The organism is Streptomyces sp. NPDC054887 (assembly GCF_053610585.1).
On record NZ_JBSGYQ010000063.1, the window covers coordinates 1 to 44,108 of the forward strand.

39 protein-coding genes and 2 pseudogenes are annotated in these 44,108 nt (G+C 72.8%); 18 read left to right on the forward strand and 23 right to left on the reverse strand.

The window, feature by feature from the left end; genetic code table 11:
* Positions 1-218 precede the first annotated feature (218 nt).
* Positions 219-1,874, reverse strand: coding sequence for a FadD3 family acyl-CoA ligase (locus ACWGH0_RS27875; protein ID WP_453407002.1), 1,656 nt, complete (start codon positions 1,872-1,874; stop codon positions 219-221).
* Positions 1,875-2,010: 136 nt separating this feature from the next.
* On the opposite strand from ACWGH0_RS27875, the gene ACWGH0_RS27880 reads away from it, so the two are divergent.
* From ACWGH0_RS27880 to ACWGH0_RS27890, 3 genes are all read left to right on the forward strand, one after another.
* Positions 2,011-3,159, forward strand: coding sequence for a lipid-transfer protein (locus tag ACWGH0_RS27880; RefSeq protein WP_453407003.1), 1,149 nt, complete (start codon positions 2,011-2,013; stop codon positions 3,157-3,159).
* Positions 3,160-3,292: 133 nt separating this feature from the next.
* Positions 3,293-3,727 carry a Zn-ribbon domain-containing OB-fold protein gene (locus ACWGH0_RS27885; RefSeq protein WP_453407036.1) on the forward strand — a complete coding sequence of 145 codons (435 nt, stop codon included), beginning with the start codon at positions 3,293-3,295 and terminating at the stop codon, positions 3,725-3,727.
* Positions 3,728-3,747: 20 nt separating this feature from the next.
* The gene (locus tag ACWGH0_RS27890) at positions 3,748-4,542 is read left to right on the forward strand and encodes an enoyl-CoA hydratase/isomerase family protein (protein WP_453407004.1); all 795 of its coding nucleotides are present in this window, start codon (positions 3,748-3,750) and stop codon (positions 4,540-4,542) included.
* A 10-nt stretch (positions 4,543-4,552) separates the two neighbouring features.
* Here ACWGH0_RS27890 and ACWGH0_RS27895 read toward each other — a convergent pair whose 3' ends face one another.
* Entirely contained in the window at positions 4,553-5,185 is a 633-nt protein-coding gene (locus ACWGH0_RS27895) for a hypothetical protein (RefSeq protein ID WP_453407005.1), read from the reverse strand.
* Between the two features lie 196 nt (positions 5,186-5,381).
* Between ACWGH0_RS27895 and ACWGH0_RS27900 the strand changes: the two genes are divergently transcribed.
* Complete coding sequence (locus ACWGH0_RS27900; RefSeq protein ID WP_453407006.1) at positions 5,382-6,233, forward strand: hypothetical protein; 852 nt, start codon at positions 5,382-5,384, stop codon at positions 6,231-6,233.
* 74 nt (positions 6,234-6,307) lie between these two features.
* Here the strand turns inward: ACWGH0_RS27900 and ACWGH0_RS27905 are convergent, their stop codons facing one another.
* Together ACWGH0_RS27905 and ACWGH0_RS27910 are read right to left on the reverse strand one after the other, a co-directional pair.
* A complete protein-coding gene (locus tag ACWGH0_RS27905; RefSeq protein ID WP_453407007.1) occupies positions 6,308-8,773 on the reverse strand; it encodes an outer membrane protein assembly factor BamB family protein in 2,466 nt (821 codons plus the stop codon).
* 538 nt (positions 8,774-9,311) lie between these two features.
* Positions 9,312-10,109, reverse strand: a pseudogene (locus ACWGH0_RS27910) (VOC family protein); the annotation flags it as partial.
* 354 nt (positions 10,110-10,463) lie between these two features.
* Here ACWGH0_RS27910 and ACWGH0_RS27915 point away from each other — a divergent pair.
* Positions 10,464-11,111 (forward strand): TetR family transcriptional regulator, encoded by a 648-nt coding sequence (locus tag ACWGH0_RS27915; RefSeq protein ID WP_453407008.1) that lies wholly within the window; start codon positions 10,464-10,466, stop codon positions 11,109-11,111.
* Between the two features lie 92 nt (positions 11,112-11,203).
* On the opposite strand, the gene ACWGH0_RS27920 is transcribed toward ACWGH0_RS27915, so the two are convergent.
* Both ACWGH0_RS27920 and ACWGH0_RS27925 read right to left on the reverse strand, forming a co-directional pair.
* On the reverse strand, positions 11,204-11,686 hold the full coding sequence (locus tag ACWGH0_RS27920) for a nitroreductase family deazaflavin-dependent oxidoreductase (protein ID WP_453407009.1): 483 nt from the start codon (positions 11,684-11,686) through the stop codon (positions 11,204-11,206).
* Positions 11,686-12,918: an acyl-CoA dehydrogenase family protein gene (locus tag ACWGH0_RS27925; protein ID WP_453407010.1), complete on the reverse strand. Its 1,233-nt coding sequence runs from the start codon at positions 12,916-12,918 to the stop codon at positions 11,686-11,688. Before ACWGH0_RS27925 ends, ACWGH0_RS27920 begins: the two co-directional genes overlap by 1 nt.
* A gap of 130 nt (positions 12,919-13,048) precedes the next feature.
* Here ACWGH0_RS27925 and ACWGH0_RS27930 point away from each other — a divergent pair, with 130 nt between their 5' ends.
* Positions 13,049-14,227, forward strand: a complete 1,179-nt coding sequence (locus ACWGH0_RS27930; RefSeq protein WP_453407011.1) for a thiolase C-terminal domain-containing protein — start codon at positions 13,049-13,051, stop codon at positions 14,225-14,227.
* Between the two features lie 78 nt (positions 14,228-14,305).
* Positions 14,306-14,959: a pyridoxine/pyridoxamine 5'-phosphate oxidase gene (locus ACWGH0_RS27935; protein WP_453407012.1), complete on the forward strand. Its 654-nt coding sequence runs from the start codon at positions 14,306-14,308 to the stop codon at positions 14,957-14,959.
* A 6-nt stretch (positions 14,960-14,965) separates the two neighbouring features.
* On the opposite strand, the gene ACWGH0_RS27940 is transcribed toward ACWGH0_RS27935, so the two are convergent.
* Both ACWGH0_RS27940 and ACWGH0_RS27945 read right to left on the reverse strand, forming a co-directional pair.
* A complete protein-coding gene (locus ACWGH0_RS27940; RefSeq protein WP_453407013.1) occupies positions 14,966-15,196 on the reverse strand; it encodes a DUF397 domain-containing protein in 231 nt (76 codons plus the stop codon).
* A complete protein-coding gene (locus tag ACWGH0_RS27945) occupies positions 15,151-15,966 on the reverse strand; it encodes a helix-turn-helix domain-containing protein (protein ID WP_453407014.1) in 816 nt (271 codons plus the stop codon). The genes ACWGH0_RS27940 and ACWGH0_RS27945 overlap by 46 nt, the downstream gene beginning before the upstream one ends.
* A gap of 84 nt (positions 15,967-16,050) precedes the next feature.
* Here ACWGH0_RS27945 and ACWGH0_RS27950 point away from each other — a divergent pair, with 84 nt between their 5' ends.
* A complete protein-coding gene (locus ACWGH0_RS27950) occupies positions 16,051-16,461 on the forward strand; it encodes a hypothetical protein (protein ID WP_453407015.1) in 411 nt (136 codons plus the stop codon).
* Here ACWGH0_RS27950 and ACWGH0_RS27955 read toward each other — a convergent pair.
* Positions 16,434-16,856, reverse strand: coding sequence for a Zn-ribbon domain-containing OB-fold protein (locus ACWGH0_RS27955; protein ID WP_453407016.1), 423 nt, complete (start codon positions 16,854-16,856; stop codon positions 16,434-16,436). The genes ACWGH0_RS27950 and ACWGH0_RS27955 overlap by 28 nt on opposite strands.
* A complete protein-coding gene (locus tag ACWGH0_RS27960; RefSeq protein ID WP_453407017.1) occupies positions 16,853-17,308 on the reverse strand; it encodes a DoxX family protein in 456 nt (151 codons plus the stop codon). Before ACWGH0_RS27960 ends, ACWGH0_RS27955 begins: the two co-directional genes overlap by 4 nt.
* A gap of 163 nt (positions 17,309-17,471) precedes the next feature.
* Here ACWGH0_RS27960 and ACWGH0_RS27965 point away from each other — a divergent pair, with 163 nt between their 5' ends.
* The 4 genes from ACWGH0_RS27965 (at position 17,472) to ACWGH0_RS27980 (ending at position 22,966) form a co-directional block, all read left to right on the forward strand.
* Positions 17,472-18,623 carry a flavin-containing monooxygenase gene (locus ACWGH0_RS27965; RefSeq protein ID WP_453407018.1) on the forward strand — a complete coding sequence of 384 codons (1,152 nt, stop codon included), beginning with the start codon at positions 17,472-17,474 and terminating at the stop codon, positions 18,621-18,623.
* A gap of 325 nt (positions 18,624-18,948) precedes the next feature.
* Positions 18,949-21,183, forward strand: a complete 2,235-nt coding sequence (locus ACWGH0_RS27970; protein WP_453407019.1) for an acetate--CoA ligase family protein — start codon at positions 18,949-18,951, stop codon at positions 21,181-21,183.
* 258 nt (positions 21,184-21,441) lie between these two features.
* Positions 21,442-22,272 carry an enoyl-CoA hydratase/isomerase family protein gene (locus ACWGH0_RS27975; RefSeq protein WP_453407020.1) on the forward strand — a complete coding sequence of 277 codons (831 nt, stop codon included), beginning with the start codon at positions 21,442-21,444 and terminating at the stop codon, positions 22,270-22,272.
* A gap of 88 nt (positions 22,273-22,360) precedes the next feature.
* Positions 22,361-22,966: a flavin reductase family protein gene (locus ACWGH0_RS27980; protein ID WP_453407037.1), complete on the forward strand. Its 606-nt coding sequence runs from the start codon at positions 22,361-22,363 to the stop codon at positions 22,964-22,966.
* On the opposite strand, the gene ACWGH0_RS27985 is transcribed toward ACWGH0_RS27980, so the two are convergent.
* Entirely contained in the window at positions 22,956-24,272 is a 1,317-nt protein-coding gene (locus tag ACWGH0_RS27985; RefSeq protein ID WP_453407021.1) for an MFS transporter, read from the reverse strand. The two genes, ACWGH0_RS27980 and ACWGH0_RS27985, sit on opposite strands and share 11 nt — an antisense overlap.
* A 118-nt stretch (positions 24,273-24,390) precedes the next feature.
* Positions 24,391-25,596, reverse strand: a complete 1,206-nt coding sequence (locus ACWGH0_RS27990) for an MFS transporter (protein ID WP_453407038.1) — start codon at positions 25,594-25,596, stop codon at positions 24,391-24,393.
* A 134-nt stretch (positions 25,597-25,730) separates the two neighbouring features.
* On the opposite strand from ACWGH0_RS27990, the gene ACWGH0_RS27995 reads away from it, so the two are divergent.
* The gene (locus ACWGH0_RS27995; RefSeq protein WP_453407022.1) at positions 25,731-26,771 is read left to right on the forward strand and encodes a GlxA family transcriptional regulator; all 1,041 of its coding nucleotides are present in this window, start codon (positions 25,731-25,733) and stop codon (positions 26,769-26,771) included.
* On the opposite strand, the gene ACWGH0_RS28000 is transcribed toward ACWGH0_RS27995, so the two are convergent.
* The 3 genes from ACWGH0_RS28000 to ACWGH0_RS28010 form a co-directional block, all read right to left on the reverse strand.
* Positions 26,735-27,790, reverse strand: coding sequence for an alcohol dehydrogenase catalytic domain-containing protein (locus ACWGH0_RS28000; protein ID WP_453407023.1), 1,056 nt, complete (start codon positions 27,788-27,790; stop codon positions 26,735-26,737). The two genes, ACWGH0_RS27995 and ACWGH0_RS28000, sit on opposite strands and share 37 nt — an antisense overlap.
* A complete protein-coding gene (locus ACWGH0_RS28005; RefSeq protein ID WP_453407024.1) occupies positions 27,787-28,923 on the reverse strand; it encodes an acyl-CoA dehydrogenase family protein in 1,137 nt (378 codons plus the stop codon). The genes ACWGH0_RS28000 and ACWGH0_RS28005 overlap by 4 nt, the downstream gene beginning before the upstream one ends.
* A 530-nt stretch (positions 28,924-29,453) precedes the next feature.
* Positions 29,454-30,368, reverse strand: coding sequence for an SDR family NAD(P)-dependent oxidoreductase (locus ACWGH0_RS28010; RefSeq protein ID WP_453407025.1), 915 nt, complete (start codon positions 30,366-30,368; stop codon positions 29,454-29,456).
* 84 nt (positions 30,369-30,452) lie between these two features.
* Here ACWGH0_RS28010 and ACWGH0_RS28015 point away from each other — a divergent pair, with 84 nt between their 5' ends.
* Entirely contained in the window at positions 30,453-31,379 is a 927-nt protein-coding gene (locus ACWGH0_RS28015) for a cyclase family protein (protein WP_453407026.1), read from the forward strand.
* A gap of 426 nt (positions 31,380-31,805) precedes the next feature.
* On the opposite strand, the gene ACWGH0_RS28020 is transcribed toward ACWGH0_RS28015, so the two are convergent.
* From ACWGH0_RS28020 to ACWGH0_RS28035, 4 genes are all read right to left on the reverse strand, one after another.
* A complete protein-coding gene (locus ACWGH0_RS28020) occupies positions 31,806-32,273 on the reverse strand; it encodes an ATP-binding protein (RefSeq protein WP_453407027.1) in 468 nt (155 codons plus the stop codon).
* Positions 32,274-32,851: 578 nt separating this feature from the next.
* The gene (locus tag ACWGH0_RS28025; RefSeq protein ID WP_453407028.1) at positions 32,852-33,772 is read right to left on the reverse strand and encodes an acyl-CoA dehydrogenase family protein; all 921 of its coding nucleotides are present in this window, start codon (positions 33,770-33,772) and stop codon (positions 32,852-32,854) included.
* A complete protein-coding gene (locus ACWGH0_RS28030; protein WP_453407029.1) occupies positions 33,772-34,935 on the reverse strand; it encodes an acyl-CoA dehydrogenase family protein in 1,164 nt (387 codons plus the stop codon). The genes ACWGH0_RS28025 and ACWGH0_RS28030 overlap by 1 nt, the downstream gene beginning before the upstream one ends.
* Complete coding sequence (locus ACWGH0_RS28035) at positions 34,935-36,155, reverse strand: amidohydrolase family protein (RefSeq protein ID WP_453407030.1); 1,221 nt, start codon at positions 36,153-36,155, stop codon at positions 34,935-34,937. Before ACWGH0_RS28035 ends, ACWGH0_RS28030 begins: the two co-directional genes overlap by 1 nt.
* Positions 36,156-36,298: 143 nt before the next feature.
* Here ACWGH0_RS28035 and ACWGH0_RS28040 point away from each other — a divergent pair, with 143 nt between their 5' ends.
* Positions 36,299-37,906 carry a class I adenylate-forming enzyme family protein gene (locus ACWGH0_RS28040; protein ID WP_453407031.1) on the forward strand — a complete coding sequence of 536 codons (1,608 nt, stop codon included), beginning with the start codon at positions 36,299-36,301 and terminating at the stop codon, positions 37,904-37,906.
* Here the strand turns inward: ACWGH0_RS28040 and ACWGH0_RS28045 are convergent.
* Positions 37,870-38,400: an EF-hand domain-containing protein gene (locus ACWGH0_RS28045; protein ID WP_453407032.1), complete on the reverse strand. Its 531-nt coding sequence runs from the start codon at positions 38,398-38,400 to the stop codon at positions 37,870-37,872. The two genes, ACWGH0_RS28040 and ACWGH0_RS28045, sit on opposite strands and share 37 nt — an antisense overlap.
* 50 nt (positions 38,401-38,450) lie before the next feature.
* Positions 38,451-38,825: an STAS domain-containing protein gene (locus tag ACWGH0_RS28050; RefSeq protein WP_453407033.1), complete on the reverse strand. Its 375-nt coding sequence runs from the start codon at positions 38,823-38,825 to the stop codon at positions 38,451-38,453.
* 244 nt (positions 38,826-39,069) lie between these two features.
* On the opposite strand from ACWGH0_RS28050, the gene ACWGH0_RS28055 reads away from it, so the two are divergent.
* Both ACWGH0_RS28055 and ACWGH0_RS28060 read left to right on the forward strand, forming a co-directional pair.
* Positions 39,070-39,654, forward strand: coding sequence for a sigma-70 family RNA polymerase sigma factor (locus ACWGH0_RS28055; protein ID WP_453407034.1), 585 nt, complete (start codon positions 39,070-39,072; stop codon positions 39,652-39,654).
* A gap of 176 nt (positions 39,655-39,830) precedes the next feature.
* Positions 39,831-41,075: pseudogene (locus tag ACWGH0_RS28060) on the forward strand (zf-HC2 domain-containing protein); the annotation flags it as partial.
* On the opposite strand, the gene purU reads toward ACWGH0_RS28060, so the two are convergent.
* Together purU and ACWGH0_RS28070 are read right to left on the reverse strand one after the other, a co-directional pair.
* Positions 41,073-41,963, reverse strand: a complete 891-nt coding sequence (gene purU / locus ACWGH0_RS28065) for a formyltetrahydrofolate deformylase (RefSeq protein ID WP_453407035.1) — start codon at positions 41,961-41,963, stop codon at positions 41,073-41,075. The pseudogene ACWGH0_RS28060 and the gene purU sit on opposite strands and share 3 nt — an antisense overlap.
* A 28-nt stretch (positions 41,964-41,991) precedes the next feature.
* Positions 41,992-42,438, reverse strand: coding sequence for an SCO4402 family protein (locus tag ACWGH0_RS28070; protein ID WP_453407039.1), 447 nt, complete (start codon positions 42,436-42,438; stop codon positions 41,992-41,994).
* 171 nt (positions 42,439-42,609) lie between these two features.
* On the opposite strand from ACWGH0_RS28070, the gene ACWGH0_RS28075 reads away from it, so the two are divergent.
* Entirely contained in the window at positions 42,610-43,944 is a 1,335-nt protein-coding gene (locus ACWGH0_RS28075) for an ABC transporter substrate-binding protein (RefSeq protein WP_453407040.1), read from the forward strand.
* Positions 43,945-44,108: the final 164 nt, after the last annotated feature.

A 44,108-nucleotide genomic window follows, 5' to 3' on the forward strand; every position in this document is an offset into this window, starting at 1 on the left:
GTCAAGGGTGGAGCGCAGCGAAATCGCCGCAGGCGACGCGACGCAGGAGCGCCCTTGACGCACCACCCCGGCCCACCGACCATCAAGCGCCCAGGACGGCCCGAGAACCACCCCCCAGAAGCAACCAGTGGTCCCCCCACCCCCGCCCAAACCCAACGAGTGGCCGACCCCGCCCCGCGCCTACCCCAGCCCACGACCCCCTCCCCCACCCCCACCCCCTACCCCCTCCCCCGCAGCTCCCTCTTCAGTACCTTGCCGCTTGCGTTGCGGGGGAGGTCGGGGACGAACTCGACCTGTCTCGGGACCTTGTAGTTCGCCATCTCCCGGCGCGCCCACGCGATCAGGTCGTCCGCCGTCAGGGTGGACGCCGGGCGGCGGACGGCGTACGCCTTGCCCACTTCGCCCAGTCGCGCGTCCGGGATGCCGACCACCGCGACGTCCGCCACGTCGGGGTGGAGGCCGAGCAGTTGCTCGATCTCGGCAGGGTAGGCGTTGAAGCCGCCGACGATGAACATGTCCTTGATCCGGTCGGTGATGCGCAGGTTGCCGGCCTCGTCCAGTACGCCCACGTCCCCCGTACGCAGCCACCCGTCCGGTGTGATGGCGGCGGCGGTGCCGGCCGGGTCCTCGAAGTAGCCGCGCATGACGTTGAAGCCGCGCACCTGTATTTCCCCCGGAGTGCCGGGTTCCGCCAGTACGCGGATCTCCGTGCCCGGGATCGCCCGTCCCGAGGTCGACGCGATGACCTCCGGCGGGTCCCCGCGCCGGCACATCGTGACGATGCCGGACGCCTCGGAGAGGCCGTACGCCGTGAGGACCGTGGAGATGTGAAGCTCCGAGCGCAGGCGCTCGACCAGCCGCAGCGGCACCACCGCCGCACCCGTCACCACCAGGCGCAGAGCCGACAGGTCGTGGCTGTCCCTGGACGGGTGGTCCAGGAGTGACTGGTGGAGTGTGGGCGGGCCGGGGAGGACGGAGATGCGTTCGGCGGCGATGTTCGCCAGGGCCGTGTCCACGCTGAAGACCGGCTGCGGAACCATCGTCGCGCCGCGCATCAGGCAGGCGATGATGCCGGCCTTGTAGCCGAAGGTGTGGAAGAACGGGTTGACGATCAGATAGCGGTCGCCCTCGCGCAGACCGGCCAGTTCGGACCAGATGGCATAGCCGCGCAGTGTCTGCTCATGCGTGATCACCACGCCCTTCGGGCGGCCCGTGGTGCCCGACGTGTAGATGATGTCCGACGGGTCGCTCCCCGCCACCGACGCGGCTCGCGCGCGCACCTCCGCCGACGACACCACCTCGCCGGACGCCAGGAAGTCCTTCCAGGTGCGGTACTCGTCGGGCGCCGCGTCCGCCAGGACGACCACGTGCTCCAGGTGCGGCAGTTCCACATCGGCCCGGCGCAGGGAGGCGACGTACGAAGTGCCGAGGAACGTGCCGGTGACGAAGAGCATCTTCGCCCGGCTGCTGGAGAGCACGTAGGCCGCCTCCGTCCCCTTGAAGCGGGTGTTCAGGGGCACCAGCACCGCGCCCGCCGTCACCGCGCCGAGAGCGGAAACGATCCAGTCGAGCGTGTTGGGCGCCCAGATCGCCACCCGGTCGCCGGGTGCGGTGCCGGAGGCCATGCAGGCCGCCGCCGCGCGCTCGACGCGCTCACCCAGTTCGGCGTACGAGACGCGGGTACGGCCCTCGACCACGGCCTCCCGCTCGCCGTACCGCTCGGCCGCCCCGCGCATCAGCTCGGGGATGCTGCCCCACTGACTGCCCCACTCACCGCCCCACTCGCCGCCCCCCTGACTGCCCCACCCACCGCCCCACTCGCCGCCCCACTCACTGCCCCGCCCGGCGCCCCCACCACCCGCTGCCTCGCTCATGGAAAGCCCTCCCACGCCAGTAGCTGACTAACCGTCAGATTAGCTGTAACCTGACGCGCTGTCAGCAGCTCACTGCCAAGCCCCGAACAAGCGGACAGCAATCGACAATCAGCACCCATCGCGGAGGTTCCCCGACGTGGCGACGCTCAAGGACGCGACAGCGATAGTCGGTACGGGACAGACCCCCTTCGCCAAGCACCTCGCCGAGTCCGAGAAGACCCTGGCCTGCCGGGCCGTTCTCGCCGCCCTCGACGACGCGGGCATCGCCCCCTCCGAGGTCGACGCGCTCGCCTCGTACAGCATGGAGGAGACCGACGAGGTCGAGGTGGCGAAGGCCATCGGTGCGGGTGATCTCACCTTCTTCTCCAAGGTGGGGTTCGGGGGCGGCGGATCCTGCGCCACCGTCGCCCACCTCGCCGCCGCAGTCGCCACCGGCCAGGCGAGCGTCGGCGTGGCGTGGCGGTCGCGCAAGCGCGGTTCCGGGCCGCGGCCGTGGAAGAACACCGCCGTGCAGCTCCCCACCCCCGCGCAGTGGACCCGCCCCTTCGGCCTGCTGCGCCCCGCCGACGAGATCGGCATGCTGGCCCGCCGGTACATGCACGAGTACGGCGCCACCCGCGACCACCTCTTCAACGTCGCTCTCGCCTGCCGCAACCGGGCCAACCAGAACCCCGCCGCGATGATGTACGAGCGGCCCCTGACCCGCGACATGTACATGAACTCGCGCTGGATCAGCGATCCCCTGTGCCTCTTCGACAACTGCCTGGAGACGGACGGGGCGCTGGCCTGCGTCATCGTCTCGGCCGAGCGGGCGCGCGACTGCCGACAGAAGCCCGTGTACGTCCATTCCGTCGCCCAGGGCCTGCCCGCCCAGCACCACGGCATGGTCAACTACTGGAACGACGACCCCCTCACCGGCCCCGCCTGGACCGCCGCCCGACAGCTGTGGAAACAGGCCGACTTCGGTCCGGACGAAGTCGATGTCGCGCAGATCTACGACGCCTTCACGCCGCTCATCCCCCTCTCCCTGGAGGGCTACGGGTTCTGCGGCCGGGGCGAGGGCGCGGCGTTCACCGAGGGCGGCGCCCTGGAGAGCGGCGGGCGGCTGCCGATCAACACGGGTGGCGGCGGACTCAGCGAGGCGTACGTACACGGCTTCAACCTGATCACCGAAGGCGTCAAGCAACTGCGCGGCACCAGCACCGCCCAGGTGCCGGGGGCCTCCACCTGCCTGGTGACAGCGGGCGAGGGCGTGCCCACGTCCGCCTTGCTGCTGAGGAATTGAGGGAGAAGTGACCACCAGGGACAACGAACGCGGTCGCGGCAGAGACAACGAACGCGGCTGGAACAGCGAACACGACAGGGACAGCGAACACGGCAAGGACAGGGCAGGCGCGGACGGGAGCCGTGACGGTGGGCTGCTCAGTCCCGTCGTCGACGACGACGGCGCGCCCTTCTGGGAGTACGCCGCACGCGGCGAGCTCCGCGTGCAGGTCTGCGCCGCACCCGGCTGCGGCGAGCTGCGCTTCCCGCCCCGGCCCTGTTGCCCGCACTGCCAGTCCTTCGACAGCGAGTGGCGGCGGATGAGCGGCAAGGGCCGGATCTGGTCGTACGTGCTGCCCCACCCGCCACTCCTGCCCGCTTATGCCGCGCAGGCCCCGTACAACGCGGTCGTCGTGGAGCTGGCCGACGCCCCGCACATACGGCTCGTGGGCAATGTCGTCGCACGGCCCGGCGCCCCGCTCGACTCCGTCGATCCGGCGCGGCTGCGCATCGGGGCGAAGGTGCAGGTCGCGTTCACCGAGGACGCGGCGGGGCGCCAGGTGCCACGGTGGCTGCTGGAACGCCCATGACCGCCGGAGGGAGAAGCGGCGTGAGCGGTGAGGGTGCCGCGAGCAGTGGTCTGCGGGTCGAGCGGGACCCCGGCAGCGGTGTCGCCGTCGTCACCCTCGACCGGCCGGAGCGGCACAACGCCGTGGACCTGGAGGTCGCGCGGGAACTCGCCGCCGTGTGGCGGAGGTTCCGGTGCGACGAGGGTGTGCGGGCCGTCGTGCTCACCGGCGCGGGCGGCCGGGCCTTTTGCAGCGGAATCGACCGGGGAGTGGACGTGCCCCAGCCCCCGTCGCCGTACTCGGTCGACGATCCGCTGCTGACGGTCGGCCCGAAGGCCAACGACCTGTGGAAGCCGGTGATCGCGGCGGTACGGGGGATGGCCTGCGGCGGGGCGTTCTACCTGCTGGGGGAGGCCGAGTTCGTGGTCGCCGCCGAGGACGCGACCTTCTTCGACCCGCACACGACGTACGGAATGGTCAGCGCGTACGAGACCATTCACATGGCCCAGCGCATGCCGTTCGGGGAGGTCGCACGGACGGCGCTGATGGGGACGGCGGAACGGATGTCCGCGCGGCGCGCGTACGAGACGGGGCTGGTGTCGGAAGTCGTCCCGAACGGCCAGGAAGTGGCGGCGGCCGTGCGAGCGGCCGAGGTGATCGCCTCCTACCCGACGAACGCCGTGCAGGGCACGGTCCGGGCGGTATGGGCGGCGACGGAGGGCGCGCGGGTGCAGGCCATGGCGCAGGCTCCGCACCTGGTGGCGCTCGGCAACCTGCCGCCGGACCGGCAGGCGGAGCTCTTCACCGCCCGCCGGCCCGGATTCCGTACGCGCTAGGCGTGCCGCTTCAGCCGGCTATGCGCCGCACGTTGCTGAGCGTGCACTTGCCGCCGGACGTCTCGCCCGCCTGAGCGATGTACGGGGTGGCGACGTCCTGCCGCTCGGTACGGCCCGCGAGCACCATGTACATGCTGGGGTGACGGGTCGCGATGGTGGCGCCGCTGGGGTCGCTGAACCTGATCGTGAACGTGTAGGTGTAGTTCTCGGTCGAGCTGGTGTTGGTCGCGCTCACGGCGGCGACGATGCCCCGGGAGGGGTCGTACCGGCAGGAGTCGATCCGGACGTCCGTGATGTTCTGGTCGCCGCGGGTGCCGGAGGTCAAGCCCGTGGTGGTGGACGAACCGCTGGTGTAACCGCTGGTGGTGCTGCTGGACGAGGTGTCACCGCTGGTGTAACCGCTCGTGCTGCTGCTGGACGACGTGTCACCGCTGGTGTAACCGCTCGTGCTGCTGGACGTGTAGCCGTCGTCGTAGCTCGAACCGCCGCTGCTGGTGCTGCTACTGCTGCTCGAACTGCCGAAGCTGCTGCCACCGCTGCTGCCGCTGCTGTCGTCGCAACTGCCTCCGCGGCCACGGGCTCCGGTCAGGGCGAGGACCGCGATGCCGAAGACGGCGATGGCGCGGACATGGCGAAGCTTCACGCTTCAACCCCCGTTGAAATCGTTGAATGTGCGCTCTCGATTGACGAGCGCACGTCACCCTAGTGGGGCGCCGGACACCCCCGCAAACGCGTGTTCCCGGGCGGCAGCGCCCGCACGGCGACCCCCGGCCGCAACTGGCAGCCCCCGCACCACGGGCGTAGCGTCGTCACAGAGAGCCACCTTGAGGAGGCTTGCGATGATCCGCAATGTCCTGGGCTGGATCCTCGCTCTCATCGGAGCGACGGCCGCCGTACTGAGCCCCTTCCGCACCTGGTACGACGGTCGTCTCGGGCGCGACTACCGCATCGGCGACCTGTTCGGCGGCATCACGGAGAGTGGTGCCTCGATCGCGCTGTCGCTCCTGCTGCCGTTCGCCTTCGCCGCCCTGCTGACCCTGATCGGACTCCTTCTCCGGTCACGGCTGACGGTCGCCGTCGCGGGGATCGTCGTGCTCGCCTTCACCGTGCTGTGGATGGTCCGCGTGGGGCAGGCGCGGGACGGCCTCACGGTCGACACCGACGGCTCCGGACTCGACGTGGGCGCCGCGCTGGCGCTCGGCGGCGGCGTACTGCTGCTGCTGGCCGCCGCCGTGATGCCCGGACGCGGGCGGCGCCGCGTGGACGGCCAGCACGGCCGGCACAGCCAGCACGGCCAGCACCGACGGTACGAACCCGAGGCGGAGCCGGAGCCGGGACCGGATCCCGACCACGGCTACGGAGACGACCGCGGCTACGGCGACGACCGCGGACACGGGGAGGCTTACGGACGCGGGCGCGGGCACGGTTACGGGAACGACCAGGACACACGTGAAGCGCCCTACGGATCAGGCGGACCGTACGCGTCGGGTGGACCGTACGGGGAAGGCCGTCCGTACGGGGAAGGCGGACCGTACGGGGAAGGCCGGCCGCGCGGCGGAGACCGGCCGCACGGCGGTGGCAGGCCCTACGGGCACGGCGGCCCGTTCGCGGGAGGAGGCGACCCGTACGGAGAGGGCGGCCCCGACGACCGGCCCCCGCCGCCACCACCGCCGGACCCCCGCTACCGCTAGCGGCGGACCGCACCGCCGGGCCGCCGGGCCGCCGTCACGGCCCGGCCCCCGTCACTCCCCCGTAGCCGCCGCCGTCACGCCCGCGTCCCCGACGCCCGGCCCGTCGCCGTGCCCTTGACCGCGTCCAGGGCGTAGACGCAGCGGTCCTTGCTGCACGCGTAGACCACGCCGCCCTGGGCGACCGGCGAACCCGTGATCTCGCCGCCCGTGGCCAGCTTCCAGCGCAACTGGCCGCCGCTCGCGTCCAGCGTGTAGAGGCAGTGGTCCGCCGATCCGAAGTGGACCCGGCCGTCCGAGACCACGGGCGCGCCCACGACCTCGCCGCCCGCCGCGAAGCGCCACTTCGGGGTGCCGGTCACCGCGTCCAGGGTGTAGAGCGCGCTGCCGCTGCCCACGTGCACGTTGCCCGCGACGACGAGCACCGGCTCGATGGACTGGCGGGACTCGGTGGCGATGCGCCACCGGTCCTTGCCGGTGGCGGCGTCCAGGGCGTACACCGTGCCGAGGTAGTCGGCCAGGTACACGCCGCCGCCCGCGACGGCCGGGCCCGGCGCGAACGCGGGCGGGCTCAGGAAGACGGCGGGGGCCTCGAAGTGCCACCGCACCCGGCCGCCGGCGGCGTCGATGGCCAGGACGCGGGTGCCGGCCGCGACGTACACATGCCCGTCGGGCGCCGACGTCAGCCGCAGCGGTACGCCGCCGCAGGACGCGGCGTCACCGATCGGGTACGACCAGCGCTCGATGCCGGTACGGGCGTCCAGGGCCCGCAGCCGGGCGTCCTGCCACACGTAGACCGTGTCCTCGTGTACGGCGGGACCGGCCTCCGGGGTCTCGAAGTCGCTCTGCGCCCCGGTGAGTTCCCACAGCTTCTGGCCGTTGGACGCCTCCCACGCCTGGATGCCGCCGCCGCGCGTGCCGGTCACCACCGTGCCGCGGTCGGCCTTGAGGGAGTACACCCACGCGTCGGTCTGGAGCCGCCACCGCTCCTGGCCGTCGGTGGCGTCCAGGGCGTACAGCGTGGGGCCGTCGGACGCGTGGATACGGCCGCCGGCGACCGCCATGGCCCAGGCGACGTCCCGCGTCTTGAAGCGGCGCCGGCCGCTGGCCACATCCAGGGCGTGCACCTCGAAGGAGGTGACGTAGACGAGGTCGCCCGCGACGGCCGGCGTGCCCCACACGTCGTTGGACATACGGAACCGCCACGGCCGCCATCCCCCGGAGGGACCGGCGGAGTCCGCCGACTGGGCGGGCGGCGGAACGGCCGGGGGCGGCGGGGCGGTCACGGCGGCGTCCGGCCCGTTCCCGGCGGCGGTCACACCGGCCGGGGGCCTGATCCACCCCGTGGCCTGCTCGCCCGGCACGGCGACCGCGGCGGTGCGGCCGTCGGCCACCCGGGGGCCGGGTCCGATCGGCACCTTGGAGCCGGGCAGCCGCAGGGAGCCCTGCTGCGGGGCGTGCGGCGCCCGGCCCGCGTGCGCGCCCTGGGCCGGCCGGCCGCCGGGCCCGTCCGCGTAAGCCCCCGCGGGCGACGAGACCGGGGGTTCCGAACGGGACGCCACCGGGGAGAACGGCGGCGGGCCCGCCGGTCTCGGCGGCGTGGCGTGCACCCGGGACGGCGGCGTACTGGGGGCGCTGGGCAGCGCGGGACGGCCGCCCCGGCGCTGCTCGATCATCGCGGTGGCCCGGGCGGGCAGCCACGCGGACGCCGTACCGCTGTCGTCCTCGCCGGAGGCGAAGAGGTGCGGCGAGAGCTGCGCCTGGAGGTCGGCCGGACTGGGCCGCCGTACCGCGTCCATCTGCATGCAGGACTCGATCAGCGGGCGCAGCTCGTCGGGCAGCCCCTCGGTGTCTGGGCCTTCCCGCAGCAGCATGAAGACCGTCTCGACCGGGTTCGCGCCGTGGAAGGGCGCGTGCCCGGTGGCCGCGAAGACGAGCGTGGAGCCCAGCGAGAAGATGTCGCTGGCGCCCGTCACGCTGCGCGAGTCGCGCGCCTGCTCGGGGGACATGTAGGCGGGCGTTCCGACGGCGACGTTGGTCATCGTCAGCCGTGTGTTGGAGACGCCCGAGGCGATGCCGAAGTCGATGACGCGCGGTCCGTCCTCCACCACCAGGACGTTCGACGGCTTGAGGTCGCGGTGGACGAGACCGGCCCCGTGGATGGACTGGAGGGCCTCGGCGATCCCCGCCGCCAGCCAGCGCACCGCCTGGGCGGGCATCGGCCCGCACTCATTCACTATTTCCTCGAGGGAGGGCGCGGGTACGTACGCCGTGGCCAGCCACGGCACCGCCGCCCGCGGATCGGCGTCCACCACGGCGGCGGTGTAGAACCCGCTGACCGCCCGGGCGGCCTCCACCTCGCGCGTGAAGCGGACGCGGAACAGCTGGTCCTCGGCGAGCTCGGTCCGTACCGTCTTGATCGCCACGCGCCGGCCCGACGCCGACCGCGCGAGATAGACCAGCCCCATGCCGCCGGCCCCGAGCCGTGCCAGCACCTCGAACGGGCCGATCCGCCGCGGGTCGTGCTGCGTCAGCTGCTCCATAACTTGCCTGCCACCTCCCCGTACGAGGCCGCGAAACACAGCCCCGTGAAGCGTCTCACCACTGGGCACCACCCAGCGGTGCGCACCCTGATTCTTCCTGTCTGAGGCGATGGTGGCGAACCCGGGGGCGGACCGGGGTGTCTCACCCGTATTCGGACAGGTCGCGCCGGACCAAAATGTCGGTGATGGGCTGCTACGTGGCGCTTTCTCGGGGGCCGCCGGGGGCGGAGGGCCCGTCATCCTCACTGGTTTCGGCCAGACCGGCGGGTTCGGACCCGTCGCCGGACCCGGGCGTTGCGGGAGGCTTCGGCGCCTCGGCGGCACGGGACGGCTCGGAAGGCCGGGACGGCCGGGCGGTCCCGGACGGCTCGGCGGGCGCGGACGGCTCGGCGGACTTCGGGGACTGGGTCGGCTTCGACGCCTCGGACGCGTCGGGCGCGTCAGATGTGTCGGGCGCGTCGGGCGTGTCGGGCGTGTCGGCCGGCCGGGCGGCGTGCGCCGTGTCCGCCGAAGCCGCCGACGCCTCCACCGGTTCGGCCAGTACGGCGAACGTGGCCCCCTGGTTGTCCGTGAGCACCGCGATCCTGCCGTACGGCGTGTCGAACGGCTCCGCCTGCACCCGGCCGCCGAGGTCCACCGCCTTCGACGCCGCGCCGTCGCAGTCGTCGACGACGAAGTAGACGAGGAAGTGGTCGGGCATCTCGGCCGGGAACGCGTTCCCCATGACGCTGCGGCCCCCGACGGCCGTGCCGGGGCCCGGATCGGCGCCCGCGGGAGACCACGTACGGAAGTCCTCGCCCTCCTCGTCGAGGTCGAAGCCCTGGAAGCCGAAGACCGTCTCGTAGAAGGGGTCGGTCCGGTTCTTGTCGCGCGCGTAGACCTCGGTCCAGCAGAAGGAGCCCGGCCGGTCGCGCAGCTCGAAGCCCGCGTGGCGGCCCGCCTGCCACAGGCCGAACACCGCGCCGCCGGGATCGGCCGCCGCCGCCGTGACGCCGAGCGGGGGCACGGGCAGCGGGTCCGTCACCATCTGGCCGCCCGCCTCCCTGATCTTGCGGGCGAGCGCCACCACGTCGTCGGTGGCGAAGTAGATGCCCCAGGCGGTGGGCATGCGGCCGTCGCTCTTCGGCGCGAGGGCGGCGACCTTCCTGCCGTCCCGCAGGGCGTTCACGAACGCCGTCTGCCCCGCGCTGCCCGACCAGCCCGTCCGCGCCCGGTCGTCGATACCGGGGTCCTCGAAGGTCCAGCCGAACAGTCCGCCGTAGAACCGCTTGCCCGCCTCGACGTCGTCCAGCGTCACATCGGCCCAGCACGGCATGCCTTCCGCGTATACGGCCATGGCCCGGATCCTTCCGTCGCGCAGGGCGGGGCGATGTGTGGTGCCCGTCACCTCAAGCTAACGGGCCATGACGGACCACGCAGGGGCAGAGAATCGAACATCAGGCCGCATGTCGGGGCATTACGCCAAGGTGGGCCGGGGTTGTCCACCAAAGTTGTCCACAGGCTGTTGATAAGACTATTCGGGTAGCGGCCGCCGACGAGGGACCGGGCGGGACGGACCCGGGCGACGGACCGGGACAACGCAGACAACGCGGACGACGGAGCGGTCGCGGGCGGGCCGGGGCGGATGGCCGGTTTCCCCATTTGCAGTCGGCCGAATCGCGCTCCGATCACCCCTCGGTAAGCTGACGGCATGACAGGACAAGTACGCACCGTCGACGGCCGCGTGGCCGGACGACGCGGTCAGGCGACGCGGCAGAAGCTGCTCGACTGCCTCAGCGAGATGCTCAGCTCCTCGCCCTACCGCGACGTCAAAGTCATCGATGTGGCCCGGAAGGCGGGCACTTCACCCGCGACGTTCTACCAGTACTTCCCCGATGTGGAGGGCGCCGTCCTCGAAATCGCGGAAGAAATGGCCAAGGAGGGTGCGGGATTGACCGAACTCGTCTCCGGCCGCTCCTGGGTCGGCAAGGCGGGCTGGGCGGCCTCCGAAGAACTTGTCGAGGGCTTCCTCGACTTCTGGCGCAAAAACGACGCCATCCTGCGGGTCGTCGACCTCGGCGCCGCGGAGGGCGACAAGCGGTTCTACAAGATCCGCATGAAGATCCTGAACTCGGTCACCAACTCCCTTACGGACAGCGTCAAGGAGCTCCAGGCCAAGGGCAAGGTCGACAAGGACGTCAGCCCCGCCGCGATGGCCGGCTCGCTCGTCGCGATGCTCGCGGCGGTCGCCTCGCACCAGAAGGGCTTCCAGACCTGGGGCGTGAAGCCGAACGAACTGCGCCCCAACCTCGCCCTGTTGGTGCACCTCGGCATCACCGGAAGGAAGCCGACGAAGTAGCCGGCCCCCTCCCCCGCCCGCCCGTCCCAGTCCTGTCTACGCAGCGGCGGCACCGTCAGCGGTCCGCCGCTGCGGCCTTTCACGCATCCGCGCTACGGGCCCGAGCGCTCCTCCAGCCGGAAGAGCCGGATCTCCCGCTCCACCCTCGCCTGGTACGTCGCGTACGGCGGCCAGAACCGCACGACCGCCTCCCACACCGCCTGCCGCTCCGCCCCCTCCAGCAGCCGCGCCCCGACCGCGATGTCCCTGCCGCGCCAACTGATCCGCGCGTCCGGGTGCTTGATGAGGTTGGCGGTCCAGGCGGGATGCCCCGGCCGCCCGAAGTTGCTGCCGACCAGGATCCAGCCGCCGCCCGGCTCCTGCGGCATGCAGGCCAGCGGCGTCGTACGGAGCTCACCGCTCCTGGCGCCCTTCGCGGTGAGAATCACGCCCGGCAGCATCCGGGCGCTGAGCAGCACCTTTCCCCGGGTGAGGCGGTGGACCGCGCGGTCCATGGCGGGGACGAAGCGGGGCGCGATCCTGGCGAACGCGCGCGTCGACGACAGCTTCTGCACGAGGCGCGTTCCGGGCGGCATCAGTACGCCACCTCCCGCGCCACCGCCGGGCCGCCGGCCGCCGCTTCCGCCTCCGCGCCGCCGAAGAGGCCCGCCGTGCGCGCCGCGCGGTCGCGCAGGCGGTGCACGGGCCCGAACAGCAGCTCGTCCGAGGCCGCCCGCTTGAAGTACAGGTGCGCCTCGTGCTCCCAGGTGAACCCGATCCCGCCGTGCAGCTGGACGGCCTCCGCGGCGCTCGCGCGCAGCGCTTCGAGGGCCTGCGCGAGGGCGAGACCGCCGGTGGACGGGTCCCAGGCCGCGTAGTACGCCGCCGAACGCGCGGCCTGCACCTGTACGTAGAGGTCGGCCAGCCGGTGCTTGACCGCCTGGAAGGAGCCGATCGCCCGGCCGAACTGCTCGCGGTTCTTCACGTGGCCGACGGTCCGCTCCAGTGCGTACGAGGCGGCCCCGACCGCTTCGGCGGCGAGTACGACGGCGGCGGTGCGCCCGGTGGCCGCGAGGGGACCGGCCACGTCGGCGGTGTCGTCCCCGCCGAGCAATTCGGCCTCGACCTGCCGCAGTTGCACCCGTGCCTGGCTCCGTGTCTCGTCCAGGGCGGTCCGGCGCGCGCGGGCCAGCCCCGGTGAGCCGGCCCGTACGAGGAACAGCAGCGTCCGGCCGCGCGCGAAGCCCCCGGTGTGCGCGGCGACGAGCAGCAGGCCGGCGCTGTGCCCGTCGAGCACCTGCGCCGCCTCCCCGTACAGGGTCCACGTGCCGTCCCGCTCCCCCGCGCCGGTGCGCCGGGCCTGTACGCCGCCGGACCGGCCGCCGCCCGCCCACTCGCCGCGGGTGTTGTCGCCGGTGAGGGCGAGGGCGGCGGAGAGGCTGCCGCCGGGGACGGCGAGGGTGGCGGTGAGCGTGCCGTCGGCGAGGGGCGGCAGCAGGGCGGAGCGCTGGGCTTCCGTGCCGAGGGCGGTGATCAGCGGGGCGGCGAGCACGGTGGTGGCGAGCAGCGGCGAGGGCAGCAGGGCGCGGCCCGTCTCCTCGCAGGCGAGGGCGAGCTCGGCCGTCCCGCACCCGACGCCGCCGTACGCGGCGGGCAGGGCGAGTCCGGGCAGTCCGATCTGCTCGGCGAGCTGCCGCCAGAGGCCGGCGTCGTACCCGTCGGTGGTCCGTACCGCCGACTTCACCTCGTCGGGGCCACTCCGCTTGGCCAGCAGCTCGCGCAGTGTGCGCCGGATCTCGTCCTGCTCCACGGTGAAAGCGGCGTCCATGGGACTCCCTCCTTGCCTGACGGGCCGTCATGTTAGGGGCGGGGAGGCCAGATGCACAGGGGCGCGCGCCGAGTGCCGTCTTCCGTCCGGGCCCGATGCGCGGGCCCTTATCTGATGTACCGTCAGATACATGTCCTCCCCCCGCCACCCCCGCAAGGCAGCCGTCGTCGGCGCGGCCCTCTCCGACTGCGGACGCGTCGACGCGGCCACCCCGTACGCGCTGCACGCCCAGGCCGCCCGCCGGGCCCTCGCCGATTCCGGACTCGACCGCGGCCTCGTCGACGGCTTCGCGTCGGCCGGACTCGGCACGCTCGCCCCGGTCGAGGTCGCGGAATACCTGGGGCTCCGCCCCAACTGGGTCGACTCGACCGGCGTCGGCGGCTCCACCTGGGAAGTCATGGCCGCGCACGCCGCCGACGCGATAGCGGCCGGCCACGCCAACGCCGTACTGCTGGTGTACGGCTCGACCGCCCGCGCCGACATCAGGGCGCGGCGCCGCACCTCGAACCTCTCGTTCGGCGGGCGCGGCCCCCTCCAGTTCGAGGTGCCGTACGGGCACACCCTCGTCGCGAAGTACGCGATGGCCGCCCGCCGCCACATGTACGAGTACGGCACGACCCTGGAGCAGCTCGCCGAGGTCGCCGTCCAGGCGCGGGCGAACGCGGCGACCAACCCGGACGCGATGTTCCGCGACCCGGTGACGGTGGACGACGTGCTGTCCGGCCCGCTGATCGCCGACCCGTTCACCAAACTGCACTGCTGCGTCCGCAGCGACGGCGGCTGCGCGGTGCTGATGGTGGCGGAGGAGTACGTGCCGGACGCGGCGAAGGCCCCGGTGTGGGTGCTCGGCTCCGGGAGCGCGGTCTCGCACACCACCATGTCGGAGTGGGAGGACTTCACGGTCTCCCCGGCCGCCGTCTCCGGGCGCCTGGCCTTCGAGCGGGCGGGCGTGCGCCCCGCGGACATCGATCTCGCGGAGATCTACGACGCGTTCACCTACATGACGCTGGTGACGCTGGAGGATCTCGGGTTCTGCGCGAAGGGGGAGGGCGGCGCGTTCGTCGAGAAGGGCCGGCTGCTGCGCGACGGCGGGCTGCCGGTGAACACCGACGGCGGCGGCCTGTCCGCCTGTCACCCCGGCATGCGGGGCCTGTTCCTGCTGGTGGAGGCGGTACGGCAACTGCGCGGCGAGGCGGGCGACGGCCAGGTCCGCAGACCGGACGGCAGCCTCCCTGAACTGGCGGTGGCGTCGGGCACGGGCGGCTGGTTCTGCTCGTCGGGGACGCTGGTGCTGGGCCGGGAGCGGTGACCCCTGCTCGATACGGCGCACGGGCTGCCCGGTGACGCGGGCACTGGTGTCGATCCCCGGGGAGCGGATGATGTCCCGGTGACCACCTTCCACGAGACGCTCCGCTCGCTGCGCGTATGGGACACCTCCCTCCCCGCCTTCGACCCGGACACCGCGCCCGACGATCCGCTGCCGCTCTTCCGCCAGTGGTTCGTGGCGGCGGCGGAGGCCGGGCAGAGCGAGCCGCACACGATGTCGCTGGCCACCGTCGACCAGGAGGGGTGGCCCGACGTGCGGACGCTGATGCTGCACGACGCCGACGAGCGCGGCTGGCACTTCGCGTCGCACGCCACCAGCGCCAAGGGTCGCCAGCTAGCCGCCGACCCGCGAGCGGCGCTCGGTTTCTACTGGCCGGTCCAGGGCCGCCAGGTCCGGGTACGGGGACAGGTCTCCAGCGGAACGCCCCAGGAGGCCAACGCCGACCTGCACGTCCGCTCGACCGGCGCGCTGGCGTCGGCGCTGGTGGGGCGGCAGAGCGAGGTGCTGGGCTCGCGGGAGGAGCTGGCGCGGGCGAGCGAGGCGGCCTGGGCGCGGGCGGAGGCGGAACCGGACGCCGAGTCGGCGACCTGGACGGTGTACGTGCTGGAACCGCGCGAGGTCGAGTTCTTCCAGGGCGACGACCGGCGCCGGCACGTACGCGTGCGCTACCGGCGCGAGGGGGACGCGTGGGTCCGGGAGCTGCTCTGGCCGTGACCGGCCTCAGCCGGCCGCCTTCGCGTACGACCCCACGAAGGCGGCCCAAGCGCCGGGCCCCACCGCGAAGGCGGGACCGTCGGTGAGCTTGGAGTCCCGGACGTGGACGGCGTGGGGGCAGACGGCGACCTCGACGCAGTTCTCGTTCTCGTTGGTGCTGTAACTGCTCTTGAACCAGGCCAGTGCGGGGTTCACAGCTGCGCCGCCATCCTCTCGATCAGTTCCACGGACTCCCACGGGGTGAGCGCCTGTGCCCGTAAGGCTCCGAAGCGGTCGATGAGCTGATTCACCTCTTCGGGCTTGGAGACCAACGTACCGACGAAGTGTCCGTCGGCGTACGCCAAGTTCCGCCCTTCGCGCGTGCTGAGCAATTGAAGCGACCCGGCCACCGAGGCGTGCGCCAACCGCAGGGTCGGCATTACTTGCAGGGTGACCTGATTCCTCGTACTCAGACAACCCAACACGTGCAGAAGTTGCTCCTTGAGGACCGCCTCGCCGCCGATCGGCCGCTGGAACACCGACTCCTCGACCACGTAGCTCACGGCCAGCCTGGGTTTGCGGTCGAGGGCCGCCTGCCGCTCCAGCCGAGCTTCGACGTACTGATCGATGGCCTCCGGCTCGTACGCCGGCACGCGTACCTCGTACAGCGCGCGTACATAAGCCGGCGTCTGCAACATGCCCGGGACGACCATGCTCTCGTAGGCGCTGTAGCTCGTTGCCTCGCCGATGGCGCGAACCCAGTTGAAGTACTTCGGCGAGTACTTCTCCTCTTCCATCAACCCGGCGCACGACTTCAGCACTCCCCCGGCCTCCAGCTCCCGGTCCGCGTCGGCCAGGAACGCCGTCGTCGGGATGCGTTCCGCCCGCTCGTACGCGCCCAGCAGGGACTCCGAGACCAGGAGCCGTTCCGCGAGGTCCTTCTGCGTCATGCCCGCCTGGGTGCGGAACTTCTTGACCAGCTCGCCCACGTGCCTGCGCGCCGACGAAGGCTCCCTACTCGATCCCACAACCACCACCGTCCTTCCCACACCGCCGCGAAGTGGATCGCGTCACCCTGGTCACGCTACGCAACCGCCTCGATGCTCATAGCCATGACGAACCACGAACTCCCCGATTGGGTGCCCGCCTCCGGGCACCAACTCCGTCTCGCCGGGATCCACTTCGACGCCATCCGCGTCCGCGGCGTACGCGGCGAGGCCGTCCTGCACCACCTGGCCGACATCACGGGCGGGCGGCCAGGCCCCGTCGTGCGGGAGGTCTCGGGCGGGCGGTGGACGTACTTCCTCGTCCCTGCGGGCAGCAGCAGGGAGCACACCTGGCCGCCGGGTGCGACCTGTTTCGGGCCGTGTGCGCGGGATCAGTACGTGGGCATCCCGGCCGCGCACGGCAACACGTACCCGCTGTCGTGGCGCTGCGACCCACCGCGCAAGGGGGAGTTCGTCGACCCCGCGCTCCTGCACGAGGTGGTCACCGCTCAGCTCTGCGTGTCCCCGGAGGGGTGAGCCGGCCGGAAGACGGGGACCGCGGGCCCTTCGCCCTCCCGTCTGAAGGCGACCGTCAGCGGCATGCCGATCCGCAGGTCCGCCTCCGCGCAGTCGACGACCTCCGTCATCATCCGCGGCCCCTCCGCCAGGTCCACGACGGCGGCGGCGTACGGGACGCGGTCGCCGAAGGGCGGCAGGTCGTTGCGGTGGACGACGGACCAGGTGTAGAGCGTCGCCCGGCCGCTCGCCCGCTCCCACCCGACGTCCTCGCTCCAGCAGTACGGGCAGAACTCGCGCGGGTAGTGGTGCGGCCGGGCGCAGGCGCGGCAGCGGCGCAGCAGCAGCCGGCCCTCGGCGGCGGCGTCCCAGTAGGGGCGGGTGAACGCGTCGATGTCGGGCACGGCGGCGTTCATGCCCCGAGCCATCCGATCGCGTGGTCGAGGGACCACGTCTGCCAGGACATGGCGAGCAGGGCGACGAGCGAGATCAGCGCCATCATGGCGTTCTGCCCCTGCTCGGCCCAGTCGTGGATCATCAGGGCGAGGTAGAGGAGGTTCAGGAGCAGGCCGCCGGCCAGCGCCACGGGCGTCAGGAAGCCGGCGACCAGACCGAGTCCGACGGCCAGTTCGGCGTACACGACGACGTACGCCATCACCTTGGGCCGGGGCGCGACGACCGCGTCGAAGCCGCGCCGCACCGCCGGCCACCTGTGCCGGCCGGCCACGTCCGCCGCCCAGGCGATGCCCGTGCCGCGTTCGAACCAGCCCTTCTTGTCCTTGTGGCGCCAGCTCTCCAGCCACCACAGGCCGAGGCCGACGCGCAGCACGGCCAGCCACTGCGCGCCGTCGAGCCAGATGGTCCGCATGTCGCTCCCCCCACCCTCACTTATCTGACGGTACGTCAGTTCAGCGGAAGCGACGGGCACGCGCAAGAGGTCGGGCCCTGCGACTGTCCGTGATCGATTCGCAACCCATTCCGTATCTTGACCGAGACCCATCAAGGATTTACCGACATTACGATCACAAATCATGACCCCCACCCCCCTCACCGACCACCCCGTATACGTCATAGGCGCCGGCCCCGGCGGGCTCGCGGCCGCCGCCGCTTTGCGCGCGAGGGGCGTACGGGCCGTCGTACTGGAGAAGTCGCCCTCCGTCGGGGCCTCCTGGCGCGCCCACTACGACCGGCTGCGGCTGCACACGACCCGGCGGCTGTCGGGCCTGCCCGGGCTGCCGATCCCGCGGGCGTTCGGACGGTGGGTGGCGCGTGACGACGTGGTCCGCTACCTGGAGAAGTACGCCGAGTTCCACGAGCTGGAGATCGTCACGGGGGTGGAGGTGTCCCGCGTCGAGCCGGCGCCCGGCGGCGCCCCCGGCTGGGTGCTGCACGCCACCGGCGGCCGGGAACTGTCGGCGTCGGCGGTGGTGGTGGCCACCGGCTACAACCACACCCCGTACGTGCCGCGATGGCCCGGCAGCGACGCGTACACCGGCGAACTGACGCATGCCGCGCACTACCGCGACCCGCGCCCGTACGAGGGCAAGGACGTCCTGGTCGTCGGCACGGGCAACACCGGCGCCGAGATCGCCGTGGACCTGGCGGAGGGCGGCGCGGCCCGCGTCCGGCTGGCCGTGCGCACCGCCCCGCACATCGTCCGCCGCTCGACGGCCGGCTGGCCCGCGCAGGCCACCGGCATCCTCGTACGCCGCCTTCCGGTCCCGCTGGTGGACCGGGCCGGTGCCCTGCTGGCCCGGATCGCGATCCCCGACCTGTCCGCGCACGGCCTGCCGCGTCCGGCCACCGGGCTCTACACGCGGGTGCGGCAGGGCGCCGTCCCCGTGCAGGACGTCGGACTGATCGACGCCGTCAGGCGCGGGGCGGTGGAGCCGGTGGCGGCGGTCGAGTCCTTCGAGGAGGACAAGGCGGTACTGGCGGACGGCACCCGGATCTCGCCGCAGGCGGTGATCGCGGCGACGGGTTACCGGCGCGCCCTGGAGGACCTGGTGGGCCACCTCGGCGTACTGGACGGCCGCGGCCGGCCGGTCGTGCACGGCGCGCGCACCCCCGCGCAGGCGCCCGGGCTGTACTTCACGGGGTTCACCAACCCCATCAGCGGCATGTTCCGCGAACTGGCCATCGACGCGAAGAAGATCGCGAAGAGGATCGCGGCGGGCCGCTGACGAACCGGTACGGGGAGCCGGCGACCGCCTGCCGGGGCGCGGCGGGCCGGCCCGCCCGACGTGCCGGGGTGGGTGCCGGCGCCCTGCCGGCCCGGCCGACCCCGACCGCCTGAAGCGGCTCGATCTGCCCTCCCTGGACGGCCGACTTCGGCTCTTCACGGGGCCGCGGCCCGGGTAGGGAGAGGGAGGGCGGGTGCGGCGTCCGCGTCCGCCCTCCGCGCCCGTCACCAGGCTTTGCCCGCCGGACTGTTCCTGACGAGCCGTCAGTTCAGTAATCTGACTACGCGTCAGTTACGTTGGCCGACGAGCAGGAGCGGGCTGAGACATGCTTGGATCTACCCACGGCACCCTGACCACCGACCTCCGCGCCCGCGTCGTGGCCTGCGGTGACGCGCCGCACGCCGCCGTCCACGACACGGCGACCCCCACCGCCGTCGCGGCCGGCGACCTCGACGTCAGCGGTCGGCCCCTGCATGCCGACGTGCCCGACCTGGACCGGTTCTTCCGACCGGAGTCCGTGGCCGTCGTGGGCGCCTCCGACACCGAGGGCCGGCCGAACACCGGGATCACCCGGCAGCTCATCGCCTGGGCCGAGCGGGTCGGCGCCCGGCTGCACCCGGTGCACCCGACCCGCGCGTCCGTCTTCGGGCTGCCGTGCGTGCCCGCCGTCCGCGACCTGCCCGAACCGGTCGACCTGGCTGTGCTGCTCGTCGCCGATCCCGTCCCGCTGATCGAGGAACTGGGCGAGGCGAAGGTGCGGTTCGCCGTGGCCTTCGCGTCCGGGTTCGCCGAGACGGGCCAGGCCGGCCTCGTCGCCCAGACCCGGCTGGCCGCGGCGGTCGAACGGTCCGGCGTACGGCTGCTGGGTCCGAACACCAACCTCAACGCCTTCGAGCGGTTCCGCGACGACCTCGACGGGCCCGCCATCGCCCTGATCACCCAGTCCGGCCACCAGGGCCGCCCCCTCCACGCCCTCCAGGAGCTCGGTGTCCGCCTCTCCCACTGGGCGCCCACCGGCAACGAGGCCGACCTGGAGACGGCCGACTTCATCGCGTACTTCGCCCAGCGGCCCGAGGTCGGCGCCATCGCCTGCTACGTCGAGGGTCTCAAGGACGGCCGGTCCTTCCTGCTCGCCGCCGACCGGGCCGCCCGGGCCAAGGTGCCCGTCGTCGCGGTGAAGGTGGGCCGCACGGAGCGGGGCGCCCGTACGGCCGCCTCGCACACCGGCAAGCTGACCGGCGCGGACGAGGTGGTGGACGCGGCGATGCGGCAGTTCGGGGTGATCCGGGTGGACGGGCTCGACGAACTCCAGGACACCGCCGCCCTGCTGGCCAGGGCGAGGAAACCGGTGGCCGACGGAGTCGCCGTGCACTCCATCTCGGGCGGTACGGGCGCGCACTTCGCGGACCTGGCGACGGCGGCGGGGCTGCGGCTGCCGGAGCTCTCGGCCGCCAAGCAGGCCGAGCTGCACCAGTGGATACCCGAGTACCTGAACGTCGCCAACCCCGTCGACAACGGCGGCCACCCGGTCGGCGACTGGCGCGGGCGCAAAATCATCGACGCGATCCTGGCCGACCCGGCGGTGGGCGTCCTCGTCTGCCCGATCACCGGGCCCTTCCCGCCGATGAGCGACCGGCTCGCCCAGGACCTGGCCGACGCGGCCGAGGCGACCGACAAGCTGGTGTGCGTGGTGTGGGGCTCGCCGGTCGGCACGGAGGCGGCGTACCGGGAGACGCTGCTCGGATCGTCGCGGGTCGCCACCTTCCGTACGTTCGGCAACTGCGTCTCGGCCGTACGCGCCTACCTCGCGCACCACCGCTTCACCGCCTCCTACCGCTCCCCCTTCGACGAAGCCCCGCGCACGCCCTCCCCGTCCTTCCGCAAGGCGCAGGCGCTGCTGCGGCCCGGCGAACAGCTCAGCGAGCACGCGGCGAAGCAGCTGCTGCGGGCGTACGGCATCCGCGTGCCGCGCGAGCAGCTGGTGACCAGCGCGGCGGCCGCCGTCCGGGCGGCCGGGCTGGTCGGCTACCCGGTGGTGATGAAGGCGTCCGGTCCCCGGCTCGCGCACAAGAGCGACCTGGGCCTGGTGAAGGTCGGCCTGACCTCCGCCAGCCAGATCCGCGACGCGTACCGCGAGCTGACGGACATCGCGCGGTACGAGGGGATCGAGCTGGACGGCGTCCTGGTGTGCCAGATGGTGGAGCGGGGCGTCGAGATGATGGTCGGCGTGACGCAGGACGCCCTGTTCGGGCCCACGGTCACGGTGGGGCTGGGCGGCGTACTGGTGGAGGTGCTGCGCGACGCGTCGGTGCGCGTGCCGCCCTTCGGCGAGGACCAGGCGCGGGCCATGCTCACCGAACTGCGCGGGCACGCGCTGCTGGGGGGCGTACGGGGGGCGCCGCCGGCCGATGTCGACGCGCTGGTCGAGGTCGTGCTGCGGGTCCAGCGGATGGCCCTGGAGCTGGGCGACACCCTGTCGGAGCTGGACGTCAACCCGCTGATGGTGCTGCCCCGGGGGCAGGGAGCGGTGGCCCTGGACGCGCTGGCGGTGTGCCGGTGAGGAGGGCGGCCCTGTTCCCCACCCCGCCCTTTCCGGAACGGGGCAGGCCCCGCGCCCCGGACGCCCGCCGGGCGCGTCCTTCGGAGTAGCCCGCCGCGTCTGACTCCCGGCCATGCGGCCGCGCCCGGCCCGGGCCCCTGCCGGATGCGGTTGCTCGCCGCCCCTGGAACACCCGCCCCACCACCCGCGGCCCGTCCGGCGTTCGAGGACGGGTGCGTGGGTGGACCGCCACTCGCCCCAGTCCCCCAGGAGCCGCACGTGACGACCGACTCTCCCCGCGACGCCGCCGACGAGCCCGTCGAGTCGCTGGTGCTGCACGCCGTCGACAACGGCGTCTCGTGGATCACCCTCAACCGTCCCGCCGCCCTCAACGCCCTCACCCGCGACCAGCGCGACCGGGTCGTCGCGCTCCTCGCCGCCGCCTCCGCCGACCCCGCCGTGCGCGCCGTCGTGGTCACCGGCACCGGCAAGGGCTTCTGCGCGGGCGCGGACCTGCGCGCCGGACCGGTGAGCGACGGCGACCGGGTGGCCGGGGACGTCGCCCGTACGATCCGGCTCGGCGCGCAGCGGCTCGTCGCAGCGGTGCTGGACTGCGAGAAGCCGGTGATCGCCGCCGTGAACGGCACCGCCGCCGGGATCGGCGCCCATCTCGCTCTCGCCTGCGACCTCGTCCTGGCCGCCGAGTCCGCCCGGTTCATCGAGGTCTTCGTACGGCGCGGCCTGGTCCCGGACGGCGGCGGCGCGTACCTGCTGCCCCGGCTCGTCGGGCCGCAGCGCGCGAAGGAGCTGATGTTCTTCGGGGACTCCGTACCGGCCGCCGAGGCCGCGCGCATGGGTCTGGTCAACCGTGTCGTGCCGGACGCGGAACTGGCCGCCGCCGCCCGCGCGTGGGCGGAGCGCCTGGCGGCAGGCCCGACCCGGTCGATCGCCCTCGCCAAGCAACTGGTCAACGCCTCGCTGGACGTCGACCGCGCCACCGCCTTCGCGGCCGAGGCGAGCGCGCAGGAGATCAACATGACGACGTCGGACGCGAACGAGGGCGTGGCGAGCTTCGTGGAGCGCCGCACCCCCAAGTACCGGGGCCTGTAGGGGCGCACCGGACCGGCGGCGGCGGGCAGAACCCTTCCCATCTGACGGGTCGTCAGCTTCAATGATTCTTGTGATGGGACACGCGGGGATGGCGGCCACCGTCGTCCGATACCTCAGGTCGGTCGGCGCCGCCACGGCCGCCGAACCCTACGACGCGCTGCCACGCCCCGACCTGCGGGCCGTCGGCGCGGACGAGCGGCCGCCGGTCGACCCGGCCGAGTTCCGCGCCGTACTCGGCCACTTCGCCACCGGCGTCACGGTCGTCACGGCCCCGCACGCCGGCCCGGAAGGCCCCGGCGGCCCGGCCGGGTTCGCGTGCCAGTCCTTCGCCTCGCTGTCCCTCGACCCGCCCCTGGTCGCCTTCATGGTGGCCCGTACGTCCACGACCTGGCCGCGCATAGCCCGCGCCGGGGTCTTCTGCGTCAACGTCCTCGGCGCGGACCAGGGCGACCTGTGCCTGCGTTTCGCGGTGAGCGGGGCGGACAAGTTCGCGGACGTCCGGTACGCGCCGGCGCCGGTCACCGGGTCGCCGCTGCTCGACTCCGTGCCGGCCTGGGTCGACTGCCGCGTCCAGGCGGTCCACACCGGCGGCGACCACCTGATCGTGGTCGGCAGGGTCGAGGCGCTGGGCGGGAGCGACGACGGCGAGCCCCTGCTGTTCCACCGGGGCAGGTTCGGCCGCTTCAGCGCGTGAGCCCCGCGGCGGGCGCCGGCCTCTTGCGGATGACCAGGGACATCAGCGCGGCAGCCGCGCACAGCGCCCCGGCCGCGTACCAGACCACGTCGTACGAACCGAACACGTCCCGCGCCACACCGCCGGCGAAGGCGACCACCGCCGCGCCCACCTGGTGCGAGGCGAGCACCCAGCCGAAGACGATCGCGGAGTCCTCGCCGTACTGCTCGCGGCACAGGGCGAGGGTCGGCGGAACGGTGGCCACCCAGTCCAGGCCGTAGAAGACGATGAAGAAGAGCATCGGCGGGTGGACGCTCGGCGCCAGCAGCATCGGCAGGAAGAGCAGCGAGACTCCGCGCAGCGCGTAGTACACGGCGAGCAGGCGGCGGGCCTCGAAGCGGTCGGTGAGCCAGCCGGAGGCGATCGTGCCGATCACGTCGAAGACGCCGATGACGGCGAGCAGTGAGGCGGCGGCGGTGATCGGCATGCCGTGGTCGTGGGCGGAGGGGACGAAGTACGTACGGACGAGTCCGTTGGTCGACGCCCCGCAGATCGCGAACGTGCCCGCGAGCAGCCAGAACGGCCCCGTCCGCGCCGCGGAGAGAAGGACCGCCACCGTCCGCCTGGCCGCGCCCGTGCGGGGCGCCGGCTTCGGGACGAACTTCCCTCCGTACGGGGCGAGCCCCACGTCGGCCGGGTGGTCGTGCAGCAGCAGCCAGACGAACGGCACCACGACGAGGGCGGCCAGGGCGACCGTGACGGAGGCGGGCTGCCAGCCGTGGTCCGTGACGATCCAGGCGCACAACGGCAGGAAGATGAGCTGGCCGGACGCCCCGGCGGCGGTCAGCACGCCGGTGACCAGGCCCCGGCGCTCGACGAACCAGCGGTTGGTGACCGTCGCGGCGAAGGCCATCGCCATCGAACCGGTGCCGAGGCCGACGAGCAGGCCCCAGTAGAGCATCAGCTGCCAGCTCGCCGTCATCCAGACGCTGAGCAGGGCCCCGGCGGCGACCATGCTCAGCGCCGCGACCACCACCTTGCGCATGCCGAAGCGGTCCATGAGCGCGGCGGCGAACGGCGCGGTCAGGCCGTACAGCGCCATGTCGAGGGAGACGGCGAAGCCGATCTCGCCGCGTGACCAGCCGAGTTTGTCGTGCAGCGGCTCGATCAGGAGGCCGGGCAGGGAGTTGAAGGCGGCGCCGCCGATGATCGTCACGAAGGCGACGGCGGCCACGAACCACGCGCGGTGCGGCAGAGTGCGGCGGGTCCGGCGCGGGCCGGTTATCTCGGCGTCTACGGGGGCGGCGGCGTCGGTTGTCTGGGTCACGTCACTCAGCTTCGGGCCCCTGTGGAGGGCGGGCGAGTGGCCCGGCAGCCACGGTTCGCAAGGATCGGGACACGGCAGGCGGCCGGCCCGCCCCTCCCTTCGCCCCGGTCCGCCCCGCTCACCCCGCGTCCACCCGCCGCAGCTCGCGGATCGGCCGCACCGCCAGCAGCACCGCGACCACGCCCAGCATCACGGCCACCCCCGCCAGCAGTACCCGCTCGGCGCCGACCGCCTCCGCCACCGGGCCCGCCAGCGCGCGGCCCGCCGCCATCATCAGCAGGGAGCCGGACACGTCGTACGCGTGGAGCCGGTTCAGGGCGTCGGGCGGGACGTGCGTCTGGACCGTCGTCGACCACATCACCAGCCAGAACGCGAAGGCCGCGCCGCCGGCGAACTGACCGATGCCGAGCGCCGGTACGGACATCCCAAGCCCCAGCACCACCAGGTTGAGCGCGACGCCCAGCAGCGCCACGGCCCCCGCCGCCAGCGGACGCACCGGCCGCAGCCGCAGGGCCAGCAGGCCGCCCGCGACACTGCCCGCCCCGTTGACCGCCATCAGAGCGCCGTACGCGCCCGCGCCGTGCTCCTCGGTCACCAGGACCGCCGTCAGCGGCAGCATCGGGCCGGCCACGGTCAGCCCGTACACCGTCCAGATCGCGATGACGCCCCACAGCCAGGTGCGGGAGGTGAACTCGTTCCACCCGTCGACCAGTTCGGCCACCAGCGAGCCGCGCTCGACCGGCTCCCCGACCGGCGGCAGCCGCAGCAGGAACAGGCACACACCGCTGACCCCGAACGTCGCCGCGTTGGCCGCGAAGACCGCTCCCGCGCCGCCCGAAAGCCCGGCCACCAGCCCCGCGAAGGCGGGGCCCGCCATGGTCATGAGCGCCTCGCACACCCGCAGGACCGCGTTCGCCCGCTGTACGTCGTGGGCGATGCGCGGCACGGTCGAGGCGACGCCGGGCTGGAAGAGCGCCGCGCCGACACCGCTGACCGCGCTCAGCCCGTACACCACCCACACCGACGGATCGCCGGCCGCGAAGGACAGGGCGAGCACCGACGCGCCGGCCAGCCGCAGCACGTCCGCGAGGATCATCATCCGGCGGGGCGTGAAGCGGTCCGCGAGTACGCCGCCGAACAGGACCAGCACCGCGAACGGGCCGATCCACGCGGCGAGCGCGTACCCGACGGACGAACCGGGCCGGCCCGCGCCGAGCAGACCGGCGGCGAGGGCGACGGGGACCATGCCGTCGCCGAAGACGGCGACCGTACGGGCCACGAAGAAGAGCCGGAAGTTACGGTTCCAGGGGCTGGGGGGAGCCATTCGCCCGGCGAGAGCCGTCTCGGGAATGTCCTGGGCTGCTGAACGCTTGTCCGTCACAGCGCAGACATGTATCAGGTGGAGGTCTATACCAGCCAGTGGTTAAGACCCGGGACACGACGACGGAGGCCTGCCCCATGCCAGAGGAGCGCCCCGCCGCCCCGCACCGCGTCGTCGTCCTCGCGCTCGACGGGCTGCTCCCCTTCGAACTCGGCATCCCGCACCGCATCTTCGGCCGCGCGAAGGACGAGGCGGGCACCCCGCTCTACGAGATCGTGACGTGTTCCGTGCGGCCGCCGGGACCGGTCCGCACGGACGCCGACTTCGCCATCGCCGTCGAGCACGGACCCGAGGCCCTGGCCACCGCCGACACCGTCGTGGTCCCCGCCTCGTACGAGCTGGGCCGCGTCTACGAGGAGGGCGTGCTGACCGAGGACCTGGCGGCGGCCTTCGCCTTCGTACGCCCCGGCACCCGCATGGTCTCCATCTGCACCGGCGGCTACGTCCTGGCCGCGGCGGGCTGCCTCGACGGCCGCCCCGCCACCACGCACTGGTCGGCCGCCGAGCACTTCCAGCGGCTGTTCCCCTCGGTCAGGGTCGACGCAGACGTGCTGTTCATCGACGACGGCGACGTCCTGACCTCGGCCGGGGTCGCGGCCGGGCTCGACCTCTGCCTGCACATCGTGCGGCGCGACCACGGCAGCGGCGTCGCCAACGAGGTGGCCCGCCGCACCGTCGTGCCGCCGCACCGGGAGGGCGGCCAGTCCCAGTACGTGCGCCGCCCGGTCCCCGAGCCGCGCCTGGCCACCACGACGGCCGCCCGCGCCTGGGCGCTCGGCCGCCTCCACGAGCCGATCCAGCTGCGGGACATGGCCGCGCGGGAGTCCATGTCGGTACGGACGTTCACGCGCCGGTTCCGCGAGGAGGCAGGGATCAGCCCCGGACAGTGGCTGACCCAGCAGCGCGTGGAACGGGCCCGTCACCTGCTGGAGACGACCGGCCTGTCCGTCGACCAGGTGGCCCGCGCCGCCGGCTTCGGTACGGCGGCCTCACTGCGCCAGCACTTCCAGGCGGCGCTCGGCGTTCCCCCGACCGTCTACCGCCGCACGTTCCGCGCCACGACGACGGACCGGGGGCGGTCTCAGAAGGTGAGCACTCCGCGCGCCACCCGCCCGTGACGGGCGTCGTCCACCGCCTTCGCGAAGTCCTCGACGGGGTACGTCCCGGTGACCAGCTCGTCCAGCAGCAGCCGGCCCCGCAGGTACAGCCCGGCGTACAGCGCGATGTCCCGCTGCGGGCTCGATGATCCGTACCGGCAGCCGAGGACGGACTTGTCCAGGTACATCGAGGAGACGAGGAACGAGGCCTCCGCCGTGGCGGCCGGCACGCCCAGCAGCACCGCCTGCCCGTTCCGGTCGAGCAGGTCGATCGCCTGCCGGATCAGCGCCGTGCTGCCGACGCACTCGAAGGCGTGGTCGGCGCCCGTGGGCAGGATCTCCCGTACGGCGTCCCCGGCGGCCGAACCCAGGAAGTGCGTCGCCCCGAACTGCCGGGCGACCGCTTCCTTGGCCGGGTTGGTGTCGACGGCCACGATCGTCGACGCGCCGGCGATCCGGGCGCCCTGGAGGACGTTGAGACCGACCCCGCCCGTCCCGATGACGACGACGGTGTCCCCGAGGCCGACCTTGGCGCGGTTGAGCACGGCCCCGACCCCGGTGAGCACTCCGCAGCCGATGAGCGCCGCCGACGTCAGCGGGACCTCGGGCGGAATCCGCACGGCCTGCACGGCCTTGACGAGAGTCCGCTCCGCGAACGCCGAGTTGGACGCGAACTGGTGGAGCGGCCGGCCGCCGCGCGAGAAGGGCCGCCCCGGCATCCCGATCGCCTTGCGGCACATCGTCGGCCGGCCCCTTCCACAGTCCGGGCACGCCCCGCAACTGGCGAGGGTGGACAGCGCCACGTGGTCCCCGGGCCCGACGTGGGTGACGCCCGCGCCGACCGCCTCCACGACCCCGGCGCCCTCGTGCCCGAGCACCACGGGCACGGGGAAGGGGATCGTCCCGTCGATCACCGACAGGTCGCTGTGGCAGAGCCCGGCCGCGGCGATCGCGACGAGCACCTCCCCGGGCCCCGGATCGCGTATCTCCAGGTCGTCGACGACCAGCGCCCGCGTGCCGTCGAACACCACACCTCTCATCGGGGCTCCCTCGGTAGGCCGAGCACGCGCTCGGCGATGATGTTCCGCTGGATCTCGTCGGAGCCGCCGTAGATCGTGTCGGCCCGGCTGAACAGGAACAGCCGCTGCAAGGAGTCGAGTACGTACGGCCGCTCCTCGTCCCAGTCGTACGGCCCGACCGCGGCGGCCGCGCCCCGCACCTGCACGGCGAGCTCCCCGAGGCGCCGGTGCCAGCCGCCCCAGAGCAGCTTGGCGACGCTGGGGGCGCCGGGGTCCGCCCCCGAGGCGCCCAGGGTCCGCAGGGCGTGGGCCCGCATGGTGTGGAGTTCGGCCCACAGCCGCACGAGCCGGGCACGGACGACGGGATCCGCGACGCCCTCCGCGGCGAGGGCGGCGCGCACGACCTCCCGCAGTTCCTCCGCGAAGCCGATCTGCTGCACGAGCGTGGACACTCCGCGCTCCACCGCGAGCAGCCCCATGGCGACGCGCCACCCGTTGCCCTCGCCGCCCACCACCTCCTCGGCGACGGCCCCGTCGAAGAACACCTCGTTGAACTCACTGGTCCCGGTCATCTGCCGGATCGGCCGTACGTCGACGCGCCCCGGCTGGTCCATCGGCACCAGCAGGAACGACAGCCCGTGGTGGCGCACAGATCCCGCGCCGGTCCTGGCCAGGACGAAGCACCAGTCCGCGTCCTGGGCGAGGGAGGTCCAGATCTTCTGCCCCGTGACGCGGTACACGCGCCCGTCCCGCACGGCGGAGGTACGCACCCCGGCCAGGTCCGACCCGGCGCCGGGCTCGCTGTACCCCTGGCACCACAACACCTCACCGCGCGCGATCGCGGGCAGGTGGCGCTGCTTCTGCTCGTCGCTCCCGTGGGCGACGAGAGTGGGAGCGAGCAGGTTCTCACCGATGTGCCCGGCCCGCGCCGGGGCGCGTGCGCGGGCGTACTCCTCGGCCCACACGACCTGCTGGGTCACAGTGACCCGCCGCCCGCCGTACGCCCCACCGTCCTCCCACCCGAGCCCGATCCACCCTCCGAGCCCAAGCTCCCGCTCCCAGCCCCGCCCCCCGCCACCACCACAACGCCCAGCGAGCCACGCCCGCGCCTCACCCCTGAACGCCTCGTCCCCATCCCCGAACCCGAACTCCACGCCACCCCTCCTCCCAACCCGCCCTCACACCCGGCACCCACCCCGAACACCCCACTCACCCGGACCACTGCAACCCGCGAACGCGCGGTGGCAGACGGGGACGTACCGGGACGCCCCCACTCACCCGAACAACCGCACCCCGAGCCGCGCCCGCGGGTCGCACCGGAGCACCCGGGCCGCGAACACAGGCGTACCGGCGCACTCGCGCTCGCCCGGCAACCACCACCCGGGCCGCGAACGGGCAGTGGCAGGCGGGGACGTACCGGGGCGCTCCCCGCAGGGTGTCGAACGCAACCACCCCGAACACTCCGCAGTACCGGAAAGGTTCGACACCCGAGGAGACGCCACGGGACGGCACCGCCCCCGAAGCCCCGGCGACCCGCCCCACACAAGAACCCCCGCCGCACGCCCCGCCCCGCACCGCCCCCGAAGCCCCGGCGACCCGCCCCGCACCAGAACCCCCGCCGCACCCCCCGCCCCGCACAAGAACCCCCGCCGCACCCCCCGACGCAAGCCCGCCCCGCCGACCGTCACGCATTCGGCCGCGCTCCCCGCCCCGCCGCCTCCGCCATGGCCGACAACCGCTCCAGCATCGGCATGGGATCCGTGCCGACCGTCCCCGGCAGGAAGTCCGCGATGCGCTCCGGCGTCCACCCCCCGCCCTCCGCGTACGCCGCCCGCAGTTCCCGAGGCTGTGCCCACACCGCGATCTTCGGCCCGGCGACCGTGTAGACCTGCCCCGTGATCCCGGACGCCCGCGCCCGCTCGGACAGCAGGTAGACGACGAGCGCCGCCACATCCTCCGGCTCCCCGATCTCCGCCAGTTCCATCGGCACGTTCGCGGACATCCGCGTACGCGCCACCGGAGCCACCGCGTTGGCGGTGACCCCGTACTTGTGCAGTCCGAGGGCGGCGCTGCGCACCAGCGAGATGATCCCGCCCTTGGCGGCGCTGTAGTTGGCCTGCGCGACGCTCCCCTGGTGGTTGCCGCTGGTGAAGCCGATCAGTGTCCCGCCGCCCTGCTTGCGCATCACCGCCGAAGCCGCGCGGAAGACCGTGAACGTCCCCTTCAGGTGCGTCGCGACGACCGCGTCCCACTCCTCCTCGGCCATGTTGAAGAGCATCCGCTCGCGCAGGATGCCGGCGACGCACACCACCCCGTCGATGCGCCCGTACCGCGTCAGGGCCGCGTCGACGATCCGCTGGCCGCCCGCCATGGCGGAGACGTCGTCCGCGACGGCGACCGCCTGACCGCCCGCGGCCTCGATCTCCTTCACCACCGCCTCGGCGACCTCGCTGGCCGGCCGGGAGCCGTCCACCGAGACGCCGTAGTCGTTGACGACGACCCGCGCCCCCTCGGCCGCGCAGGCCAGTGCCACCGCCCGCCCGATACCGCGCCCCGCCCCTGTGACAGCCACGACTTTGCCTGCCAAGAAGTTCCCCACAACCGGCCCCTTCCCGCGGTTTCTGACGGACCGTTAGATTTTAGGCGCACCCAGTCGCCCGGACACAAGCCCAAGGAGGCCCCCATGTCACTGCCGGCCGAGTTCCACGACATCGCCAAGCGCGTGAACAACTGGGGCCGTTGGGGCGCCGAGGACGAGATCGGCACGCTCAACCTGATCACCGACGACGTCGTACGCACCGCCGCCGCCACCGTGCGCACCGGCCGCCGCGTGCCCCTCGCGCTTCCGCTCCAGGAGGACGGCGTGCAGACGGGACTGATCCCCGGCCGGGTCAACCCGCTCCACACGATGAGCCAGATCAACCAGGAGCTGTTCGGCCCGGGTACGGTCGCCACCAGCGACGACGCTGTGACCATGGGCCTCCAGGCGGCCACCCACTGGGACGCCCTCACCCACGTCTCCCATTCGGGCAGGATCTACAACGGCCGCCCGGCCGACACGATCACGCCGCACACCCGGTCCCGCTTCAGCGGCATCGACAAGGCGCGGCACGTCGTCTCGCGCGGGGTGCTGCTCGACGTGGCACGCGCGCGCGGAACGGACCGGCTGGCCGGAGACCACGCGGTGACCCCCGAGGACCTGGCAGCCGCCGAGGATCTGGCGCGTACGACGGTCCGGGCCGGCGACATCGTCCTCGTACGGACCGGGCAGATCCGGACGTACCTGGCGGGCGACAAGCACGCCTACGGCCACCCGTCCCCCGGCCTGTCGGTCCGTACGCCCGAGTGGTTCCACGCACGGGACGTCGCCGCGGTCGCGAACGACACCCTCACCTTCGAGATCTTCCCGCCGGAGATCGAGAACCTGTGGCTGCCGGTGCACGCGCTCCACCTGGTGGAGATGGGCATGCTCCAGGGGCAGAACTGGAACCTGGAGGAACTGTCCACGGCCTGCGCGGAGGAGGGCCGGTACGCCTTCCTGCTCTCCGCGATGCCGGAGCCGTTCGTCGGGGGAACGGGCACCCCGGTCGCCCCGGTGGCGATCCTCTGACGGCCCGGAACGGCCGCCGGACGCCAGGGTGTCGGCCGAGCAGCGGCGGTTCACAACCGGACGGCCAGGAGTGTCGGCCGAGCAACGGCGGCGCACAACCGGACGCCAGAGGTGTCGGCCGAGCGACGGCGGGTGAACATCCGGCCGGTCGGGCCGTACGGCCGGGCCACTACGACGAACAGCCGGGCGGCGGCGCCTTGCGCACGCCCCGAGCGCGGCACGAGGGCCACCACCCGGCTCCGGCGTACGGGCCCTGCCCCTCCCGCTTCCCCCGGAGGAGCCGACGCCGAAACACGACCCGCGTTCGCCAAGGCCGGGCCGCCCTGGACGCGGCTCGGTTCCTCGGCGTCCCCTCGCAGCGAATCGCCTCACCCAAGGGTCACCAGAGCATCACCAACCGTCAACACCTGATGGGCGATTTACTCATTACGCGCTATTTGTGACAGCGCACGACGGCTCGTAGACCGTCGTCTCGTACGCCCCTGACGCCCCCACGGGCGCCCCCCGGTCGACCTCGCACCAGATGCGCTTGCCGGCCCCCTCGGACTGCCAGCCCCAGCGGTCGGCCAGCCCGTCCACCAGCTCGAGGCCGCGCCCGTTGGTGTCGTCGCCCTCCGCGTGCCGGGGTTTCGGCGGCCGGGCGCTCGCGTCGGCGACCTCGACGCGGACCGTGCCGTCGTCGGCGGTGCCGAAGAGCATGCGCAGCACGGCCGGACAGCCCGTGTGCACCACCGCGTTCGTGACCAGTTCCGAGATGAGCAGGATCAGCGTCTCGGCCAGCGGCTCGTCGACCCTTATCCCGCAGCCGGCGAGCCGCGAACGCGCCCACCGACGGGCGCGCCCCACCTCGGCGGGGTCGGCCCCTACCTCCAACTGCACCTGAAGCACCTGCACCGCTCACACCATCCGAACCGGCGGACACATCGCCTCGCGTCTCCACAGGGTCACGGAACGTGATTCCCTTACGAGACAGCATGGTTGACGTACAGTCACCGCAACAAGCGCTTCAGGCATATTCCAGCGCGAAGGAGTACGCGTGGTGCATACTGTGCGACGCGCGCTGCGGGAAGTCGAACAGGGGCGCGCACGGCGCCTCCGCACGGCGCGAGCGGCGCACATCTCGCGGCCCGGAGTCACCACCGAGGCGACGCCGGGACAGCTGCGCATCACAACCACTCGCATCCCACGGAGAGTACCGGAGCGCACCCCGACTCCAGGCCGTGACGAGTCACGCGAAGGACACAACCCGATATCGACGCACCGTAATCGGTCACCAGTCGCAGAGCGCCGTGACCGAAGGACCACCCAGAGCCACGAAACGCACGGAACGTAGCGCTTCTTGTCGCAACCGGTCACGGCGGCGTCGCTGTCACCGGCACCCGGCGCCCGCCCGGCAGCGGTCACAGCAGCACCGTGCGCCGCAGCAGCACCGTGCGCCGCAGCGGCACCATTCGCCACAGCAGCACCCCCGTTCACGGCAGCGCCGCCGCCAGCAGTTCCGCCGCCTCGCGTCCCGTCGGCCACCGCTCGGCCCGTACCCACGCCCGCTTCAGGTGCAGGTGCACGTCGGCCTCCCAGGTGAACCCCATGCCGCCGTGGACCTGGAGGCAGTCGCGCGCGTTGCGGACCGCCGCGTCGTCGGCGAGCAGCTTGGCCCCCGCGATCTCCACCGGGTCGCCGGTGACCGCCGCCCCGTACACGGCGGCGCGCGCCGTCTCGGTGCGCACGAGCATCCGCGCGCACAGGTGCTTGACCGCCTGGAAGGAGCCGATGGGCCGGCCGAACTGTTCCCGCTCCCCCGCGTACCGGACGGCCTCCGCGGTCGTACGGCCGGCGCTGCCGAGCTGTTCGGCGGCGGTCAGCAGGGCGGCGAGGCCGGCCTCGGGTCCCGGGGCCGCCCCGGAACCGTCCGGCGCGCCCGGTATGCGGTGCAGCGGCGTCAGCGGGTCCACGGAGCGTACGGGCACGGCCCCGTCGGCGTTCCCCGGGCCCCCGAGGACGTGGTCGGCCTCGTCCAGCCACTCCACCAGCCCGCCGTCGACCCGCGTCACCACGGTATCGCCGGTGGCCGCTCCCGGGACCGTTCCCGCGGCCAGGTGCGTGGCCACCAGGGGGCCCGGCAGCAGCACGCGGCCGGCCTCCTCGAAGACGAGCACGGCCTCGGGGAGGCCCAGGCCCACTCCGCCGTCCTGTTCGGGCAGCCGCAGCGCGAAGAGACCGGCGTCGCCCAGCTCCCGCCACAGCGCGCGGTCCAGGGCCGGTCCCGGGGCGCCTCCCGGTACGTCCGGCGCGTCGGCGGCGGCCCGCAGCCGCTCCCGTCCGAAGCGGCCCTCCAGGAGCTTGCGCACGCCCGCCCGCAGCGCACGCTGGTCGTCGGTGAGACGGAAGTCCATCAGCGCCCCCGGGGAAGGCCGAGGACGCGCTCGGCGAGGATGTTCCGCTGGATCTGCGACGTGCCCGCCGCGATCGTGTACGAGAGCGACGACAGCCGGTCCGCGGTCCAGTCGTGGTCCCGGTCCAGGCAGCCGGGGCCGAGCACCAGCGCGGCGGCGTCGTACAGCTCCTGGCGGGCGTGCGAGTAGCGCAGTTTGAAGACGGAACCGCCGTTCCCGGGAACGCCCCCCGCGTGCCGCGCCTCACTGACGTTCCACTGGGTGAGCCGCCACAGTGCGGTGAATTCGGCGCTGAGGCGGCCCAGGGTGCGGCGTACTTCCTGGTCGTCCCAGCGGCCGTTCCCGCGAGCGGCCGCCGCCAGCGCGCACAGGGTGCGCCGGCAGGCGACGACCTCGCCCACGAAGGCCGTGCCCCGCTCGAAGGACAGGGTGACCATGGTGACGCGCCAGCCGTCGTTCTCGTCGCCCACCCGGTGGGCGGCCGGAACGCGCACCTCGTCGAGGAACACCTCCGCGAATTCGGCCGTTCCCGTGAGCGTGCGCAGCGGCCGGACGGTGACGCCCGGAGCGTTCATCGGCAGGGCGAGCCAGGTGATGCCCCGGTGCGCGGGAACGTCCGGGCCGGCCGCTCGCGTGCGGACCAGTAGTTCGCACCAGTCCGCGACCTCCGCGTGCGAGGTCCAGATCTTCGATCCGGTGACGACGTACTCGTCCCCGTCGCGCACCGCGCGGGTGCGCAGCGAGGCGAGGTCCGAGCCCGCGTCGGGTTCGCTGAAGCCCTGGCACCAGATCTCGTCGCCCCGCAGGATGGGCGGGAGCCAGCGGGCCCGCTGCCGCGGGGTCCCCTCGGCGGCGATCGTGGGTCCGGCGTGCAGCAGGCCGACGAAGTTCGCGCCCACGTACGGCGCACCGGCCAGCTCGCTCTCCTCCAGGAAGATCAGGTGCTGGGTGGGCGTGGCGCCCTGTCCGCCCGCGTCGGCGGGCCAGTGCAGCCCCGCGTACCCGGCGTCGTACAGCCGTCGCTGCCAGGCCGTGTCGTACGCGCGCCGGCCCGGCCAGTCCGCCGGGTCCGGCCGGGGCGGCAGCCCCGGCAGCGTGGCCGCCAGCCACGCGCGCAGGCGGGCCCTGAACTCCTCTTCCTCCTCGGTGTACGTGAGGTCCATCAGCGGGCGGGGCCGGCGGCGGGGACGCGGTCGCGGTCCAGGTCGAGCGAGAGCATGCGGATGGCGTTGCCGCGCATCAGCTTGTAGACGGTCTCGTCGTCGAGGCCCTTCACGTGGTCGAGGGCGACTTCCTTGGTGTGCGGGAACGTCGAGTCGACGTGCGGGTAGTCGGTCTCGAAGGTGGCGTTGTCGCGTCCGACGACGTCCAGGGAGGCGACGCCGTGCTTGTCGCGGAAGAAGCAGCAGAAGATCTGCCGGTAGTAGTACGTCGAGGGGGGCTCGGGAATCAGGTCCCGTACGCCGCCCCACGCGCGGTGCTCCTCCCACACGTCGTCCGCGCGCTCCAGGGCGTACGGGATCCACCCCATCTGTCCCTCGCTGTAGGCGAGCTTGAGGCGGGGGAACTTCACCAGGACGCCGCTGAAGAGGAAGTCCGTCATCGACGCCATGGCGTTGTTGAAGCTGAGGGCGGCCTGCACGGCGGGCGGGGCGTCCGGGGACGCGGCGGGCATCTGCGAGGACGACCCGATGTGCATGTTGACGACCGTCCCGGTCTCCTCGCAGACCGCGAAGAACGGGTCCCAGTGGCCGGAGTGGATGGACGGCAGACCCAGGTACGTGGGGATCTCGCTGAAGGTGACCGCCCGTACGCCGCGGGCCGCGTTGCGGCGGATCTCGGCGACGGCCAGATCGATGTCCCACAGCGGGATGATGCACAGCGGGATCAGCCGGCCGCCGCTGTCGCCGCACCACTCCTCGACCATCCAGTCGTTGTACGCGCGCACGCAGGCGAGGGCGACCTCCTTGTCGCGCGCCTCCGCGAACGTCTGGCCGCAGAAGCGCGGGAACGTCGGGAAGCACAGGGACGCCTCGACGTGGTTGAGGTCCATGTCGGCGAGCCGCGCCACGGGGTCCCAGCAGCCGCGCCGCATCTCCGCGCGGGTGATGCCCTCCAGGGTCATGTCGTCGCGGTCGAAGCCGACGGCGGCGATGTTGCGCTTGTACGGGAACTTGAGGTCCTCGTAGATCCACCAGTCCGTCGGCGGGCCCTCGGGGTCCATGGTGATCCGGTACTTGCCCGCCTCGTAGGCGAGGTCGCCGATCCCGGCGGTCAGCGGCTGCGGGCCGCGGTCGCGGTACTTCGCCGGAAGCCAGGTCTCGAAGAGGTGCGCCGGCTCGATCACGTGGTCGTCGACGCTGACGATCCGAGGCAGTTCCATGGGGTGTCCTCCGGCGTTCGCGATCCCGACTTTCTGATGACCCGTCAGGTCTCAGGCTAGCCCCGCACCCCTGGACCGACAAGGCGCAGCGCCCTACGCTCTCCCAGCAATCTGACTACCCGTCAGCAATGAGGGGACCTGCCGTGACCGACACCCCGACCGACACCGCGTACGCGCTGGGCGCCTCCCGCACCCTCTGGGAACTCGTCGACCGCCGTGCCGCGCTCACGCCCCGGCGGCCCGTACTGCTCCAGGACGACCGGGTCCTCACCTTCGGCGGACTCCGGGACCGCGCGGAGACGGTCGCGGCCGGCCTGTACGCACGGGGCGTGCGCCCGGGCACCGTCGTCGCCTGGCAACTGCCGACGCGGATCGAGACGGTGCTCCTCTCGGTGGCGCTGGCCCGGCTCGGCGCCGTGCAGACGCCGGTCATCCCGTTCTACCGTGAGCGCGAGACCGGCTTCGCGCTGCGGGAGTCCAAGGCGGAGTTCTTCGCCGTACCGGGGCGGTGGCGCGGCTTCGACCACACCGCGATGGCACACCGGCTCGGCGCGCGCGGCGTTTTCGAGGCGTACGGGAACGTCCCGGAGGGGGACCCGGGAACGCTCCCCGCGCCGCCCTCCGACGGCGCCGCCGTGCGCTGGATCTACTGGACCTCCGGAACGACGTCCGACCCCAAGGGCGTCCTGCACACCGACCGCTCCCTGATCGCGGGCGGATCCTGCTTGGCGCACGCGCTGCGGCTGTCCGCGGACGACGTCGGCTCGATCGCGTTCCCGTACGCGCACATCGGCGGCCCCGACTACCTGGTGATGCTGCTCCTGTACGGCTTCCCCGCCGTCCTCTTCGAGCAGTTCGCCATGCCCGCCGCCCTGGACGGCTACCGCCGGCACGGCGTGACGGTCGCGGGCGGTTCCACCGCCTTCTACTCGATGTTCCTGGCGGAACAGCGCAAGGACCCCTCACGCAGGGTCGTTCCCACCCTCCGGCTGCTGGCCGGCGGCGGGGCACCCAAGCCGCCGGAGATCTACCACGCCGTCGTACGCGAGATGGGCTGCCAACTGACGCACGGCTACGGCATGACCGAGGTGCCGATGATCACCATGGGCTCACCGGACGACACCGCCGAGAACCTGGCGACGACGGAGGGACGCCCGCCGCGCGGAATGGAGATACGGGTCACCGCCGAGGACGGCACGCGCCTGCCCGCGGGCGCCGACGGGGAGGTGCGGCTGCGCGGCGAGGCCGTGTGCCGCGGCTACCTGGACCCGGCGCAGAACGCCGAGGCATTCGACCGGGACGGCTTCCTGATCACCGGAGACGTCGGGCACCTCACCCCGAGCGGCCATCTGGTGCTCACCGGACGGCTGAAGGACATCATCATCCGCAAGGGCGAGAACATCTCGGCCAGGGAGATCGAGGACCTGCTGCACCGGCATCCGGGCGTGGGCGAGGCGGCCGTGGTGGGCCTGCCCGATCCCGAGCGCGGCGAGCGGGTCTGCGCCGTGGTCGAACAGCCCGCGGGCGCCCCGCCGCTGACCCTGGAGGAGGTGACGGCGTATCTGCGGGCGCGCGGGCTTTCCGTGCACAAACTGCCCGAGCAGCTCGAAGTCGTGGACGCGCTGCCGCGCAACGAGACGCTGCGCAAGGTCCTCAAGTACAAGCTGCGGGAACGCTACGCGGGGGCCCCGGGCGCGCGCCCGGGGCCGGTGGATCAGGCTTCCGGGGCGTCCGGACCGGGCGTCGTGTAGTACGCGGCGAAGGCGGCCAGGATCTCTTCCTCGCTGATCAGGCCGTCACCGTCCGCGTCCAGCGCGGCCACTGCCGCCTGCGCCCGTTCCTCCGTCGCGCCCAGCACCCGCAGCACGCTCCCCGCGGCCTCCCGGGTGACCCGGGTGCCGCCGTCCTCGGAGGCGACGGCGATCGCCGCGTGCAGGAACGGGCGGGCGATCTCGGCGAACCGCTGCGGGTTGTCCCGCAGCCGTTTGACCGCCCCCGTGACGAACTCCTCGCGGGTGACCCGCTGGTCGCCGTCCACGTCGGCGATGCCCGCCATGCCCTGCCAGAACGCCTCGGCGCCCACGTAGAGCGACTGCCCCTTGTCGCAACGGGCCGTCGTCCCGAACTCGGCCAGCAGGGCGGCCGCCGCGGCACTGAAGTCCTCGCGGTCGATGTAGCCGTTGCCGTCCTGGTCGAAGCTCGCGAACCGGGCCGCTGTCTTGCGCTCGTACTCTGCGCTGTCCATAGGGGGGAGGGTACGACGTGGGCGGCCGGACCGGGGAATTCTCCCGGTTCTCAGGCGGAAAGGGCCTGTGCCTCGTCGTCGGCGGCCGTGGTCACGTCGGGGAAGACGTCGAAGAGGCGCCGTACGCCGAGGGCCGCGAGGACCTTGTTCACGTGCGAACCGTCGACCGCCCCGTGGGCGGGCAGGATCAGCCGCAGGTCACCGCCGCAGGAATGCATCAGGCGGCGGGCTGCGATCATGACACCGACCCCGCTTGAGTCGCAGAAGAGGACCTCGGACAGGTCCAGCACGACCCGGTGGCGGCCGTTCGCGACCGCTTCGTGGACGTGCTGGCGGACCGCCGGCGACGTCACGAGGTCCAGCTCTCCCGAAACGTGCAGTACGGCCCAGGCGTTGTGCTCGGCCTCGATCACCTTCAGCGTCACGCGTCTGGACCTTTCGTTCTGCTGATGCGGAAGTCGTCCTTCCATCTCGCGGCTGCCCCACCGCGTCCCCACGAAACGCGGCGCCGGGAAAGACACCCCCTGATGAGGGACCGGATCATTATCATCCTGGCCCGGAACACGGACGCACTTACCGTAAAGGCGCATGCTTGTCAGCGGCTCGCACTACATTCGAAGAAAGTGACGAGAGGCACACGGTGGGCAGGCGCACAGGGCTGGGGGCCGCATGGCGAAGGACGCACCACCCCGCTGGGACCGCAGGATGCAGCAGCGCCTGGCGCGCGGCGAGGCCGCGGCCCTCGGTGAGCTGTACGACCGGTTCGCGTCGCTCGTCTACAGCCTGGCGCACCGGGTGCTCGAGGACGACGCGGCGGCCGGCCGGATCACGCGCGAGGTCTTCGCCCGGATCTGGGAGGATCCGCACGCGTACGACCCCAAGCAGGGCTCGATGAGGTCCTGGGTGGCCGGTCTCACGCACCGGCAGGCGGTGCGCCGCCTGCGGCAGATCGAGTCGGCGGGGCCGCGGGACGGCGACGACACCTCGGAGGCTCTGGAGCAGAGGGTCCGCAGGGCCTCGGCGGCCGCCCGCGCCGACTACATCGTGACGTCGATGCCCGCGCCGCTGCGGGAGGCTCTGGAGCTCGCCTACTTCCAGCGCAGGGACTACCGGCAGACGGCCGCCGACCTGGGCGTCACGGAGGACGAGGCACGCCGCCGTCTGCGGCTCGGGCTGCAACTTCTGTCCACGGCGAACCCGCCCCGCCAGGACGGCATGTCGTCCCCTCCCGGATTCGGGGAGCGTCACCGGTGAACGCCGAACACGGCCCCAATGGGCCCCATGGACCTCGTGGGCCCCACGGACCACAGGGGCCCCACGGACCTCAGGGACCCCATGGACCACAGGGGCCGCGCGGCCCGCGCGGTCCCGAGGGCGACGGCCCGGGAGCCGGCGGCGGACGGGAGCGCCCGGAGGGCCGGGCTCCGCGCATACCGGCCCCCAGAGCAGCCGCGGACGACCGCGAGGTCCTGGAGCCGGCGCCCGGCACCCCTCCCCCGCCGGCGCCCTCGCCGGAGCAGGCGGCCGGGCCGCCGTCCGCGCCTTCGTCCGCGTCGCCCCGGGCCCAGCCGCCCGCCGCGGACCTGTCCCACCGCGTTCTCAAGTCGCTGCTGGGCGCCTGGGCCCTTTCGGCGTGCTCCGCCGACGAGACCGAGGCCGTCGAGGACCACCTCACCGAGTGCGCGCCCTGCGCGGACGAGGCCCTGCGCCTGCGGGACGCGGTCGGCCTGCTGCACGCCGACCGCAGCCTCGACCTCGACCCGCTGCTGCGCAACCGCGTGCTCGACGGCTGCCTGGGCCGCAGGCCCGCGCGGATCCCCGTGCCCGCCTGGGCCACGCCGTACGACGCCGAGACGGCGCGCCTTGACGCGCTGCTCCGGGACATCGGCGACTCGGAGTGGCACGCTCCGGTACGCCTCAAGTGGTTCGCGGGCCAGGAGGCGACCACCCGCAAGACGACGGTGGCCGGTGTCATCGGCCACCTCATGACCGTCGACGGACTGGTGTCGAAGGCCCTCGGCCTCGACGACCCGCTGGGCCCCTCGGGTCCCGTGTCGCCGTCGGACCGCACCGAGTCGTACTGGCGCGGCTCCCGCTTCCCGCCCACCCGGACCGTCCGCGAACCCTGGCGCCGGCAGAGCCACGACCTGATCCGCACGGCGTCCTTCGCGGGCCGCGGCGCGGCGGAGCTCTCCGTCTCGTACGGCGACTTCGCGCTGCCCCTGCGCGACGCGCTGCTGGACCGGGCGTTCGAGTGCTGGGTCCACGCGGGCGACATCGCGGACGCGGTGGACTATCCGTACGAGCCGCCGGCCGCCACGCACCTGAACAGCATGATCGACCTGGCCGCGCGGCTGATCCCGGCGACCCTGGCGGCCCGCCGCAGGGCAGGTCTCGCGGCGCCGCCGAAGGGCCTGGTGGCCGCCGGTTCGCCCGGCCGCTCGCTGCACCTGGAGATCGAGGGCGCCGGTGGCGGCGACTGGTACATCGCGCTCGACTCCCCGGCGGCGCTCGGCTCCCCCGACCACCAGGTGGCGCACGTCGCGCTGGACGGCGTCGAGTTCTGCCGGCTCGCCTCCGGCCATGTGCCGCCCGAGGAGGCGGCGGCCGGTCAGACGGGCGACCGGGAGGCCATCCGCGATGTCCTCTTCGCGGCGGCGTCGCGGACGGCGCTAGGCGAAGACCACCGTGCGGCGGCCGTTGAGCAGGACGCGGTGCTCGCTGTGCCACTTCACGGCCCGCGCCAGCGCCTGGCACTCCACGTCGCGCCCGATCGCCACCAGCTGCTCGGGCGTCACGTCGTGGCCCACCCGCTCGACCTCCTGCTCGATGATCGGCCCCTCGTCGAGGTCGGCCGTCACGTAGTGCGCGGTCGCGCCGATGAGCTTCACACCGCGCGCGTGCGCCTGGTGGTACGGCTTGGCGCCCTTGAAACTCGGCAGGAAGGAGTGGTGGATGTTGATGATCCGGCCGCTCAGCTGCTTGCAGAGGTCGTCCGAGAGGACCTGCATGTAGCGGGCCAGGACGACCAGCTCGACGTTCTCGGAACGTACGAGTTCGAGAAGTTGGGCCTCCGCCTCGGGCTTGTTGTCCCGCGTCACCGGAATGTGGTGGAAGGGGATGTCGTACGAGCCGACCAGCTCGGCGAAGTCCGTGTGGTTGGAGACGACCGCCGCGATCTCCACCGGCAGGGCGCCGATCCGCGTCCGGAAGAGCAGGTCGTTCAGGCAGTGGCCGAACTTGCTGACCATGAGGACGATCCGCATCCGCTCCTCGGGGCGGTGGATCTGCCAGTCCATGCGGAACGAGTCGCCGATCGCGGCGAAGCTGGCCCGCAGCTTCTCCACCGTCACCGGAGCGTCCGCCGAGAAGTGGACCCGCATGAAGAAGAGGCCGGTGTCGGGGTCGCCGAACTGCTGGCTGTCCTCGATGTTGCAGCCGGTCATGAACAGGTAGCTCGACACGGCGTGCACGATGCCCTGCTTGTCCGGGCACGAGAGGGTGAGGACGTACTGGTCCGTCGGGGGCCGGTCTGACGAAGGGGCGCGGTGCGGGTCGCTCATGCCCCGAGGATTTCACATTCGGACGGGCTCAGGCGGACCTGGTCAGGATCCGGATGACCTCCAGCGTGCGCGGCGCGCTGTCCGGGTCCTCCCCGTCGTTCACCGCGAGACGTACGTGCGCCTCCCGTGCCGCGCGCACCGCTTCCGGCCAGGCGTGGTGCTCCAGGTACGCCGACACGGGCGCGTCCGCGCCCACCTGGTGCATGATCTTGAGCACGCGCAGTACGGCGACGTCGACGAGCGACGCCTCCTGCGGGTCGCGGAAGATCGTGCCGACGTACTTCTCGGCCGACCAGTTGTCCAGCCAGGTGTCCTCCACCAGCCGGTACACGGCGTCTGTCACGTCTCCGTAGCCCTCGACGCCGGCCAGCCAGCACTCACGCTGGAAGACGGGGTCGGAGAGCATGTGCAGCGCCGATCGCACATTCGTGCGCCAGCGCCACCACGGCATGTCATTGAGCGGCATGCCGCCCATGGTGGGGGAGCGACGGCCGCGACGGGAAGAGTTCACCGAACCTTGCACGGTTGCAGATCGTACGTTCCCCCACAGCACAGGCACACGGCCCCCCGTAATTCACCTCGATGTCACTGCCCGTTGAGACATGCTCACTCCCGCGTTACCCATGGGGGGGAAACGTGCATGCACATGACCGGACGGCGCAGCTCCCTCCTCACCCGCTCCTTGCTCTCGAAGGCCACGGCGGCGATCGCCGCGGCCACGGCGACGGCGGTCGGAGCGTCGCTGCTCACCGGTTGCGGAACGCTCCCTGGGATCTCGGGGGGATCCAGGGAGCCCGTAACCGTGATGACGTGGGCGCCGCAGGGCACCTCGGCCACGAACATGCCCGGCATGCCCGCCATGGCGCAGGCGTACGCCCGGTGGGCCAACGCCAACGGCGGCCTCGCCGGCCACGAGCTGAGGATCATCACCTGCAACGAGCACAACAGCACCGTCGGGGCCTCCAAGTGCGCGAAGCAGGCCGTACGGGAGAACGCCGTCGCGGTGGTCGGCTCGTACAGCCAGCACGGCCGGGCCTTCATGGCGCCGCTGGAGGTCGCCGGCATCCCGTACATCGGTGGCTACGGAGCCTCCGACGACGAGTTCGCCAGCGTGCTCTCCTATCCCGTCAACGGCGGCCAGGCGGCCCTCCTCGCAGGCAACGGCAAGCAGCTCGCCCGCGACTGCGAGCGGGTGGCCCTGGTGCGGCCCGACACCGTCGCGGGTGACGCCCTGCCGATACTCCTGGGCGCCGGTCTCGCCGAGGGCTCCCGCAAGGCCCCGACCGACATCCGGGCGGCGGAGGACGCGAGCGACTACACCGCGCGTGCGCGGGACGCGCTCAAGGGGGCCGGCGCCTTCGACGCGTACGGGAGCGACAAGGGTTGCGTCACGGCGGTGCTCGGCGACCGTACGGAGACCTTCTTCGACTCGTTCCGCAGGCTGGAGGAGGAGACCGAGCGGAAGGTCGCCGTGGCGTCGGTCCTGGGAAGCGTCGGACAGCCGCTCGTCGACCGGACGGGCGGCAAGAGCGGACCGTTCGAGGGGGCGTACGTCACGGGCTGGTACCCGGTGGCGAGCGACGCGCGCTGGAACCCCATGCGCGAGGTGATCCGCAAGCACGCCTTCGCGGACAACCGCATCGACCCGGCCGATCCCGGGGTGCAGACCACGTGGATCGCGTACACGGTGCTCAAGGCGGTCCTGGAGTCCCTCGCGCGGGGCGGCGGTGACGACGACAAGGACAGCGTCTCGGCGGCCGACGTGGTCGGCGAACTGAACCACGTCGAGGGCGTGGACACCGGCGGCCTGACGCCCACCCTGAGCTGGCGCCTGGAGCACATGCTGGCGACGCGGGACCTCCCGCGCATCGTCAACAGGGACGTGACGTTCCAGGTGGTGCGGCAGGGGCGTCTGGTGTCCGCGAAGGAGGGCTTCGTGGACGTGGGCGAGACGCTGGTACGCGCGCCTTCCGGCGTATGACCGGCGCCGGGACGGTGTAGGGGCGGAGACGCATCGGCGAAGGGGGCGGGCGCGGAGTACGACGCGCCCGGCCCCATATACGTCCGCCCGCGGCTGTACGGGGTGTGGGCTGTCCGTGCCGGCTTTACGCGGTTCGGAGGCCCCCGTCTGACGGCAGGGGGGTG

Excerpts from the sequence above, each read along its gene's own strand:
- ACWGH0_RS27950 (WP_453407015.1), top strand. The coding sequence starts at position 16,051 with ATGACGAACCACGAACTCCCCGATTGGGTGCCCGCCTCCGGGCACCAA.
- ACWGH0_RS27875 (WP_453407002.1), bottom strand. The coding sequence starts at position 1,874 with ATGAGCGAGGCAGCGGGTGGTGGGGGCGCCGGGCGGGGCAGTGAGTGG.
- ACWGH0_RS27905 (WP_453407007.1), bottom strand. The coding sequence starts at position 8,773 with ATGGAGCAGCTGACGCAGCACGACCCGCGGCGGATCGGCCCGTTCGAG.
- ACWGH0_RS28030 (WP_453407029.1), bottom strand. The coding sequence starts at position 34,935 with ATGGACCTCACGTACACCGAGGAGGAAGAGGAGTTCAGGGCCCGCCTG.
- ACWGH0_RS28045 (WP_453407032.1), bottom strand. The coding sequence starts at position 38,400 with ATGGACAGCGCAGAGTACGAGCGCAAGACAGCGGCCCGGTTCGCGAGC.
- purU (WP_453407035.1), bottom strand. The coding sequence starts at position 41,963 with ATGAGCGACCCGCACCGCGCCCCTTCGTCAGACCGGCCCCCGACGGAC.
- ACWGH0_RS27925 (WP_453407010.1), bottom strand. The coding sequence starts at position 12,918 with ATGGACGCCGCTTTCACCGTGGAGCAGGACGAGATCCGGCGCACACTG.
- ACWGH0_RS28070 (WP_453407039.1), bottom strand. The coding sequence starts at position 42,438 with ATGGGCGGCATGCCGCTCAATGACATGCCGTGGTGGCGCTGGCGCACG.
- ACWGH0_RS28035 (WP_453407030.1), bottom strand. The coding sequence starts at position 36,155 with ATGGAACTGCCTCGGATCGTCAGCGTCGACGACCACGTGATCGAGCCG.
- ACWGH0_RS27920 (WP_453407009.1), bottom strand. The coding sequence starts at position 11,686 with ATGCCGCCCGGAACGCGCCTCGTGCAGAAGCTGTCGTCGACGCGCGCG.
- ACWGH0_RS28000 (WP_453407023.1), bottom strand. The coding sequence starts at position 27,790 with ATGAGAGGTGTGGTGTTCGACGGCACGCGGGCGCTGGTCGTCGACGAC.
- ACWGH0_RS27955 (WP_453407016.1), bottom strand. The coding sequence starts at position 16,856 with ATGAACGCCGCCGTGCCCGACATCGACGCGTTCACCCGCCCCTACTGG.
- ACWGH0_RS28015 (WP_453407026.1), top strand. The coding sequence starts at position 30,453 with ATGTCACTGCCGGCCGAGTTCCACGACATCGCCAAGCGCGTGAACAAC.
- ACWGH0_RS27915 (WP_453407008.1), top strand. The coding sequence starts at position 10,464 with ATGACAGGACAAGTACGCACCGTCGACGGCCGCGTGGCCGGACGACGC.
- ACWGH0_RS27900 (WP_453407006.1), top strand. The coding sequence starts at position 5,382 with ATGATCCGCAATGTCCTGGGCTGGATCCTCGCTCTCATCGGAGCGACG.
- ACWGH0_RS27930 (WP_453407011.1), top strand. The coding sequence starts at position 13,049 with ATGTCCTCCCCCCGCCACCCCCGCAAGGCAGCCGTCGTCGGCGCGGCC.
- ACWGH0_RS27965 (WP_453407018.1), top strand. The coding sequence starts at position 17,472 with ATGACCCCCACCCCCCTCACCGACCACCCCGTATACGTCATAGGCGCC.
- ACWGH0_RS28075 (WP_453407040.1), top strand. The coding sequence starts at position 42,610 with ATGACCGGACGGCGCAGCTCCCTCCTCACCCGCTCCTTGCTCTCGAAG.
- ACWGH0_RS27990 (WP_453407038.1), bottom strand. The coding sequence starts at position 25,596 with ATGGCTCCCCCCAGCCCCTGGAACCGTAACTTCCGGCTCTTCTTCGTG.
- ACWGH0_RS28055 (WP_453407034.1), top strand. The coding sequence starts at position 39,070 with ATGGCGAAGGACGCACCACCCCGCTGGGACCGCAGGATGCAGCAGCGC.
- ACWGH0_RS27960 (WP_453407017.1), bottom strand. The coding sequence starts at position 17,308 with ATGCGGACCATCTGGCTCGACGGCGCGCAGTGGCTGGCCGTGCTGCGC.
- ACWGH0_RS27995 (WP_453407022.1), top strand. The coding sequence starts at position 25,731 with ATGCCAGAGGAGCGCCCCGCCGCCCCGCACCGCGTCGTCGTCCTCGCG.
- ACWGH0_RS27980 (WP_453407037.1), top strand. The coding sequence starts at position 22,361 with ATGGCGGCCACCGTCGTCCGATACCTCAGGTCGGTCGGCGCCGCCACG.
- ACWGH0_RS28025 (WP_453407028.1), bottom strand. The coding sequence starts at position 33,772 with ATGGACTTCCGTCTCACCGACGACCAGCGTGCGCTGCGGGCGGGCGTG.
- ACWGH0_RS27970 (WP_453407019.1), top strand. The coding sequence starts at position 18,949 with ATGCTTGGATCTACCCACGGCACCCTGACCACCGACCTCCGCGCCCGC.